The sequence below is a fragment of the Nocardia bhagyanarayanae genome (genome assembly GCF_006716565.1).
In the GTDB taxonomy this organism is placed as follows: Bacteria; Actinomycetota; Actinomycetes; order Mycobacteriales; family Mycobacteriaceae; genus Nocardia; species Nocardia bhagyanarayanae.
This window is the reverse complement of sequence record NZ_VFPG01000001.1, coordinates 5400803-5456251: the sequence shown is the minus strand read 5'-3', so window position 1 is coordinate 5456251 and position 55449 is coordinate 5400803. Positions and strand designations below refer to the sequence as shown.

Annotated in this window: 56 protein-coding genes and 1 pseudogene (1 of these 57 running past the window's edge); 27 read left to right on the top strand and 30 right to left on the bottom strand. The window is 69.2% G+C overall.

Annotation, left to right across the window (positions count from 1 at the left end):
- The 14 genes and pseudogenes from FB390_RS23880 to FB390_RS23820 all read right to left on the bottom strand — a co-directional run.
- Positions 1 to 560, bottom strand: partial view of an NADH-quinone oxidoreductase subunit M gene (locus FB390_RS23880; RefSeq protein WP_185757152.1) — the start only. It extends 1063 nt beyond the left edge of the window; 560 of the gene's 1623 nt are visible here — the first part of the coding sequence; the start codon lies at positions 558 to 560; its stop codon lies beyond the left edge, outside the window.
- Positions 557 to 2443 carry an NADH-quinone oxidoreductase subunit L gene (gene nuoL, locus FB390_RS23875; protein ID WP_141810959.1) on the bottom strand — a complete coding sequence of 629 codons (1887 nt, stop codon included), beginning with the start codon at positions 2441 to 2443 and terminating at the stop codon, positions 557 to 559. Before nuoL ends, FB390_RS23880 begins: the two co-directional genes overlap by 4 nt.
- A gap of 1 nt (position 2444) precedes the next feature.
- Positions 2445 to 2744, bottom strand: coding sequence for an NADH-quinone oxidoreductase subunit NuoK (nuoK, locus tag FB390_RS23870; protein WP_029892786.1), 300 nt, complete (start codon positions 2742 to 2744; stop codon positions 2445 to 2447).
- Positions 2741 to 3562, bottom strand: a complete 822-nt coding sequence (locus FB390_RS23865; RefSeq protein WP_141811988.1) for an NADH-quinone oxidoreductase subunit J — start codon at positions 3560 to 3562, stop codon at positions 2741 to 2743. Before FB390_RS23865 ends, nuoK begins: the two co-directional genes overlap by 4 nt.
- A gap of 8 nt (positions 3563 to 3570) precedes the next feature.
- On the bottom strand, positions 3571 to 4125 hold the full coding sequence (gene nuoI / locus FB390_RS34405; RefSeq protein ID WP_281292422.1) for an NADH-quinone oxidoreductase subunit NuoI: 555 nt from the start codon (positions 4123 to 4125) through the stop codon (positions 3571 to 3573).
- Between the two features lie 36 nt (positions 4126 to 4161).
- Positions 4162 to 5382, bottom strand: a pseudogene (gene nuoH / locus FB390_RS23860) (NADH-quinone oxidoreductase subunit NuoH); the annotation flags it as partial.
- Positions 5375 to 7858, bottom strand: a complete 2484-nt coding sequence (locus tag FB390_RS23855) for an NADH-quinone oxidoreductase subunit G (RefSeq protein ID WP_141810957.1) — start codon at positions 7856 to 7858, stop codon at positions 5375 to 5377. The gene FB390_RS23855 and the pseudogene nuoH, both read right to left, overlap by 8 nt.
- Positions 7855 to 9177 carry an NADH-quinone oxidoreductase subunit NuoF gene (gene nuoF / locus FB390_RS23850; RefSeq protein WP_141810956.1) on the bottom strand — a complete coding sequence of 441 codons (1323 nt, stop codon included), beginning with the start codon at positions 9175 to 9177 and terminating at the stop codon, positions 7855 to 7857. Before nuoF ends, FB390_RS23855 begins: the two co-directional genes overlap by 4 nt.
- Positions 9174 to 9884 carry an NADH-quinone oxidoreductase subunit NuoE gene (nuoE, locus tag FB390_RS23845; protein ID WP_141810955.1) on the bottom strand — a complete coding sequence of 237 codons (711 nt, stop codon included), beginning with the start codon at positions 9882 to 9884 and terminating at the stop codon, positions 9174 to 9176. The genes nuoF and nuoE overlap by 4 nt, the downstream gene beginning before the upstream one ends.
- Positions 9881 to 11260, bottom strand: coding sequence for an NADH-quinone oxidoreductase subunit D (locus tag FB390_RS23840; protein ID WP_141810954.1), 1380 nt, complete (start codon positions 11258 to 11260; stop codon positions 9881 to 9883). Before FB390_RS23840 ends, nuoE begins: the two co-directional genes overlap by 4 nt.
- The gene (locus tag FB390_RS23835; protein ID WP_185757151.1) at positions 11260 to 12039 is read right to left on the bottom strand and encodes an NADH-quinone oxidoreductase subunit C; all 780 of its coding nucleotides are present in this window, start codon (positions 12037 to 12039) and stop codon (positions 11260 to 11262) included. Before FB390_RS23835 ends, FB390_RS23840 begins: the two co-directional genes overlap by 1 nt.
- On the bottom strand, positions 12036 to 12590 hold the full coding sequence (locus tag FB390_RS23830; RefSeq protein ID WP_141810953.1) for a NuoB/complex I 20 kDa subunit family protein: 555 nt from the start codon (positions 12588 to 12590) through the stop codon (positions 12036 to 12038). The genes FB390_RS23835 and FB390_RS23830 overlap by 4 nt, the downstream gene beginning before the upstream one ends.
- 48 nt (positions 12591 to 12638) lie before the next feature.
- The gene (locus tag FB390_RS23825) at positions 12639 to 13013 is read right to left on the bottom strand and encodes an NADH-quinone oxidoreductase subunit A (RefSeq protein WP_373864890.1); all 375 of its coding nucleotides are present in this window, start codon (positions 13011 to 13013) and stop codon (positions 12639 to 12641) included.
- A gap of 527 nt (positions 13014 to 13540) precedes the next feature.
- The gene (locus FB390_RS23820) at positions 13541 to 13951 is read right to left on the bottom strand and encodes an Rv3143 family two-component system response regulator (protein ID WP_141810952.1); all 411 of its coding nucleotides are present in this window, start codon (positions 13949 to 13951) and stop codon (positions 13541 to 13543) included.
- Positions 13952 to 14087: 136 nt separating this feature from the next.
- On the opposite strand from FB390_RS23820, the gene FB390_RS23815 reads away from it, so the two are divergent.
- From FB390_RS23815 to FB390_RS23785, 7 genes are all read left to right on the top strand, one after another.
- Positions 14088 to 15629 (top strand): hypothetical protein, encoded by a 1542-nt coding sequence (locus FB390_RS23815; protein WP_141810951.1) that lies wholly within the window; start codon positions 14088 to 14090, stop codon positions 15627 to 15629.
- A gap of 3 nt (positions 15630 to 15632) precedes the next feature.
- Positions 15633 to 16076, top strand: coding sequence for a hypothetical protein (locus tag FB390_RS23810; protein WP_141810950.1), 444 nt, complete (start codon positions 15633 to 15635; stop codon positions 16074 to 16076).
- A 52-nt stretch (positions 16077 to 16128) separates the two neighbouring features.
- Entirely contained in the window at positions 16129 to 17499 is a 1371-nt protein-coding gene (locus tag FB390_RS23805; protein ID WP_141810949.1) for an FHA domain-containing protein, read from the top strand.
- 92 nt (positions 17500 to 17591) lie between these two features.
- Positions 17592 to 18782 carry an NAD(P)/FAD-dependent oxidoreductase gene (locus tag FB390_RS23800; RefSeq protein ID WP_141810948.1) on the top strand — a complete coding sequence of 397 codons (1191 nt, stop codon included), beginning with the start codon at positions 17592 to 17594 and terminating at the stop codon, positions 18780 to 18782.
- 10 nt (positions 18783 to 18792) lie between these two features.
- On the top strand, positions 18793 to 19731 hold the full coding sequence (locus FB390_RS23795; protein ID WP_141810947.1) for a sigma-70 family RNA polymerase sigma factor: 939 nt from the start codon (positions 18793 to 18795) through the stop codon (positions 19729 to 19731).
- 95 nt (positions 19732 to 19826) lie between these two features.
- Positions 19827 to 21017: an NAD(P)/FAD-dependent oxidoreductase gene (locus FB390_RS23790; RefSeq protein ID WP_141810946.1), complete on the top strand. Its 1191-nt coding sequence runs from the start codon at positions 19827 to 19829 to the stop codon at positions 21015 to 21017.
- Between the two features lie 136 nt (positions 21018 to 21153).
- The gene (locus tag FB390_RS23785; RefSeq protein ID WP_141810945.1) at positions 21154 to 22092 is read left to right on the top strand and encodes an RNA polymerase sigma-70 factor; all 939 of its coding nucleotides are present in this window, start codon (positions 21154 to 21156) and stop codon (positions 22090 to 22092) included.
- A 63-nt stretch (positions 22093 to 22155) separates the two neighbouring features.
- On the opposite strand, the gene FB390_RS23780 is transcribed toward FB390_RS23785, so the two are convergent.
- On the bottom strand, positions 22156 to 23043 hold the full coding sequence (locus FB390_RS23780; RefSeq protein ID WP_246124179.1) for a LysR family transcriptional regulator: 888 nt from the start codon (positions 23041 to 23043) through the stop codon (positions 22156 to 22158).
- A gap of 119 nt (positions 23044 to 23162) precedes the next feature.
- Here FB390_RS23780 and FB390_RS23775 point away from each other — a divergent pair, with 119 nt between their 5' ends.
- The 5 genes from FB390_RS23775 to FB390_RS23755 are packed head-to-tail and all read left to right on the top strand — an operon-like array spanning position 23163 to position 28105.
- Positions 23163 to 24605: a form I ribulose bisphosphate carboxylase large subunit gene (locus FB390_RS23775; RefSeq protein ID WP_141810944.1), complete on the top strand. Its 1443-nt coding sequence runs from the start codon at positions 23163 to 23165 to the stop codon at positions 24603 to 24605.
- 11 nt (positions 24606 to 24616) lie between these two features.
- Positions 24617 to 25039 carry a ribulose bisphosphate carboxylase small subunit gene (locus FB390_RS23770; protein ID WP_141810943.1) on the top strand — a complete coding sequence of 141 codons (423 nt, stop codon included), beginning with the start codon at positions 24617 to 24619 and terminating at the stop codon, positions 25037 to 25039.
- A complete protein-coding gene (locus FB390_RS23765) occupies positions 25029 to 26090 on the top strand; it encodes an AAA family ATPase (protein WP_141810942.1) in 1062 nt (353 codons plus the stop codon). Before FB390_RS23770 ends, FB390_RS23765 begins: the two co-directional genes overlap by 11 nt.
- Positions 26091 to 26104: 14 nt before the next feature.
- Positions 26105 to 27196, top strand: coding sequence for a class 1 fructose-bisphosphatase (locus FB390_RS23760; protein ID WP_141810941.1), 1092 nt, complete (start codon positions 26105 to 26107; stop codon positions 27194 to 27196).
- Between the two features lie 30 nt (positions 27197 to 27226).
- A complete protein-coding gene (locus tag FB390_RS23755) occupies positions 27227 to 28105 on the top strand; it encodes a phosphoribulokinase (protein WP_141810940.1) in 879 nt (292 codons plus the stop codon).
- Between the two features lie 3 nt (positions 28106 to 28108).
- Here the strand turns inward: FB390_RS23755 and FB390_RS23750 are convergent, their stop codons facing one another.
- Both FB390_RS23750 and dinB read right to left on the bottom strand, forming a co-directional pair.
- On the bottom strand, positions 28109 to 28486 hold the full coding sequence (locus FB390_RS23750) for a PLD nuclease N-terminal domain-containing protein (protein ID WP_141810939.1): 378 nt from the start codon (positions 28484 to 28486) through the stop codon (positions 28109 to 28111).
- 104 nt (positions 28487 to 28590) lie between these two features.
- Complete coding sequence (dinB, locus tag FB390_RS23745; protein WP_141810938.1) at positions 28591 to 29853, bottom strand: DNA polymerase IV; 1263 nt, start codon at positions 29851 to 29853, stop codon at positions 28591 to 28593.
- A gap of 117 nt (positions 29854 to 29970) precedes the next feature.
- On the opposite strand from dinB, the gene FB390_RS23740 reads away from it, so the two are divergent.
- From FB390_RS23740 to FB390_RS23725, 4 genes are all read left to right on the top strand, one after another.
- Entirely contained in the window at positions 29971 to 30351 is a 381-nt protein-coding gene (locus FB390_RS23740; protein WP_281292405.1) for a BlaI/MecI/CopY family transcriptional regulator, read from the top strand.
- Positions 30348 to 31295, top strand: coding sequence for a M56 family metallopeptidase (locus FB390_RS23735; protein ID WP_141810936.1), 948 nt, complete (start codon positions 30348 to 30350; stop codon positions 31293 to 31295). Before FB390_RS23740 ends, FB390_RS23735 begins: the two co-directional genes overlap by 4 nt.
- 79 nt (positions 31296 to 31374) lie before the next feature.
- Positions 31375 to 32481: a winged helix DNA-binding domain-containing protein gene (locus FB390_RS23730; protein ID WP_141810935.1), complete on the top strand. Its 1107-nt coding sequence runs from the start codon at positions 31375 to 31377 to the stop codon at positions 32479 to 32481.
- Between the two features lie 134 nt (positions 32482 to 32615).
- Complete coding sequence (locus FB390_RS23725) at positions 32616 to 33176, top strand: TetR/AcrR family transcriptional regulator (protein ID WP_141810934.1); 561 nt, start codon at positions 32616 to 32618, stop codon at positions 33174 to 33176.
- Positions 33177 to 33213: 37 nt separating this feature from the next.
- Here FB390_RS23725 and FB390_RS23720 read toward each other — a convergent pair whose 3' ends face one another.
- From FB390_RS23720 to FB390_RS23710, 3 genes are all read right to left on the bottom strand, one after another.
- Entirely contained in the window at positions 33214 to 34332 is a 1119-nt protein-coding gene (locus FB390_RS23720; protein WP_141810933.1) for an alpha/beta hydrolase, read from the bottom strand.
- A gap of 386 nt (positions 34333 to 34718) precedes the next feature.
- Positions 34719 to 35459 carry a phosphotransferase gene (locus FB390_RS23715; RefSeq protein ID WP_141810932.1) on the bottom strand — a complete coding sequence of 247 codons (741 nt, stop codon included), beginning with the start codon at positions 35457 to 35459 and terminating at the stop codon, positions 34719 to 34721.
- Positions 35369 to 36112 carry a TetR/AcrR family transcriptional regulator gene (locus FB390_RS23710; RefSeq protein ID WP_141810931.1) on the bottom strand — a complete coding sequence of 248 codons (744 nt, stop codon included), beginning with the start codon at positions 36110 to 36112 and terminating at the stop codon, positions 35369 to 35371. Before FB390_RS23710 ends, FB390_RS23715 begins: the two co-directional genes overlap by 91 nt.
- A gap of 93 nt (positions 36113 to 36205) precedes the next feature.
- On the opposite strand from FB390_RS23710, the gene FB390_RS23705 reads away from it, so the two are divergent.
- Together FB390_RS23705 and FB390_RS23700 are read left to right on the top strand one after the other, a co-directional pair.
- On the top strand, positions 36206 to 37165 hold the full coding sequence (locus FB390_RS23705; protein WP_141810930.1) for an ATP-binding cassette domain-containing protein: 960 nt from the start codon (positions 36206 to 36208) through the stop codon (positions 37163 to 37165).
- Complete coding sequence (locus tag FB390_RS23700; RefSeq protein WP_141810929.1) at positions 37165 to 37983, top strand: ABC transporter permease; 819 nt, start codon at positions 37165 to 37167, stop codon at positions 37981 to 37983. Before FB390_RS23705 ends, FB390_RS23700 begins: the two co-directional genes overlap by 1 nt.
- A 52-nt stretch (positions 37984 to 38035) precedes the next feature.
- On the opposite strand, the gene FB390_RS23695 is transcribed toward FB390_RS23700, so the two are convergent.
- Positions 38036 to 39460: an MFS transporter gene (locus FB390_RS23695; RefSeq protein WP_141810928.1), complete on the bottom strand. Its 1425-nt coding sequence runs from the start codon at positions 39458 to 39460 to the stop codon at positions 38036 to 38038.
- A gap of 13 nt (positions 39461 to 39473) precedes the next feature.
- Positions 39474 to 40280, bottom strand: a complete 807-nt coding sequence (locus FB390_RS23690) for an acyl-CoA thioesterase (protein WP_141810927.1) — start codon at positions 40278 to 40280, stop codon at positions 39474 to 39476.
- A 53-nt stretch (positions 40281 to 40333) separates the two neighbouring features.
- On the opposite strand from FB390_RS23690, the gene FB390_RS23685 reads away from it, so the two are divergent.
- From FB390_RS23685 to FB390_RS23670, 4 genes are all read left to right on the top strand, one after another.
- The gene (locus FB390_RS23685) at positions 40334 to 40843 is read left to right on the top strand and encodes a winged helix-turn-helix transcriptional regulator (RefSeq protein WP_141810926.1); all 510 of its coding nucleotides are present in this window, start codon (positions 40334 to 40336) and stop codon (positions 40841 to 40843) included.
- 9 nt (positions 40844 to 40852) lie between these two features.
- Positions 40853 to 41269, top strand: a complete 417-nt coding sequence (locus FB390_RS23680; RefSeq protein WP_221639353.1) for an NUDIX hydrolase — start codon at positions 40853 to 40855, stop codon at positions 41267 to 41269.
- Between the two features lie 189 nt (positions 41270 to 41458).
- Positions 41459 to 41950 (top strand): hypothetical protein, encoded by a 492-nt coding sequence (locus tag FB390_RS23675; RefSeq protein WP_141810925.1) that lies wholly within the window; start codon positions 41459 to 41461, stop codon positions 41948 to 41950.
- Between the two features lie 81 nt (positions 41951 to 42031).
- On the top strand, positions 42032 to 42529 hold the full coding sequence (locus FB390_RS23670; protein WP_141810924.1) for a hypothetical protein: 498 nt from the start codon (positions 42032 to 42034) through the stop codon (positions 42527 to 42529).
- Between the two features lie 9 nt (positions 42530 to 42538).
- Here FB390_RS23670 and FB390_RS23665 read toward each other — a convergent pair whose 3' ends face one another.
- Entirely contained in the window at positions 42539 to 42778 is a 240-nt protein-coding gene (locus FB390_RS23665; RefSeq protein ID WP_141810923.1) for a hypothetical protein, read from the bottom strand.
- A 343-nt stretch (positions 42779 to 43121) separates the two neighbouring features.
- On the opposite strand from FB390_RS23665, the gene FB390_RS23660 reads away from it, so the two are divergent.
- The 3 genes from FB390_RS23660 to FB390_RS23650 are packed head-to-tail and all read left to right on the top strand — an operon-like array spanning position 43122 to position 46040.
- A complete protein-coding gene (locus tag FB390_RS23660; protein ID WP_141810922.1) occupies positions 43122 to 45155 on the top strand; it encodes a PEP/pyruvate-binding domain-containing protein in 2034 nt (677 codons plus the stop codon).
- On the top strand, positions 45152 to 45670 hold the full coding sequence (locus FB390_RS23655; protein WP_141810921.1) for a hypothetical protein: 519 nt from the start codon (positions 45152 to 45154) through the stop codon (positions 45668 to 45670). The genes FB390_RS23660 and FB390_RS23655 overlap by 4 nt, the downstream gene beginning before the upstream one ends.
- A 4-nt stretch (positions 45671 to 45674) precedes the next feature.
- Entirely contained in the window at positions 45675 to 46040 is a 366-nt protein-coding gene (locus FB390_RS23650; protein ID WP_141810920.1) for a hypothetical protein, read from the top strand.
- Positions 46041 to 46051: 11 nt separating this feature from the next.
- Here FB390_RS23650 and FB390_RS23645 read toward each other — a convergent pair whose 3' ends face one another.
- The 4 genes from FB390_RS23645 to FB390_RS23630 are packed head-to-tail and all read right to left on the bottom strand — an operon-like array spanning position 46052 to position 49758.
- Entirely contained in the window at positions 46052 to 46666 is a 615-nt protein-coding gene (locus FB390_RS23645; protein WP_141810919.1) for a GTP-binding protein, read from the bottom strand.
- On the bottom strand, positions 46647 to 47021 hold the full coding sequence (locus tag FB390_RS23640; RefSeq protein ID WP_141810918.1) for a DUF742 domain-containing protein: 375 nt from the start codon (positions 47019 to 47021) through the stop codon (positions 46647 to 46649). Before FB390_RS23640 ends, FB390_RS23645 begins: the two co-directional genes overlap by 20 nt.
- A complete protein-coding gene (locus FB390_RS23635; RefSeq protein WP_141810917.1) occupies positions 47018 to 47413 on the bottom strand; it encodes a roadblock/LC7 domain-containing protein in 396 nt (131 codons plus the stop codon). Before FB390_RS23635 ends, FB390_RS23640 begins: the two co-directional genes overlap by 4 nt.
- Positions 47413 to 49758: a sensor histidine kinase gene (locus tag FB390_RS23630; protein WP_141810916.1), complete on the bottom strand. Its 2346-nt coding sequence runs from the start codon at positions 49756 to 49758 to the stop codon at positions 47413 to 47415. The genes FB390_RS23635 and FB390_RS23630 overlap by 1 nt, the downstream gene beginning before the upstream one ends.
- 262 nt (positions 49759 to 50020) lie before the next feature.
- Here FB390_RS23630 and FB390_RS23625 point away from each other — a divergent pair, with 262 nt between their 5' ends.
- Entirely contained in the window at positions 50021 to 51574 is a 1554-nt protein-coding gene (locus FB390_RS23625) for a succinic semialdehyde dehydrogenase (RefSeq protein ID WP_141810915.1), read from the top strand.
- Between the two features lie 60 nt (positions 51575 to 51634).
- On the opposite strand, the gene FB390_RS23620 is transcribed toward FB390_RS23625, so the two are convergent.
- The 3 genes from FB390_RS23620 to FB390_RS23610 all read right to left on the bottom strand — a co-directional run bounded on the left by FB390_RS23620 (position 51635) and on the right by FB390_RS23610 (position 54882).
- Entirely contained in the window at positions 51635 to 52060 is a 426-nt protein-coding gene (locus FB390_RS23620; RefSeq protein ID WP_246124178.1) for a DUF779 domain-containing protein, read from the bottom strand.
- A complete protein-coding gene (exaC, locus tag FB390_RS23615; protein ID WP_141810914.1) occupies positions 52060 to 53577 on the bottom strand; it encodes an acetaldehyde dehydrogenase ExaC in 1518 nt (505 codons plus the stop codon). Before exaC ends, FB390_RS23620 begins: the two co-directional genes overlap by 1 nt.
- An 84-nt stretch (positions 53578 to 53661) precedes the next feature.
- Positions 53662 to 54882, bottom strand: coding sequence for a sigma-54-dependent transcriptional regulator family protein (locus tag FB390_RS23610; RefSeq protein ID WP_141810913.1), 1221 nt, complete (start codon positions 54880 to 54882; stop codon positions 53662 to 53664).
- A gap of 119 nt (positions 54883 to 55001) precedes the next feature.
- Between FB390_RS23610 and FB390_RS23605 the strand changes: the two genes are divergently transcribed.
- Positions 55002 to 55430 (top strand): MmcQ/YjbR family DNA-binding protein, encoded by a 429-nt coding sequence (locus tag FB390_RS23605; RefSeq protein ID WP_141810912.1) that lies wholly within the window; start codon positions 55002 to 55004, stop codon positions 55428 to 55430.
- Positions 55431 to 55449: the final 19 nt, after the last annotated feature.

Below are 55449 nucleotides of genomic sequence, written 5' to 3'. Positions count from 1 at the left end.
AACAGGTTGTACAGCAGGAACTTCACCGCCGCCCGCGAACGCTGCTGGCGCAGCTGCACATCCGCCGTCTTGGGCCCGAAGCCGCCGATGAGGAAGTACATCGGGATGAGCATGGCCTCGAAGAAGACGTAGAACAGCAGGATGTCCAGCGACAGGAAGGAGACGAGCACCATCGCCTCGACGAGCAGGATCAGCGCCACGTAGGTGTGCGCCACCCGCTTGCCGGAGCCCGCCGCGCGGTCGTCGTGCCAGCCCGCCAGGATCAGCAGCGGCACCAGCGCGGTCGTGAGCAGCACGAGCACCAGCGCGATGCCGTCCAAGCCGAGGGTGTATCCGGCGCCGAAAGCGGGGATCCACTCGTGCGATTCGATGAACTGGTACTGCTCACCGCCGGGCTCGAAGCGCGTGGCGAGTACGACGGCGAGCACCAGCGCGGCGACCGAGAAGGTCAGCGCCACACTGCGTGCCAGCACCCGCCGCGCGGCGGGCAACGCCAGCACGACGACCGCGCCGACGACCGGAATCAGCCAGAGGGTGGTCAACCAGGGATAGGTAGTCACCAGATCCTCACCGCCAGCAGGGCGGCGGCCACCAGGGCCGCGCCGGTGAACATGGACAGGGCGTAGGACCGCACGAATCCGGACTGGACCCGGCGGACGCGAGCCGAGAGCCCGCCGATCAGCGCGGCCGTGCCGTTGACGATCCCGTCGATGCCGCGGTTGTCGACGAACACCAGCGACCGGGTGAGGTGCTGGCCGGGACGCATGAACACGCCCTCGTTGACCGCGTCGCCGTAGAGATCCTTGCGGGCGGCGACGGTCAGCGCCGACACCTCCTGCGGTGCGGTCTCGGGGATGTCACGTTGCGCGTACTGGCTGTAGGCGACGGTGACGCCGACCGAGACGACGGCCAGCGCGAGGGCGGTGACCACGCCCGCGGGCACGACCTCCTCGCCGTGGTGCGCGCCGACCACCGGTTCGAGCCAGTTCACCAGCGCGTTGCCGAGCACGAACACCAGGCCCGACGCGAGCGAGCCGATGGCAAGCAGGATCATCGGCCCGGTCATCACCGCGGGAGCCTCGTGCGGATGCGTGTCGGGCTTCCAACGTGGCGAGCCGAAGAACGTCATCAGCATCACCCGCGTCATGTAGAACGCGGTGAGACCCGCACCGAGCAAAGTGACCGTGCCGAGTGCGTAACCGGCCGCGCCGCCCTGGTTGAAGGCAACCTCGATGATCTTGTCCTTGGAGAAGAACCCCGCGAACGGCGGCACCCCGATGATCGCGAGGTAGCCGAGCCCGAAGGTGACGTAGGTGATCGGCAGGAATTTGCGCAGTCCGCCGTAGCGGCGCATGTCGACCTCGTCGTCCATCGCGTGCATCACCGAGCCCGCGCCGAGGAACAGGCCCGCCTTGAAGAAGCCGTGGGTGAGCAGGTGCATGATCGCGAAGGCGTAGCCGGCGGGGCCGAGGCCCGCCGCGAGCACCATGTACCCGATCTGGCTCATGGTGGACGCGGCCAGCGCCTTCTTGATGTCGTCCTTGGCGCAGCCGACGATCGCGCCGAACAGCAGCGTCACCGCGCCGACGAGCACCACGGCCAGCTGGGCGTTCGGCGCGAGGTCGAAGATCACGTTGGACCGCGCGATCAGGTAGACGCCGGCGGTGACCATGGTGGCGGCGTGGATGAGCGCCGACACCGGCGTCGGGCCCTCCATCGCGTCACCGAGCCAGGATTGCAGCGGCACCTGCGCGGACTTGCCGCATGCGGCGAGCAACAGCAGCAGGCCGATCGCGGTGAGCGTGCCCTCGCTCGCGCCCGGCGCGGCGGCGAACACCTCGCCGAACCCGATCGAGCCGAAGGTCGCGAACATCGCCATCATGGCCAGGGCCAAGCCCATGTCGCCGACCCGGTTCACCACGAACGCCTTCTTGGCGGCCGTCGCGGCGGAAGGCTTTCCGTACCAGAAGCCGATCAGCAGGTAGGAGGCGAGACCGACGCCCTCCCAGCCGAGGTAGAGCACCAGGTAGTTGTTCGCCAGCACCAGTAGCAGCATGGCCGCGAGGAACAGGTTGAGGTAGGCGAAGAACCGCCGCCGGTCCGGATCGTGGCTCATGTACCCGATCGAGTACAGGTGGATCAGCGAGCCGACACCGGTGATCAGCAGCGCGAAACACATGGACAGCTGGTCGATTTGGAGGCCGAAGTCCACTTGCAGGCCGCTCACCGGCACCCAGCTGAACAAATCCGCGTTCACCGCCCGCTCGGCGCCGTCGCGCCCGAGCATGACGACGAACGCCCACACGGCCACGCCGAAGGAGGCCAGCGCGGCGAGGCAACCGAGCAGATGGCCCCACTTGTCGGCGGCGCGCCCGAGGAGCAGCAGTACGACGGCCCCGGCCAGCGGCAGCGCGGGCAGCAGCGTCAGGATCGCGGTATCCACGTCAGAACTTCAGCAGGTTGGCGTCGTCGACCGAGGTCGAGCGGCGGGCGCGGAAGATGGTCATGATGATGGCGAGGCCGACGACCACCTCGGCGGCGGCGACCACCATCGTGAAGAACGCGAACACCTGGCCGTCCAGGTTCGCGTGCAGCCGCGCGAAGGTGACGAAGGCCAGGTTCACCGCGTTGAGCATCAGCTCGATGCACATGAACACCACGATCGCGTTGCGCCGCAACAGCACTCCGGCCGCGCCGATCGTGAACAGCAGGGCGGACAGGAACAGATAGTTCTCGGGGTTCACCGGGTGCCTTCCTCGTCGGCGGGTTCGTGGCCGTTGGTCTTCGCGTCACCGTCGCCGGAGCCGACCGAGATGACGGCCGCCTCGGTCAGCGCCCTGGTGCGGCGGTGCCGCAGGATGGTGCTGACCGACAGCTCCTCGAACGAGCCGTCGGGCAGCCTGGCGGGAATGTCCACCGCGTTGTGCCTGGCGTAGACGCCGGGCGTCGGCAGCGGAGTCGCGCGGCTCTTGCCGTCGCGGAACCGCCTGCGGGACAGTTCACGCTGGTCCATCCGCGGCCCGAAGTGTTCGCGGTGCGCGAGCACCATCGCGCCGATGGTGGCGGTGATGAGCAGCGCGCCGGTGAGTTCGAAGGCCCACACGTACCGGACGAAGATCAGCTCGGCGAGTTCGCCGATCACGTCGCGACCGGCGAAACCGCTGGCGGGGAAGCGGATTCCGGAGTTCCGGACGCCGGCGGCGATGCCGCTGACGAACAGGAAGCCGAAACCGAGCCCCACCGCGGCGGCGGCGAAGCGCTGGCCGCGCAGGGTCTCCTTCAACGATTCCACGGAGTCGACGCCCACCAGCATGAGCACGAACAGGAACAGCATCATCACCGCGCCGGTGTAGACCACGATCTGCACCACGCCGAGGAACAGCGCGTCCTGGGCGATGTAGAACACCGCCAGCGTGATCATGGTGGCGGCCAGGCAGATCGCGGAGTGCACGGCCTTGGCCGCGAACACCATGCCGAGCGCGCCGAGGACGGCGAGCGGGGCCAGGATCCAGAACTGCACGGCCTCGCCGGTGGATGTGCGGGTCAGTGGCTCGGCGGCCATCAGTATTGTCACCGCGTCCCTCCTTCCGCGCCTGCTGTCGCGGGCTGCTGCTCGTCGGTTTCGGCGTCCGCGCCGGGGAGGGTGCCGCGGTAGTAGTCGCCCTCGGTCGTCCCGGGGTACATCTCGTGCGGCGGTGCGGTCATGCCCGGTTCCAGCGGCGCGAGCAGCCGGTCCTTCTCGTAGATGAGGTCGGCGCGGTTGTCGTCGGCGAGCTCGTACTCGTTGGTCATGGTGAGCGCTCGCGTAGGGCAGGCCTCGATGCACAGGCCGCAGCCGATGCAGCGCAGGTAGTTGATCTGGTAGACGCGGCCGTAACGTTCGCCGGGGGAGAAGCGTTCGGTCTCGGTGTTGTCCGCGCCTTCCACGTAGATCGCGTCGGCTGGGCAGGCCCAGGCGCACAGCTCGCAGCCGATGCACTTCTCCAGACCGTCGGGATGACGGTTGAGCTGGTGGCGGCCGTGATAGCGGGGCGCGGTCGGCACCTTGTGCTCGGGGTAGAACTCGGTGTTCGGCTTCTTGAACATGGTGAGCGCGGTGACCGCGAAACCAGAAAGCGGTTCCAGCGGGTGACCTTTCGTCGCGTCGACGTGGCGGACGTCGGCGGGCAGCGGCGGTGTCGGGAAGCCGAGGAAGACGCCGCTCGGCGCGTGCTCGTCGGCCTCGGGCTCGTCGACGAGCGGCGGGGCGCCCGGTCGGCGTCCGGCCCGCAGGAACATCCCGATCATCAGCGCCGTGATCAGCACGCCCGCGACGATCATGGCGGCGGTCGCCCAGGCGAAGCCCTCGTTGTCCAGCACACGGGCCGCGGCGACGAGCATGACCCACAGCAGCGACACCGGGATGAGCAGCTTCCAGCCCAGGTTCATGAACTGGTCGTAGCGCAGACGCGGCAGCGTGCCGCGCAACCAGATGAACACGAACAGGAACGTCCACACCTTGGCGGTGAACCACAGCAGGCCCCACCAGCCGGTGTTCGCGCCCGACCACATGTTGATCGGCCACGGCGCGTGCCAGCCGCCGAGGAACAGCGTGGTCGCCAGCGCCGAAACCGTTGCCATGTTCACGTATTCGGCGAGCATGAACATGGCGAACTTCAGCGAGGAGTACTCGGTGTGGAAGCCGCCGACCAGTTCGCCCTCGGCCTCCGGCAAGTCGAACGGCGCCCGGTTGGTCTCACCGACCATCGATACGCAGTAGATCAGGAACGAGGGCAGCAGCAGGAAGACGTACCAGGTGCCGTATTGAGCGGCGACGATGCCGGAGGTCGCCATCGTCCCCGCGTGCAGGAACACCGCGGCGAAGCACAGCGCCATCGCGATCTCGTAGGAGATGACCTGCGCCGTCGAACGCAGTCCGCCGAGCAGCGGGTAGGTCGAGCCGGACGCCCAGCCCGCCAGCACGATGCCGTACACGCCGATCGAGGTGATGGCGAGGATGTAGAGCACGCCCACCGGCATATCGGTCAGCTGCAGTGCGGTGGTGTGGCCCGCGATGGAGACCTCACCGCCGAACGGGATCACCGCGAAGGCCATGAACGCGGGAATGGCCGCGATGATCGGCGCCAGGATGTAGATCGGCTTGTCCACGATGGCGGGGACGATGTCCTCTTTGAGTGCCATCTTCACGCCGTCGGCGATGCTCTGCAGAGAGCCCTTGGGGCCGACGCGGTTGGGGCCGACGCGCATCTGCATGCGCGCCACGATCTTTCGTTCCGCGAGCACCGCGATCATCGGGGTGAGCAGCAGGAAGACGAAGATCGCCAGGGATTTGGCGATGACGAGCCACAGGGGATCGTGGCCGAAGAGGGAGAGATCACTCATGGCGGTGTTCCTTCATCCTCTCGTCGGCGTGGCGTACTTGCACGACGCCGCCCGGCTGGGTGGCAAGCTGTTCGGGCACGGAGCTGCCGGGGGAATTCAGCGGCAGCCACACCACCCGATCGGGCATGTCGGTGATCAGCAACGGCAGCGTGAGCATGCCGCGCTCGGAGGTGATGGTGACCGGATCGTCGTCGGCCGCGCCGATCTCGGCGGCGGTCGCCGGGGAGAGCCGGACCACCGGCGGACGGGCGATGCCCGCCAGATTCGGTTCGCCGTCCTGCATGCGGCCCAGGTCGAGCAGCATCCGCCAGCCCGCCAACACCGCGCTGCCCGCACGGGGCTGGGTGATCGGATGCGGCCGGTGCGCGGGCGCGGCGACGGGCTGCCCGTCCCAGGCGCCGAGCGCGGCGAGTTCGGCGCGCGCCGCCGCGGTGTCGGGAAGGTCGAGGCGCACCCGCATCTCGCCGGCTATGGCTTGCAGCACCCGCTGATCGGACAGCGGTGCGGCGGTGCGGCGCACGGTGGATTCGCCGAGCGCGGCGTCGAACCGGCGCGGCCTGCCCTCCCAGTTGCGGAAGGTGCCGGACTTCTCCATGGTCGCGGCCACCGGGAAGACCACGTCGGCGCGCTCGGTGACGGCGCTGTGCCGCAGTTCCAGGCTGACGACGAAGCGTGCCGCGTCGATGGCGGTGAGCGCGGCGTTCGGGTCGGGCAGGTCGGCGACATCGACGCCGCCGACGACCAGCGCGCCCAGGGTCGGCGCGGCGTCCAAGATGGCCGCGGTGTCGCGTCCCGCCGTGACCGGCAGTTCGTCGACGTTCCAGATCTCGCGAACCTGTTGCCTCGCAAGCGGATCGGCCACCGGCCGTCCGCCGGGCAGCAGGCCGGGAAGCGCCCCCGCTTCGACCGCGCCGCGCTCGCCCGCCCGCCGCGGCACCCACGCCAGCGCGGCGCCGGTCTCCTCGGCCAGCCGGACGGCGGCCGACAGCGCGCCGGGGATGCCCGCCATGCGCTCACCGACCATGATGACCGCGCCGGGACTGCGCAACAGTCGCGCGGCCGCGGCCATCGCCTCGGATTGGCTGCCGTCGAACGAAACCTCGCCCGTGCGAAGCGCCTCCATCAGGTGCGGCTCGGCGCCGGGCATCGCCGGAATCAGGGTGCCCGACATGCGCTCCAGGCCACGCGAGGCGTACGGCGCCAGCGAGTAGACGGGCAGGCCGCGCTTGCGGGCGGCCTTGCGCAACCGCAGGTAGACGATCGGGGACTCTTCCTCGGGCTCGAAGCCGACGAGCAGCACGATCGGGGCCCGCTCCAGACCGTCGTAGTCGACGGTGCGGCCTTGTCCCGCGACACGGGCGGCGAGGAAATCGGCTTCCTCCGCCGAATGCGGACGGATACGGAAGTCGATGTCGTTGGTGCCGAGGGCGATTCGCGCGAACTTCGAGTAGGCGTAGGCGTCTTCCTCGGTCACCCGTCCGCCGACGAGCACACCGGCGTTGCCGTGCGCGGCGGCCAACCCTTCGGCCGCGGCGGCGAGCGCCTCGGACCAGGACGCCGGATGCAGGGTGCCGTCCCAGCCGCGCACCAAGGGGGTGGTGAGGCGGTCGCGTTCGGTGGCGTAGGCGAACGCCCAGCGTCCCTTGTCGCAGTTCCATTCCTCGTTGACCTGCGGGTCGTCGCCCGCGAGCCGGCGCAGCACCTTGCCGCGGCGGTGATCGGTGCGCTGCGCGCAACCGGAGGCGCAGTGCTCACACACGCTGGGGCTGGAGACCAGATCGAAGGGGCGGGCGCGGAATCGGTAGCTGGTACCGGTGAGCGCGCCGACCGGGCAGATCTGCACCGTGTTGCCGGAGAAATAGGAGTCGAACGGTTCGGCCTGCGCGGTGCCGACCTGTTCGAGTGCGCCGCGGTCCATCAGCTCGATGAACGGGTCGCCCGCGACCTGCTGTGAGAACCGGGTGCAGCGAGCGCACAGCACGCAGCGTTCCCGGTCCAGCAGGACGGCCGAGGACAGCGGAATCGGTTTGGGGTAGGTGCGTTTCACGCCGTCGAACCGGGTCTCCGGGCGGCCGGAGGACATGGCCTGGTTCTGCAGCGGGCACTCGCCGCCCTTGTCGCAGACGGGGCAGTCCAGGGGGTGGTTGATGAGCAGGAGCTCCATCACCCCTTCCTGCGCGCGTTCGGCGGCCTGCGAGGTCAGCTGCGTGTGCACGATCATGCCGTCGGCCACGGTCTGGGTGCAGGACGCGACCGGCTTGCGCTGGCCCTCCACCTCGACCAGGCATTGGCGGCAGGCGCCGACGGGATCGAGCAGCGGATGGTCGCAGAAGCGCGGGATCTGGATGCCGATCAGTTCCGCGGCGCGGATCACCAGGGTTCCGGCGGGCACGCTGACGGACGTGCCGTCGATGACGACGGTGACGAGATCCGCGGGCGCGAGCCCGCTCGTATTGGTACTCACAGTCGCGGTCATCGAGCCCCTTCTTCCTCGGCCCAGGCCGTCGAGCGCGCGGGATCGAACGGGCAGCCGCCCGAGCGCAGATGGTCGATGTACTCCTCGCGGAAGTGCTTCAGCGAGGAGAGAATCGGGCTGGCCGCGCCGTCGCCCAGCGCGCAGAACGATTTGCCGTTGATGCTGTCGCTGATGTCGAGCAGCTTGTCCAGATCCGATTCGGTGCCGCGGCCCTCCTCGACCCGCCTCAGCAGCTGGACCAGCCAGTAGGTGCCCTCCCGGCACGGGGTGCACTTGCCGCAGGACTCGTGCGCGTAGAACTCGGTCCAGCGCAGCACCGCGCGCACCACGCAGGTGGTTTCGTCGAAGATCTGTAAAGCCTTGGTGCCCAGCATGGATCCCGCGCCCATGACGCCCTCGTAGTCGAGCGGCACGTCCAGGTGCTCCTCGGTGAACAGCGGCGTGGAGGACCCGCCGGGCGTCCAGAACTTCACCCGGTGGCCCGCGCGCACGCCGCCCGCGTAGCCGAGCAGCTCCCGCAGCGTGATCCCGAGCGGCGCCTCGTACTGTCCCGGCCTGGCCACGTGGCCGGACAGCGAGTACAGGGTGAAGCCGGGGGACTTCTCGCTGCCCATGGAACGGAACCAGCCGGTGCCGTTGAGGATGATGGGCGGCACGCTGGCGATGGACTCCACGTTGTTGACCACCGTCGGGCAGGCGTAGAGGCCCGCGACGGCCGGGAACGGCGGGCGCAGCCTGGGCTGGCCGCGGCGGCCCTCGAGGGAATCCAGCAGCGCGGTCTCCTCGCCGCAGATGTAGGCGCCCGCGCCCGCGTGCACGATCAGCTCCAAATCGAAGCCGGAGCCGAGGATGTCGCGACCGAGATAGCCCGCCTCGTAGGCCTGCGCGACCGCCGCCTGCAACCTGCGCAGCACGGGCACCACTTCACCGCGCACGTAGATGAACGCGGTGGCGGCGCGGATGGCGTAGGCGGCGATGATCACGCCCTCGATCAGCGCGTGCGGCGTGGCCAGCATGAGCGGAATGTCCTTGCAGGTACCCGGTTCCGACTCGTCGGCGTTGACCACCAGGTAGTGCGGTTTCACCGTGCCGTCGGGTCCCGGGCCCTGCGGGATGAAGCTCCATTTCATGCCGGTCGGGAAGCCCGCGCCGCCGCGCCCGCGCAGTCCGGCGTCCTTGACCGTCTGGATCACCTGGTCGGGTTCCATCCGCAGGGCCTTGCGCAGCGCCTGGTAACCGTCGTGCCGACGGTAGGTGTCGATGGTCCAGGACTGCGGATCGTCCCAGTACCTGGTGAGCACCGGCGTCAACGTCGTCATCGGATGCCCTCTCCGTTCGCCCGCGGCGCCCGCATGTCGTGCTCCTCGGCCACCCGCAGACCCGCCACGGTCGGTTCGCCCGCCGCGCCGTCGAGCGCGCCGGGCCGTTCGTCGGGGAAGCCGGCGAGGATGCGCGCGGTCTCCCGGAACGTGCACAGCGGCGCGCCGCGGGTCGGCGTCACCTGCTGCCCGGCGCGCAACGCGTCGACCAGGGCTCGGGCCGATTCCGGCGTCTGGTTGTCGAAGAACTCCCAGTTCACCATCACGACCGGCGCGAAATCGCAGGCGGCGTTGCATTCGATGTGCTCGAGGGTGATCGACCCGTCGGCCGTGGTCTCACCGTGGCGCAGGCCGAGATGGGTTTCCAGCGCGGCCAGGATCGCGTCGCCGCCCATGACCGCGCAGAGCGTGTTGGTGCACACGCCGACGTGATAGTCGCCGGTCGGTGTGCGCCGGAACATGGAGTAGAAGGTGGCCACGGCGGTCACCTCGGCGCCGGTCAGGCCCAGCTGCTCGGCGCAGAACTCGATGCCGGTGCCGGAGACGAATCCTTCCTCGGCCTGCACCAGGTGCAGCAGCGGCAGCAGCGCCGAACGCGGGTGCGGGTAGCGCGCGATGATCGCCGCCGCGTCGACTTCCAGCCGCTCGCGCACGAAGGGCGGGAACGGCTCGGGCCGGGTGGAGAGCTTGAGCAGGATCTCGGTCATCGGTCGACACCACCCATCACCGGGTCGATGCTGGCGACGGAGGCGATGACGTCGGCGACCATGCCGCCCTCGCACATCGCCGCCACCGCTTGCAGATTCGTGAACGAAGGGTCGCGATAGTGCACGCGGTAGGGCCGGGTGCCGCCGTCGCTGACCATGTGCACGCCCAGCTCGCCGCGCGGCGATTCGACCGCGACGTACACCTGCCCGGCGGGGACCCGGATGCCCTCGGTAACGAGCTTGAAGTGGTGGATGAGGCCCTCCATCGACGTGCCCATGATGCGGCCGATGTGCTTGGGGGAGTTGCCGAGTCCGTCGGGGCCGAGCTGGAGGTCGGCGGGCCAGGCCAGCTTCTTGTCCTCGATCATCACCGGTCCGGGCCGCAGCCGGTCCAGGCACTGTTCGACGATCTTGAGCGATTCCTTCATCTCCTCCACCCGGATCAGGTAGCGGCCGTAGCAGTCGCAGCCGGTGGTGGTGGGGACGTCGAATTCGTAGTTCTCGTAACCGCAATAGGGTTGGGCCTTGCGCAGATCCAGCGGCAGGCCGGTGGCGCGCAGCACCGGGCCGGTGATGCCGAGGGCCATGCATCCGGTCAGGTCCAGGTAGCCGATGTCCTGGGTGCGCGCCTTCCAGATCGGATTCTGGGTGAGCAGATGCTCCATGTCGCGCAGTCGTTTCGGCAGCAGGGCGAGCAGTTCGCGGACCTTGGTGACGCCGTCGTCGGGCAGGTCCTGGGCCAGGCCGCCCGGACGGATGTAGGCGTGGTTCATCCGCAGGCCGGTGATCATCTCGAAGACGTCGAGGATGAGTTCGCGTTCGCGGAACCCGAACAGCATCGGGGTGAGCGCGCCGAGTTCCATGCCGCCGGTGGCGAGCGCGACCAGGTGCGAGGAGATGCGGTTGAGCTCCATCAGCAGCACCCGGATGACGGTGGCGCGCTCGGGAATCTGCTCGGTGACGTCGAGCAGCCGCTCCACGCCGAGGCAGTACGCCGTCTCGTTGAAGAACGGCGACAGGTAGTCCATCCGGGTCACGAAGGTGACGCCCTGCGTCCAGTTGCGGAACTCGAGGTTCTTCTCGATGCCGGTGTGCAGGTAGCCGATGCCGCAGCGGGCCTCGGTGACGGTCTCGCCCTCGATCTCCAGGATGATCCGCAGCACGCCGTGCGTGGACGGGTGCTGCGGGCCCATATTGACGACGATGCGCTCCTCGCCCGCGCCGTCGAGGGTTTCGGTGACGGTGTCCCAGTCCTGACCGGCGACGGTGACGACGGTCGGCTCCGAGGGGTTCGCGGTGTGCTCCCGCCGGTGCGCGGCGGGTTCGCGCCCGGAGTCGGTGGTGTCGACGCCGGGCTGGGTTTCGATGTCGTTCACTAGCTGTACGCCCTCCGCTCGTCGGGCGGCGGGATGCGCGCGCCCTTGTATTCGACCGGGATCCCGCCGAGCGGGTAGTCCTTCCGCTGCGGGTGGCCACGCCAGTCGTCGGGCATGGCGATGCGGGTCAGCGACGGATGACCGTCGAAGAGGATGCCGAAGAAGTCGTAGGTCTCCCGCTCGTGCCAGTCGGTGGTCGGGTACACCGAGTACAGCGAGGGGATGTGCGGGTCGGCATCGGGCGCGGACACCTCGACGCGCAGCCTGCGGCTGTGGGTGACCGACATCAGGTGGTACACCGCGTGCAGTTCGCGACCGGTGTCGTCCGGGTAGTGCACGCCGTTCACGCCGAGGCACAGTTCGAATCGCAGTGCGGCGTCGTCGCGCAAGGCCTGCGCGACCAGCGGCAGGTGTTCCCTGCGCACGTGCAGGGTCAGCTCGCCGCGGAAGACGACGATCTTCTCGATCGCGCTCTCGAACGGTGTGCCGGTGGGCGCCAACGCCGTTCGCAGCGCGTCGACGATCGCGTCGAAGTAGCCGCCGTAGGGCGCCGGTGTGCTGCCGGGCAGTGTGACGGGCCGGACCAGGCGACCGTATCCGGAGGTGTCGCCGGTGCCGGAGATGCCGAACATGCCGCGGCGCACGCCGATGACATCCTCGTCCGCGGGCTCGGGTTCGGCCTGCGGCGGCAGCGTGCCCTCGGGGCCCGCGGTCGCCGCGGCGTCGATCTCCGACTGGGGCGAACTGGTTTCGGTGTTCTCGGGGGAGTCGAAGGTCATCGCAGCAGACCCTCCATCCGAATGGTCGGGGTCGCCGCCAGCGCCGCCTGCTCGGCGGCGCGGACCGCCTCCTCGCGGTTGACGCCGAGCGGCATCTCCTGAATCTTGGCGTGCAGTGCCAGAATCGCGTTGAGCAGCATCTCCGGGCGCGGCGGGCAGCCGGGCAAGTAAATGTCGACCGGTACCACGTGGTCGACGCCCTGCACGATGGCGTAGTTGTTGAACATGCCGCCGGAGGAGGCGCAGACGCCCATGGCGAGCACCCATTTCGGCTCGGTCATCTGGTCGTAGACCTGTCGCAGCACCGGCGCCATCTTCTGGCTGACCCGGCCGGCGACGATCATGAGATCGGCCTGGCGTGGCGAGGCGCGGAACGCCTCCATGCCGAAGCGGGCGATGTCGAATCGTCCTGCGCCGGTGGCCATCATCTCGATGGCGCAGCAGGCGAGACCGAAGGTGGCGGGCCACAACGAGCCCTTGCGCAGATATCCGGCGAAGTCCTCCACCGTGCTCAGCAGAAAGCCGCTGGGCAGTTTTTCCTCGAGACCCATTTCCGACTAACTCTCACTTCCACTGTGCGGGCGAAACCTTGGTGGCGATCAGTCCCAACTGAGTCCGCCGCGGCGCCACTCGTAGGCGTAGGCGACCGAGACGTTGAAGATGAACAGCGCCATCGCGGCGAGACCGAAGACACCCAGCGCGTCGAAGTGAACGGCCCACGGGTAGAGGAACACGATCTCGATGTCGAAGATGATGAACAGCATGGCGGTGAGGTAGTACTTCACCGGAAAGCGCTGTCCGGTAACGTTTCCCGGCCCGCCCGCGACGGCGTGCGGAGTGGGCTCGATGCCGCACTCGTAGGCCTCCAGCTTGGCCCGGTTGTAGCGCTTCGGTCCGATCAGGGCCGCCAAGAGTATGGAAAAGACCGCGAAGGCCGCGGCGACCGCGCCGAGCACCAGGGTCGGCAACTCCATGTTCACGACTGCACTTCCCCTCCTGCGAGCCCCGGGGGCTCCTCTACGGCGGCTGGTGGCAGCTTCCGAGGCGGGCTGACGTCGTTGTCCGCCTTGGCCAGACTCGCCCCATGGCCTCGCTCGGTGGGGCGTGCGCCAGGGAGATCAGACACAGCGGGTCTCATACCCGTGCTCGCGCCCATGTGAGCTACGGCACAGCCTACAACCGATAGGACTGGCCGCCACTCCTTTGCTGCCGGATCTTTGATCGAATTCGGAACTGCGATTTATGACTGATGTGGGGTAATCGCCCGGGCCGTCACGTGACGTACGGCCATGTCGTCCGGGCTGCGCGAACGGCGGCAAGCTACTGCCGAGTATCTTTGCTACAGATGAGTAGTGCTCGATGATCACGAAGCCGTAGGCGCCGGTATTGCGCAGTGATGCCGGCGGACGGCTATTGGTGACGATTGCTCATCGGTCGCTGGCGCGGAGAGATTGAATCAGCGAAGCGGCCAGGCGGTCGAATAATGACGATTCGCTATTAATCAGGCAGCGGTGCGGTCGTGCAGCAGCGCGACGACGGCCTCGGTGAGGCGGATCGGATCGATCGGGTGCGCGACGGCGGCTTCGGCCCGCGACCAGGTCGCCAGCCAGGCGTCGTCCGGCCTGCCGGTGAGCACGAGCACCGGTGGGCACTGGTCGATCTCGTCCTTGAGCTGCTTGGCGATGCCGAGTCCGCCGGCGGGCGTCGATTCGCCGTCCAGGATGGCGAGATCGATGCCGCCCTCGTCCATCCGCTCGATGACGACCGGTGCGGTCGCCACCTCGAGATAGTCGAGTTCGGGTAGTTCCGGGTGCGGGTTCTTGCCCAGCGCCAGCATCACCTGGCGCCGGGTATCGGCGTCGTTGCTGTAGACCAGCACCCGCAGCGGGGTGGAACGAGTCGAGTCGGCCACGCAGGGATGGTACGTCCGCGATGGTCGGTGGCGTGGCAGGTTGGCGGAGATCGATGCGCGCGTCGTCGCGCGCGGGTCACGTGGGTACAAGGTGATCGCAAGCGCCCCATAAGAATTAGGCGGTAGCATCCGGCGAATGCGGGGAGATCTCACCCCGGTCCTCGTCGACACCGACGTATGGACCGACGATATGCTTGGCCACGCCGGGATACCGGTCATCGATGTACCGTTCGTGACGATCGGCAGCGGAATCGGGTCGTTCGCCGCCTTCGACACGCTCCGGATCTACGGAGTGCCCGCGCGTTCGATCGCGGTGCTCGGTCCGCAGGACTTGCCGTGGTCCGGCTACGAATACCTGACCAGGGTGTCGCAGATTCCGCGCGGCGAGCGGTTGCGCAGCGATTCCGGCAGCACCCCCGAGAACATCTGGGGCTTCCCGTCGTACGCGGTGCGCGAAGCGATTGCCGACAAGTCGCTGGCGCCGCTGTGGAACGTGCTCACCGAGCCGATTCTCACCAATTACTACACGCCGCGCGCTGGTCAGGCGTTCGCCGCGATGGAGCGCGAGTACCACCGCGTCGACTACGCGCGCTCCCTTTACAAGGGGCAGGTCCGGATGGTGCGCAGGCGCCACGGCGGCGGCTATTACACGATCCTGACACCGCCCGACGGCGCGACGCCGACCAAGCGCGTGGCATTCCGCAGCACGTATGTGCACGTGGCCGTCGGCTATCCGGGGCTTCGGTTGCTGCCCGACCTGCAGGCCTATCGCGAGCGCTTCCGCGACCCCACCCGCGTCGTGAACGCGTACGAACCGCACGAACACGTCTATCAGGCGTTGCAGCGAAGACCCGGGACGGTCATGATCCGCGGCGCGGGGATCGTGGCGAGCCGGGTGTTGCAGCGTTTGATCGACGATCGCGACAACCATCGGCTCAACACCCAGATCCTGCATCTGTTCCGCACGTATGTCGCCGGTCCGCACGGACCGAGCGTGTTCATGCGCCGCAAGGGCTCCGACGGCTGGGCCTACCAGGGCTTCAACTGGCCCAAGGGCGCCTGGGGCGGCCAGTTGAAGGCGAAGCTGCGCGGATTGGAGGGGGAGCAGCGCGCCGCGCTGTACAAGACCCTCGGCGGCACCAACACTCCGGTGCGCAAGAGCTGGCAGGAGCAGCTGAAGCGCGGCCGGGCGCAGGGCTGGTACCAGGTGATGGCGGGCACCGCCCGTGACCTGCGTCCCGCCGAGGGCAGGCCCGGTGTGGTGACTACCATCGATCCGGATCCGCAGGCGCCGTTGCCTTTTCCGCCGCCCAGCCAACCGTTCGACACCCACGCCGACTACATCATCGACTGCACCGGGCTGGAAGCCGACATCCGCGAACATCGTTTGCTGGCCGATCTGCTCGACCACACCGGCGCCGGACGCAATCCGGTCGGCCGACTCGACGTGGACCGCACCTTCGAGTTGATCGGCACCCGCAGCGGCATGGGACGCATGTACGCCGCGGGCAGCGCGACGCTCGGTGGCTACTACGCGGGCGTCGACTCGTTCCTCGGGCTGCAGTACGCCGCATTGGAAATGGCCGACGACCTCGCCGCGCTCGGCTTCTGCCGACGCCTCGGCCCGCTGCGCTCGGCGCGGCAGTGGTGGCTGTGGGTCAACGACAAGAAGATCTGAGCGATGACTCCCACTCTGAACGGGCGAATCCAGACCCGTGTTTTCGTGCTCGGCGTGCTCGGTCTGCTGGTCGCGTTGCTCATCACGCCGCTGCTGCCGACCGGTTCGCTCTCGCTGGGCCAGTCCTATCGGGTGACGCTGTCGGTGCTGCTCGCGGTGATCCTGGTCGGCGTGCTCTGGGAGCTGCTGTACCACTTTCTCCAGCAATTCCGATGGGAGAAGGACTGGCCGACGCTGTTCGGATTGCTGACGATGGTGAACGAGGGGCTGCTGATATGGCTGCTGCTGCGTACCACCACGATCGTGCTGCCCGAACAGTTGCGGCCCTCGGCGGCGGCGTTCCTGATCCACTTCGTGGTCACCTGGATGGTGTTCTGGCTCTTCGTGAACGGGCCGATCCGGCTGTTCTTCCACCGCTGGCGGTACAACGGAGGCAGGTTCCTGTGAGCGGGGCGGTGCGCCGTCCGCGCCGGGGCGGGCGCCGCGAAGGAGGACGGCGGTGACGGATCCGCGGGTCGAGGTGCTGCCCGGCACGCACCTGGTGGCGTGCCACGGCGGGGTGGTCCTCGTAGTGGCGAACCGAGCCGTCGAGACGGCGACCGAGGACACCGCCGCGGGCGCTGCCCTGATCGCGCTGCGCGGACTGGTGGACGAGGCGGCGGCCAAGGAGCAGAAGCGCAGCGGGCGCATGTTCGCGCGCCTTGCCACCACCTGGCTGATGGGTCTCGACGACGAGGACGCCGTCGAGTTCGGCGTCCTCACACCGTCCGCCACCGGCCTCGCGGTGTTCCTGCACGGCCGGGTGAGCGCGGTGCTCGCGGGCGCGGACCGCTCGGAGGTGCTGCGCGGCAGCGACGCCGGTTTCACCGTCGACCGGGTGGTGATCCCGGCGCCCGCGATCGGTGCCGGGCTGTTCGTCGACGAGGCGGATCAGCAGCTCGAACTGCCGGGGATTCGCGGAGTGTGCACGTTGGCAGACGGTGCCGTTCCGGGATCGGGCGCGGTGCTCTGGTACGGGCAGCCCGTACCGAAAGTGGCGGTGGTGAAAGGACATCGGGCCGCCGCGCGCTCAGTCGGACACGACCGACGGCAGACCGGTGATCGATCGGGTGCCGCGCGGCCCACCGCGGAGATCGATCTTCAGGAGACGCTGGCGCCGAGCGCGCCGGTCGACGACGAGACCGCGGTTCCGCGGCCCCGCACGCCGGAACGGGATCGACGCGCGCCCGAACCGGTGGACGGTGGACACGGCCGCGCGAGTTCGCCGATACGGCGTGACAGCGGGCCGGAGCACTCGCCCGGCCGTCCTCCGTCGCGCACGATCGACAGCGAACGTGCGGCGCCCGGGCCGGGCCGCGAATCCGAACCGGCGGTGTCGCACGGTGCGGGCGAGCGGCGGGTGATCGTCAAGGGCTACAAGTGCGCGCGTCAGCACCACAACGATCCGCGGGTGTCGTTCTGCGCCGTCTGCGGCATCCGCATGGATCAGCTCACCTGCGTCCTCACCGACGGCGAGCGCCCACCGCTGGGGCTGCTGCTGCTCGACGACGGCACCTCCTACGTCCTCGACTCCGACTGCGTACTCGGCCGCGAACCCGATCACTCCGAGGCGGCGCGGCGCGGCGCCCGCCCGATCCGGGTGGACGACGCTTCCGGCGGCATGTCTCGCACCCACGCCGAGATCCGTTTGAAGGACTGGGATGTGACCGTGGTCGACAGCGGCTCGGCCAACGGCACCCACATCCGTCAACCCGGCCAGCAGGACTGGACCCGCGCCATCCCCGGCCACCCGGTGATCCTGCAACCCGGCGCGCAAATCCTCCTCGGCGGCCGCACCGCCACCTTCGATTCGCAGCACGCTCAGATGTGAGCCGCGGGGGTGACCCACTTCACTGATCGACGCTGTCAGGAATTCGCGGGCTGTCTCGTTCAGGGAGCACGCGAACCAGACAGGAGCGAATCATGAAGCACCGCATCGTCGTCCTCGGGGCCGGATACGCCGGAGCCTTCTCCGCCGGATATCTGGCCCGCCAACTCCACGCCGACGACTTCGAGATCACCGTCGTCAACGCCGAACCCGATTTCGTCGAGCGGCTGCGCCTGCATCAGCTCGCCGCCGGGCACGAGCTGCGCCACCGGCCGCTGACGGAGGTGTTCGCGGGCACCGGCATCCGGCTACGAGTGGCGCGGGTGACCGGCGTCGACGTCGAGCACCGGACGGTCACGATCGCCGACGACGAGGGCATCGACCGGCTCGAATACGACACCCTGCTCTACGCTCTCGGCAGCACCGCTGCCGACCACGGCGTCCCCGGCGTCGACGAGCACGCCTTCCACGTGGCCGCGCGGCCCGCCGCGCTGCGCCTGCGCGCACGCTTGGACGAGTTGGGCGAGGACGGGACGGTACTGGTGGTCGGCGGCAATCTGACCGCGATCGAGGCCGCCACCGAGATCGCCGAAGCTCGTCCAGGACTGCGGGTCGGCCTCGCGACCAGCGGCGAACTGGGCGGCTGGCTGGGCCCGAAAGCCCGGCGCCACCTGCTGCGCGCCTTCGACCGGTTCGGTATCACCGTCCACGAGAACACCAGGATCGAGCGCGTCGAGGAGGCGGCGGCCATCGCCGCCGACGGCACCGCCTTCGTCTCCGACGCGACCGTGTGGGCCGCGGGTTTCGCCGTCCACCCGATCGCCGCCGCCAGCGGCCTGGCGGTGGAACCCAACGGCCAGATCACGGTCGACCGCCAGATGCGGTCGGTCTCGCATCCGGATGTCTACGTTGCCGGTGACAGCGTCTTCGTCATCGGCGAGAACGGTCATCCCTTGCCGATGTCCTGCGCTTCCGCGGGATACACCGGCACGCAGGCGGCGGCCGCGATCATCGGGGACCTGACGGGGCGCGAGATCAAGGCGACCGCGCTGACCTACGTCGGCAACCACATCAGCCTCGGACGCAAGGACGGGATCTTCCAACTGGTCGACGGTGACGCGCGCTCGAAGCCCGGGGCTCTGTGCGGCCGGTCGGCGGCTCGGGTCAAGTCGGCGATCGTGGCGGTCAGCGGCTGGGCGGTCAGCCGCCCGACCTTCGGAAAGCCGAGTCACAAGTACCGTTTGGCCGCCACCCGGAAGCACTCGGCGGACGTGGTCGCCGCATAGAGTCGTGCTCATGGACACTGCCACCGTGGCGCGTTTCGAGGCCAGCCGGAATCGGCTGGCCTCGCTCGCCTACCGTCTGCTCGGCTCGGCCGCCGACGCCGAGGACACGGTGCAGGATGCTTTCCTGCGGTGGCAGGCCGCCGACCGGGAGTACGTCGATGTGCCAGAGGCCTGGCTGACCAAGATCGTCACCAATCTGGCGCTCGACCGGCTCCGTTCGGCGAAGGTGCGGCGCGAACGCGCGGTGGGCGCCTGGATGCCGGAACCGCTCCTCGACGGCGACCCGATGCTGGGCCCGGCCGACACCGTCGAGCAGCGCGAGTCGGTGACGCTGGCGGTGCTGACCCTCATGGAGCGTCTCTCGCCGGTCGAACGGGCCGTTTACGTGCTGCGTGAGGCCTTCGCGTACAACCACGCCGAGATAGCCGAGATTCTCGGCATCACCGAGTCCGGGAGTCAGCAACACGCCCACCGGGCCCGGCGTCGAATCGCCGCTGCCCGCAACGGCGCCGACATCGACCATGCCTCCGCGCGGCGCATCGTCGAGGCCTTCGTCGATGCGGCCGCCTCGGGCCGGACCGAACGGCTGGTGGCGCTGCTGACCGATGACGCGACCGGCATCTCCGACGGCGCAGGCGGGCTGGCCGAGAGGCTGATCCGGTACTCGACTCCACAGCGGCTCGCCGACGCGGTGCGCGGGGGCTTCAAACCGTCCGCGGCAAAGCGGCGATTCGCCGGTGGCTCGCCTTCGATCCATGCTGCCGTGGTGAACGGTTGCCCGGCCATGCTGTTCACGCTCGACGACCGCGTCCTCGGCGTCGCGATCCTGGAGATCCGTGGCGACAAGATCGCAGCCATGCACAGCATCGCCGCCCCGGCCCGACTCCGTCGCCTCACAGCGGAGTGGCAGCGGCGGGAGCACGATCTCCCGCTGATCGAATCGTGGTAACCGACTGCCCGGACAAGTGATCCGCATCACATACTGTCAGGATTGCCGGTGCCGCGGTGTCTTGTGCTCGAGCCCCTCGGAGCGAAGGAGACACCATGAGCAAGAAGATCGACGTGGTCGTGATCGGCGGCGGATACGCCGGTGTGATGGCGGCGAATCGTTCGACACAGCGCGACGACGTGACGGTGACCGTGATCAACCCGCGCCCGCTGTTCGTTCCCCGGCTGCGCCTGCATCAGCTGGTGGGCGGGACGCACGACGCGGTCGTCGACTACACCGAAGTCCTCGCCGAGGGCGTCCGGTTGGTCGTCGACAGCGTGACGCGGATCGATGCGAGCGGGCGCACGGTGACCCTCGCCGAGGGCGGCACGATCGCCTACGACTACCTGATCTACGCGGTGGGCAGCGGCAGCGCGGGCCCGCGGGTGCCGGGCGCCGCCGAATTCGCCTATCCCGTAGCGACTTTCGAGGCCGCGCAGCGGCTGCGGTCGGTGCTCTACGACACGCCGGTGTCGGCGGCGGTGACGGTCGTCGGGGGTGGTCCCACCGGCATCGAGACCGCCGCGGAACTCGCCGAGCAGGGTCGCACAGTCACGTTGGTCTGCGGGCGTGTCCTCGGTCCGTACCTGCACCCGAGGGCTCGACGCACCGCTCGCAAGTACCTCGCCAAGCTCGGGGCCAACGTGTTGGAAGGCCCGGATGCGTCGGTGACGGCGGTGACGAAGGAGGCGGTGCGGCTGGGGGACGGCCGCACGTTGGCGAGTCAGGTCACCATTTGGACCGCGGGCTTCGGTGTGCCCGACCTCGCGGCCGCCAGCGGGTTGCGCACCGACGCCGCCGGGCGCCTGCTCACCGACGAAACGCTGACCAGCCTCGACGACGAGCGCATCGTCGCGGCAGGTGACTCGTCGGCGCCCTCCGACCTGCCGTTCCGGATGAGCGCCTACGCCGCGGGCTGCCTGGGCGCCCATGCCGCCGACACCGTCCTGAACCGGATCGCGGGTGAGCAGCCGACACCGATCGACCTGTCGTTCCCCGCCATGTGCCTGAGCTTCGGCCGCCACACCGGCATCTTCCAGCTCGGCCACAAGGACGACACCGCGATGCGGATCTACTTCAGCGGGCTCGCGGGCAAGAAGCTCAAGGAATTCGCCTGCGAAGCCAGCGTCAGGCACCTGGTGACCGAAGCGCGCAAGCCCGGCTCGCATCACTGGCCCAAGGACGGCAAGCACCGGCCACAGCTGTTGCGGGCCCAGCACGGCGACGCGCCCGCACCGATCGCCTGAAGCAGCGACCGCCGTCGGCCGCCGGTGATCTCGTCTGCACGATGTGCGGCGGTGCCCGAATCGCGGACGCCGCCGCAATCGTGCGTCATCGGAAACCGGCGCAGCCCCAACAGCCACTCATAGGAGAAGGACTCGCATGGACACGACAGCGGAATCCGACCCGCGAGAGCGGGCGGACAGCGACGACCACGCCACCGTCGACGCGACGGAAACGTTCGTCGCACACCGCAATCTGCTGTTCACCGTCGCCTACGAAATGCTCGGATCGGCGGCCGACGCCGAAGACGTCCTGCAGGAGACCTGGCTGCGATGGGTGAAGGTCGACGTGGCGAAGGCGAGCGACCCGCGTGCCTACCTGGTGCGCATCACCACCCGCCAGGCGCTCAACCGGCTGCGCTCGATGAAACGCCGCAGAGAGTCCTACGTGGGCTCGTGGCTGCCCGAGCCACTGCTCACCGCTCCGGACGCAGCCGCCGACATCGAACTCGCCGAAAGCGTGTCGATGGCGCTGATGCTCGTCCTCGAGACACTGACCCCGACCGAACGGGCGGTGTACGTGCTGCGTGAAGCGTTCGGTTTCGGCTACGACGAGATCGCGGCCGCGGTCGGCAAGTCGCCCGCAGCCGTCCACCAGATCGCCCACCGCGCTCGCCGCCACGTCGAAGCCCGCCGGCCGCGCCGCACGGTGACCGCGCACCAGGCAGAGGCGGCACTCGAGGCCTTCCGGCGCGCGCTCGAGACCCGGGACCTGCAGGGCCTGCTCGACGTGCTCGCCCCCGACGTCGTCGCGATCAGCGACGGCGGTGGTATCAAGCAGGCCAGCCCCCGTCCGGTCGTCGGCGCCGACAAGGTGGCCCGGTTCATCGTCGGCGGACTCAGCAAGCACGACGTGCTGCTCACCGTCGAGCCGACCCTGGTCAACGCGGGCCCGGCACTGGCTCTGCACGTCGACGGCGAACTCGACGGCGTCATCGTGATGCACGTCCAGGACACCCGCATCACCGGCCTCTACTACGTCCGCAACCCGCAGAAACTGACCCACATCGAATCCGCGACCCCGCTCACCCTGCGATGAATCCCGGCCCGGCTGTTCGCGGTGCCCGGCGTGGTCGGCGGCGCACCCGATGCCGGTCGGGCTCTACGAGAACGTCGTTGGATTGTGGAACGCGTCTTCGCCCACTTCGGCGCGGTCCATGATGTGGGCGAGGAACAGGCGCGTGGTGGGTGTGGGGGTGCGGGTGGTGATGGCGTGCCAGGCGCGGTCCAGTGGTGTGCCGTCCACCGGTAGGACGCGCAGCGCTCCGGTTTCGACGTGGTGCTCGACCGCGTCGTTGTGAATCAGAGTGACGCCCAACCCTTCTCGGGCTGCGGCGATCACCGCGCCGTGCGAACCGAGGGTGAGGGTGGGTGGCGAGATCTGGAGCTGGTCGAGCAGGGCGAGGGTGGCGTCGCGGGTGCCCGAGCCGCGCCCGCGCAGCAGCCAGGTCGAGCGCAGCGGGTCGCGGCAGCGGTCGGGCGCTCCGACGACGACGAGCTGGCTGGCGCGCCGGGCGCGGGTGACCAGGCCCGCATCGCGCGGCGGGCGGCCCGCGATGACGAGATCCGTTTCGTGGTGCAGCAATTCGACGAACAGCACGTCGCGCGGGTGGATGGACAGACTCAGCTCGATGTCCGGGTAGCGGTTGCGGAACTTGGCCAGCGGGCGTAGCAGCACGGACTCGCCCGCGGTGGCCACCACGCCGATGCGCAGGCGCCCGATCTCGGCCTGTCGCACGGCGGCCTGAGCCTCCTTCATGAGACCGAGGATGCTGCGGCAGTATTCGGCGTAGACGCGCCCCGCCTCGGTGAGCGCGATGCCGCGACCAGCCTTCGCGACGAGCTTGGCGCCCAGCTGTTTCTCGATGTGGGCCACCGCGGCCGAGACCGCCGCCTCGGTGACGTGCAGCTGGGTCGCCGCGCGCCGGATGCTGCCCTGGCGGGCGACGATCAGGAATGTTTCCATCCGCGCCGCACTCACCATACCCATCCACCGACGGTAGCAAACCCAAAGAAATGATTGAGGATTACCAGAAACATTCAAATTGTTTGTGGTCGATGGCCCCGTCATCCTGGAATCCCAACGCGCACAACGCTCCAGGAGGAACGATGGCCGAAGAGATCGAACGGGATCGGTGGGATCCGGGCGTTCAGTCGTACGCGTCGATGGGGTATTACGCCCCGGACTATCAGCCGTCGGACACCGATGTGCTCGCCGTCTTCCGGGTGACACCGCAGCGCGGCGTGGATCCGATCGAGGCCGCGGCCGCGGTGGCGGGCGAATCCTCCACGGCCACTTGGACTGTGGTGTGGACCGACCGCCTCACGGCGCACTCGCGGTATCAGGCCAAGTGCTACCGGATCGACGAGGTGCCGGGCAGGCCGGGGGAGTACTTCGCCTATATCGCCTACGACATCGATTTGTTCGAGGAGGGGTCGATCACGAATCTGACGTCCTCGGTCATCGGCAACGTGTTCGGTTTCAAGCCGCTGCTCGCGCTGCGCCTGGAGGACATGCGCATTCCGGTCGCGTATGTCAAGACCTTCCAGGGTCCGCCGCACGGCACGGTGATGGAGCGCGAATATCTGAACAAATACGGCAGGCCGTTGCTCGGTGCGACGGTGAAGCCGAAATTGGGGCTCTCCGCGCGCAATTACGGCCGGGTGGTCTACGAGGCGTGCAAGGGCGGCCTGGATTTCACCAAGGACGACGAGAACATCAACTCTCAGCCGTTCATGCGCTGGCGCGACCGGTACCTGTTCGCCATGGAGGGCGTGAACCGCGCCATGTGCGAGACCGGCGAGATCAAGGGCCACTACCTCAACGTCACCGCGGCCACCATGGAGCAGATGTACGAACGCGCGGAGTTCGCCAAGGAACTCGGCAGCGTGGTCATCATGATGGACTTGACCGTCGGCTACACCGCGATGCAGTCCATGTCGCACTGGGCGCGGCGCAACGGGGTGCTGCTGCACCTGCACCGGGCGGGTCACTCGACCTTCACCCGCCAGAAGACGCACGGCGTCAGCTTCCGCGTGCTGGCCAAGTGGTGCAGGCTCATCGGCGTCGACCACCTGCACGCGGGCACCGTGGTCGGCAAGCTGGAGGGCGATCCGGCGACCACCAAGGGGTTCTACGACACGTTGCGGGAGAACCACATTCGCACCGAGCCGCGCAACGGCATCTTCTTCGATCAGGAGTGGGCCAGCCTGCCCGGCGTGATGCCGGTGGCCTCCGGCGGCATTCACGCCGGCCAGATGCACCAGCTGCTCGACCTGTTCGGCGACGACGTGATCTTGCAGTTCGGCGGCGGCACCATCGGCCATCCGCTGGGCATCGCGGCGGGCGCCGAGGCCAACCGGGTGGCGCTGGAAGCGGTGGTGAAGGCGCGCAACGAGGGCCGCGATCTGCTGAAGGAAGGCCCGGACGTGCTGCGCAAGGCCGCCGAGATCTGCCGACCGCTCGACGTCGCGCTGGCGACCTGGGGCGATGTCACCTTCGACTACACCTCCACCGACGCACCCGACGCGGTGCCGACGGCCAGCGTTTGAAAGGCGTTCGCATGTACCTGCGTCACGGAACCTTCTCGTATCTGCCGGATCTCACCGACGCCGAGATCGCCGCGCAAGTGCGCTACGCGCTGCTCAACGGGTGGCCGGTGTCGATCGAGTACACCGACGACCCGCACCCGCGCAACGCGTATTGGGAGATGTGGGGTCTGCCGCTGTTCGATCTGGACGAGCCCGACGGCGTGCTCGCCGAGATCGACGCGTGCCGGGCGACCTTCCCGCGCCACTACATTCGAGTGCTCGCCTACGACGCGAGCTACACCAGGCAGACCACGGCGCTCAGCTTCCTGGTGCAGCGTCCGCCCGACGAGCCGGGCTTCACCCTGACCCGCACCGAGGGCCCCGACCGCGTGCAGACCTACGGGCTGCACGCCTATGCCGCCGATCACCGCCAGGGACAGCGGTATGGCGGCTGATCGGAACGGCTCCGGTTTCCGCCTGCACCGGCCGGGTGTCGACGACCCCCGGCCGGTGCGCGCCGCGTCCGATCCCGAGCCGGAGGTGCCCGTCCTCGGGCCGGACGCGACGCTGGATCTGTCGACCGATATCGCGGGCAACGACGTCGAGGACACGCTGAGCAGGCTGGACGCCGAGCTGGTCGGCCTCGCCAATGTGAAACTGCGGGTGCGCGAGATCGCCGCGCTGCTGCTGATCGACCGGGCGCGGCAGCGGTTCGGTCTGGACGCCTCGCGACCCACCATGCACATGAGCTTCACCGGCGGCCCCGGCACCGGCAAGACGACGGTGGCGCTGCGCATGGCCGAGATGCTGCACGCGCTCGGCTACATCCGGAAGCCCAAGGTACACACCGTGACCCGCGACGATCTGGTGGGTCAGTTCATCGGGCACACCGCGCCGAAGACCAAGGAGGCGCTGGCCAAGGCGGCGGGCGGGGTGCTGTTCATCGACGAGGCCTACTACCTGTTCCGGCCGGAGAACGAGCGCGACTACGGGCAGGAGGTCATCGAGATCCTGCTCCAGGAGATGGAGAACGAACGCGGCAGCCTGGTGGTGATCTTCGCGGGCTATCCGGATCGGATGGAGCGGTTCTTCTCCGCCAATCCGGGTCTGTCGTCGCGGGTCGCGCATCACCTCGAGTTCGTCGACTACACCCACGCCGAGCTGATGGCCATCGCCGAGCTGATGGTGGCGCGGGAGAACTTCCGTTTCGATCCGGCCGCGGCCGCGGCGTTCGCGGAGTATCTGGAGCTGCGGATGACCCGCCCGCGCTTCTCCAATGCCCGCAGCGTCCGCAACGCGCTGGACCGGTGCCGGTTGCGCCAGGCCAAGCGCCTGGTAGAGCTGCGGCGACCGCTGACGAGAACCGATCTGATCACGCTGACCGACCGAGACGTCTACGGCAGCAGCGTGTTCACCGACAGCGGTGCGCGCGACGGGGCAGCGGAGCGCCGCGCGTCGAGCACCACCGAGCAGCCGGACGGGCCGACCGCGAGGGCCCCCGCATGACCGATTGAGACGCCATGCCAGAAGGACTGAAGACCCTCACCCGCTACACGATCGAGGAGGAACACCGGCATCCCGGTTCGTCCGGTGAGTTCTCCGCCCTGGTGAACGTCGTCGCGACCGCGACGAAGATCATCGCCAACCAGGTGACCCGTGGTGCGATCGTGGGGTCCCTCGGCGCCTCCGAACCGGACAACCTTCCGCCCACCGTGCACCGCAAGCTCGATGCCATCACCAACGACATCATGGTCGCGGAAACTCAATGGACCGGCCATCTCTCGGCGCTGCTGTCCGAACAGATGCCGGAGATCCATCCGGTGCCGGACACGCACCGGCGCGGGAAATACCTGTTGGCGTTCGATCCGCTGGACGGTTCCAGCAATATCGACGTGAACCTGCCTGTCGGGACGATCTTCAGCGTGCTGCGCGCGCCGGAGCGGGTGTGGGGGCGGCAAGGCGGCGAGCCGACGGCGGCGGACTTCCTGCAAGCGGGCGCCGAGCAGGTGTGCGCGGGCTTCACCCTCTACGGTCCGGCCACCATGCTGGTGCTGACCACCGGCCGCGGCGTGGACGGGTTCACCCTGGACCGTGAGATCGGCGCGTTCGTGCTCACCCACCCGCGGATGCGGATACCCGAGGACACCGCGGGTTTCGCCATCAATGCCGCGAACGAGCGGTTCTGGGAACGCCCCGTCCGGCGGTACGTGCACGAATGCCTGGACGGGGTCGACGGGCCGCGCGGGCGCGATTTCAACATGCGCTGGGTGGCCTCGCTGGTTGCCGACACCTTCCACATCCTCACTCGCGGCGGGGTCTATCTGTACCCGCACGACACCCGCCCGCCCGCACGGCCCGGGCGGGTCGCCTTGCTGTACGGGGCGAGTCCGATCGCGTTCATCGTCGAACAGGCGGGCGGGGCGGCGACCACCGGCGTGGAGCGAGTGCTCCAGGTGACCCCCGACGAGGTGCATCAGCGGGTGCCGTTGATCTTCGGCTCCCGCAACGAGGTCGAGCGCATCGAGCGCTACCACCGCGAGCCGGACGAAGGGCCCAGCTTCGACAGTTCGCTGTTCGGCAACCGGTCGCTGTTCCGTTCCGCCGGTCGCTGAAACCCGTTGTCCGGCAATTCAGGAGGTGCCATGTCGGTCAAACATCCCGTGGTCGCGATCACCGGTTCGTCCGGTGCGGGCACGACCAGCGTCACCCGAACCTTTCAGGAGATCTTCCGCCGCGAGGGGATCAACGCGGCGATCGTCGAGGGTGATTCCTTCCATCGCTTCGACCGCAACGAGATGAAGCTGGCGATGGCCGAGGCCGAGCAGAACCGCAATGTGCGGTTCTCGCATTTCGGCGAGGAAGCGAACCTGTTGAAGGAGCTCGAGACGCTGTTCCGCGACTACGGCGAGACCGGCGTCGGCACGGTGCGCCGCTACTTGCACGACGACGCCGAGGCCAAGCCGTACGGTCAGCCGCCGGGCACCTTCACCCCGTGGGAGGAGCTCACGCCCGGCAGCGATCTGCTGTTCTACGAGGGGCTGCACGGCGCGGCCGTCACCTCGACGGTGGACGTCGCGCAGTACACCGACCTGCTCGTCGGGGTGGTGCCGATCATCAATCTGGAGTGGATTCAAAAGGTCATCCGCGACAAGACCCAACGCGGCTACTCCAGCGAGGCCGTGATCGACACCATCCTGCGCCGCATGCCGGACTACGTGACCTACATCTGCCCGCAGTTCTCCCGCACCTACGTCAACTTCCAGCGGGTGCCCACGGTAGACACCTCGAATCCGTTCACCGCCCGCACCATTCCGACCGCCGACGAGAGCTTCGTGGTGATCCGCTTCGCCGATCCGAAGGTCATCGACTTTCCGTATCTACTGTCGATGCTGCACGACTCGTTCATGTCGCGGCCGAACTGCATCGTGGTGCCCGGCGGGAAGATGGAGTTGGCGATGCAGCTGATCTTCACGCCGCTGATCTTGCGCTTGATGGACAAGCGGCCCAAGCGAAGTCGCTGAGCCTCAGAGCTCGCCCGCTTCGCGGCGGCGATCCTCCTCACGCTGCCGCTCCGCCTCCTGACGGCGAGCCTCGGCGCGCTGCTGCTCGGCGCGTTCACGCAAGCCACGCAGAAATGCCTCGTCCGCATCGGGGTTCTGGGCGATATGGCGACCGGGGCGGTCGTACTCGGAGTAGCGAGTGTTCGAGCGGCTGCGCGGTTCGTGCAGCGGGCGCCCCGCGAAGAGCCAGAGCAGTGCGCCGATGGTCGGGACCAGGACGACGACGAGCAGCCAACCCATCTTCGGCAGATGCCGGATGCCGGTCTCTGGGCAGGTGATGATGTCGACCAGGCAGTACACCCACAGCGCGAGTGTGATGAAGCCGAGCACGGCGTAAGGCATGCGATCTCCTTGCGACGACGGAAATGCCGGGCCGTTCACGGTTCGCGAAGATCGAAGTGAGTCCCCCCGCTGAATCGGCCACGCATGAGCGTACGCGTGGTGGGTCAGTCGGGGAGCAAGGGCACCGACAGGCCCTCGCCGCGGTTGATCAGGGCCGCGCGGGTGACGGCGGCCGAGCCGAAGCGGCGGCGCAGGTCGTCCAAGGTGGTGTCGAGGGTGTTGGTGGCGCGCGGCTCGAGCGGCAGGGTGAGCTGGACGGCGTACGCGTCGTCGAGGTTGGTCAGCGCCAGGCCGATCAGGGTGAGCCCGCGCTCCTCGATCATCGGCATCGCGTCGGCGAGCAGCTGGCGCGCGGTGCGCAGCAGGGTGTCGGTGTGGTCGGTGGCCTCGGCCAGGGTGCGGGATCGGGTGGCGCGGCTGAAATCGTCGAAACGCATGCGCAGCACGACCGTTCGGCAGACCCGATCGGCGGTGCGCAACCTGCGGCCGAGGCGGTCGGTCAGCCCGTGTACGTAGGCCTCGATTTCGTCGGCGGGGCGGGCGCGGCGGCCGAGGGCGCGTTGCGCGCCGATGGAGCGACGGCGGCGACCGGTCTCGACGCGGCGGGGATCCCGGGCCATCGAGAGCGCGTACAAGTGGCGGGCCGCCGCGGGGCCGAGGAAACCGCGCAGCGCGTTCTCGCCGAGATCGGCCAGCTGCCCGATCCGGGTGATGCCGTGCTCGTGCAGCGTGCGGGCGGTGACATCGCCGACGCCCCACATCCTTTCGACCGGCAGCGGATGCAGGAAGTCGAGCTCTGCGGAGGGCGGCACCAGGCGCAGTCCGTCGGGTTTCGCCACCGCGCTGGCGACCTTGGCGAGGAACTTGGTGCGCGCGATGCCGACCGAGATGGGCAAGCCCACTTCGTCGCGCACCCGCGCCCGCAGCCGCTGGGCGATGTCGAGCGGCTCGCCCGCGATCCGGCGCAACCCGCCGACATCGAGAAACGCCTCGTCGATCGAGATGCCCTCGACCACCGGCGTGGTGTCGCGGAAGACCTCGAACACCGCCTTGCTCGCCTCGGAATAGGCGCTCATGCGCGGGGGCACCACGATCGCGTGCGGGCACAGCCGCCGCGCCTGCGCGCCGTTCATCGGCGTGCGCACACCGAACGCCTTGGCCTCGTAGGACGCCGCGAGGACGACCCCGCCGCCCACGATCACCGGTTTGCCGCGCAGCCGGGGATCGTCGCGCTGTTCGACCGAGGCGTAGAAGGAGTCCAGGTCCGCGTGCAGAATCGAGGCGTCGGCGCGCGCCTCGATGCGCGGGCGTTCCCGGCCGCGCGGCGGCGCGACGGCGGGGGAGGCGCGGCGATCGGACACGAACATATGTTCGCATACGTGCCGACGATCCGCACCGATCTACGGTTTGGCTCCGTAGTCAGCGCCGATTCTCGGTACCCTTTGGGCGACAGTAGATCGGACGACGATGAGGGAGTCGGTACGGTGCGCGGATTCGGAGACCTGGAGGCGGTGATCATGGACCGCATCTGGGACAGAGACGCGGAGTCCACGACGGTACGGGAGATTTTCGAGGAACTCTCCGCCGAGCGTGGCATCGCGTACACCACGGTGATGTCCACCATGGACAATCTGCACCGCAAAGGGTGGCTGGCTCGGGAGCGGGCGGGCAAGGCCTACCGGTACTGGCCGACGCTGACCCGCGAGGAACACAGCGCCCGGCTGATGCTCGAGGCGCTCGGCTCCGGCGGTCGCTCCGATCTGGTGCTCAGCCATTTCGTGGACCGGATCAGCGCCGAGGAGTCGGCGGGACTGCGGGCGGCGCTGCGCAGACTGACCGCGCGACGCACCCCCGAGGCCCCGTGAACGTCGCCCTGTGCCTGATGGCCTACGGCAGCACCGTCGCGGTCTTCGGACCGCCGGTGCTGCACCGGCTCACCCGCCGCGGCGTCGCGCCGCGGCTGGGGGTGCTGGCCTGGTTGGTCGCCATCGCCGGGGCGCTCGGCGCCTGGGTGCTCGCGGCCGGCCTGCTGGTCGTCGAGTTCGCCACCTATTGGCGACATCCGAGCGAGGCGCTGCGCGCCTGCTATTCGGTGCTGTCCTTCCCGATGCACATGCACGGCTGGGCCGCCCAGCTCGCCACCTTCTCCCTGGCGGCAGTGCTCGCCTCCGGTGTCGCGGCCGTGTCGTTGCAGGCCGCGCGGGTCGCGCTGCGTCTGCGCCGCCGCACCTTCGCGCACGGGCGCGCCGTGTGGATGGTCGGCCGTGAGCTGCCCGAGGTCGGCGCGGTCGTCCTGGATTCGCCGGAACCGCAAGCCTATTGCGTCGCGGGACGGCCCGAGACCATCGTCGTCACCAGCGCGGCGCTGGACGCGCTGACCCGCGAACAGCTGGCCGCGGTGCTGGCCCACGAACACGCCCATCTGCGCGGCCGCCACGCCGCGCTCACCGCCACACTGCGCGCGATGGCGACCACCCTGCCCGGCCTGCGGCTGCTCACCGAGGGCAGCGCGGAGATCGGCAGGCTGCTCGAGATGTGCGCCGACGATCGCGCGGCCCGCGTCCACGGCCGCGAAACCCTGCTCGGCGGGCTGCTCGCCCTGGTCGGCGCGAGCGCCCCGATGCCGGTGGGCGCGCTCGGCGCGGCGGGGACCGCGGTGCTGGCCCGCGCCGAACGGCTCGTCGACCCGGTGCGCGGCGTGCACCGCGCCACCAACCGCACCGCACTGCTCGGCGTCATCGCGGCCACCGTCGTCGGGCTGTTCGAGATCGCACTCGGGATTCTGTTCTGCAGCACGATGATCAACTGACCGAGTCCGCACGTGGCGGGGCTTGTCGGAGCCCCGGTGTAGCGTGCGGCACGATCATCGGCCGACACAGGAGGATCGGGTGCGCGTCACCTGGGATCAGGTTTTCGCCTGGCGGCTCGCCCGCCAACATGTCGCGCGGCCCAGCGCGGCGTCCGTGCCCGAGCTCGTCGGCCGCCTGTGCGGCGTGCAAGCGCAGGTCACCTCCGCCGCGGAAACGGCGGTCGCGCTGCGCAGCGCCGCACCCGAGGACGGCGCGGTGGTGGCCGCGCTGGCCAACGGCACGCTGATCAAGACCTGGACCATGCGCGGCACCCTGCACGCCATGACGCCCGCCGGGGCCGCCGCCGTGCTTCCCCTCATCGCGTCCGCCCGGACCTGGGAAAAGCCGTCGTGGCAGCGCACTTTCGGGGCGACACCGGCGGAGGTCGCCGCGCTGACCGAGGCGGTGGGCGGGATTCTGGCCGACGCCGAACTCACCCGCGAGGAGCTGGTCGAGGCGCTGCTCGCCGACCGGGCCTTCCACAAGCTGGGGGAGGAGCTGCGCTCGGGCTGGGGCGCGCTGCTCAAACCGCTGGCCTGGCAAGGCGCGATCTGCCACGGACCGGCGCGCGGCAACAAAGTCACCTTCACCAGTCCGGCGCGACTCGTTCCGGATTGGCCGGGGCTCGCCGAGCCCGAGATCGCCGCGCCCGCCGCCATCACCGCCTACCTCGGCGCCTACGGCCCCGCCACCCCGGAGGCCTTCGACGCCTGGCTCAGCCGCAACAGCCTGCGCAAGACCACCGTGCGCGGCTGGTTCGCCGAACTCGGCGACGCGCTGACGACGGTGGAAGTCGAGGGCCGTACGGGCTACATCCGCACCGAACACGCCGACGAACTCGCCGCCACCGAGCCGACCCCCTCGGTCCACCTGCTCGGTCCCTTCGACCAGTACGTCCTCGGCCCGGGCACCGGCGACACCGAACTGCTCCCCAAGGCCCACCGCGCACTCGTCAGCAAGACCGCGGGCTGGATCGCACCGCTCGTCGTCGTGGACGGCCGTATCGCGGGCACTTGGGAACTCGACGGATCCGAACTGCTCGTCAGCATGTTCGACAGCGCACCGCTCCCGAAGAACCTCGACGAGGCCGCCGCCCGCGTTTCCCGCGCGGCCGGTCTGGACGCGGTAACCGTGCGGGCGGCCTGAGGATCGCTCCTGCCGCGCTGCAGTCGGCGTTTCGATGGGCCTCCTCGCCAGGGCGAGGCATCGGGTGGTGGCGTTGTCTTGGGGGCTGTTCAAGATAAGGTTGGTCAACGCCAGATGACGAGTCAGGACGGGAAATGCCTCGGAACAGACGGCCACGTGATCGTGAAGAGAAGCGTGCGGAGATTGTGGCCGCTGCTCGGCGGTTGTTCGTCGAGGAAGGCTACGACGCGGCATCGATGGCGCGGATCGCCCGCGACGCCGGAGTGGTGTCGAACACGCTGTACTGGTACTTCCAGGACAAGGACGCGGTATTGATCGCGGTCCTGGACGCGGTCCTGGCCGACTCGATGGCCTCCTACAGTGAAGTGCTGGACTCGGGGCTGGCTGATCGGCTGTTGTGGCTGGTCGAGGAATTGGAGCAACTGGGCCGGTTGGTGAGCACGGTCCACGCACGAGCGAAAGAGTCCGCGGCCGTCGATGAATGGCACGAGCAGTTTCACGCGCTGGCCGAGGGATTGTTCCGGGCAGAGCTGATCGAGCTCGGCGTGCCCGCGCACGAAGTGGATCCGCTGGTCACGATCGGCGTTTTCGTTGTCGAGGGCTTGCTGACGCATCCGACGGAGCAGGCCCAGCGGCGCGCGGTGATCGAGACGTTGCTGAACAGCGCTCGTGGTCTTGCCGCAGCCGCCGGCTGAGTGCTTGGTCTGCGCACATCCGCGAGCCCGGGGCGACCTACTGCGTGTTGTGTGCGGTGTTGTCGAATTGTTTTGCCAGGAAATCGAGTTGGTCCCGCACGGCGCGTTCGAAGTGCTCGCCCACGTAGATGTCGAAGTGGTCGCAGGGATAGTTCTGGATCTGCACGTGTACCAGGCCCCGCGCATGACGCTTCGTGGTCTTCGCGGGCGCGGCCGCGTCGTTGTCGCAGACACACAGCAGCGTCGGAGTGCCGAAGCGAGCTAGCGCGCGACCAGGCCGATCGAGCGGAAGGCGCAGCGCCAGCCGTGCGGCCAGGGCGTTGGCGGCATCGAATTCACCGTCCGGGCCGCGCAATACACCCCATATGCTGTCGCGACCGACACCGGTCACGGGTTCTTTCTCACCGTCGATCTCGGTCAGCTCGATGTTCTTCGACACCTGAGCCCGCACCGAGGGCAGCCGTTTCACCAACGTGCTGGTGCGCTGCGAGAGCCGGGTCCCCGCAGGTAGGAGTGCCGAAGCACCGGCGAGGGCGTCGGGTGAGGCCACGAACGCGGGCATCCAAGACGTACCCGCCATCGGCAACAGGATCGGCTTGGCGCCGAACCAGGAACCGACCGTGTCGAGGATGCCTGCCACTGTCAGCGCTACCACGCTCAGCGGGCCGGTCCGGATACGCGAGCGCAACGACGCCGGTCCGTCGGTGAAGGGGCACTGGGCCACGACCGCCGCGACTCGGGTGTCTTCGGAGGCGACCTGAAGGACATGTCCGCCGCCGAAAGAGCTGCCCCACAGCGCGATCCGGTCGACATCGACCTCCGGCAGTGTGCGTACGAAGGCCAGGGCGGCATGCCAGTCGGCGCGTTGCTTGCCGATATCGAGGAGCTGGCGCGGCGCTCCGCCGCTGGCCCCGAGGTGGCGGTAGTCGAACACCAGCACCGACCAGCCCGCTGCGGTGAACCGTTCCGCGTAGGCATCCAGGCGCATCTCCCGCACCGCCCCGAGCCCGTGCCCCATGATCACCATGGGCCGCGGTCCCCGCGAGTTGGGCGGGGTGTACAGCCACGCTGCGCACATGTCCGTCCCGGACGCGAAGGCGACCTCACGCCGCTGTACCGCTGTCCCCTCGTGCTTATCCGGCCCGCTGCTCGCCATACCGGGTGCCCCTTTTCGCCTCGTCGCACTTCTTCTTGAACGTCATCCAAGAAGATCGTGCGGCAACGGTAGAGCTTTCTTGAACGCTAGTCAAGAAGCCGTTATCCTTCTTGATGGTCATTCAAGAAAACAAGAGATGAGGCGGGATCCCTTGGGTGCCGACAACGACGACGTGGCCGCCGAGCTGCGCCGATTGGCGACCAGCGGCCTGCTTGCCCTGTACATGAACCTGGAGCCCCCGCCGATCAACGAGCTCGACGGCGAGTACACCGCCACCCTGCTGGCCCAGCCGAACCTGTTCGCCGTGGTGCCCGGAAAGGTGGCCGTGGCCAACCCGCTCGGGCCGTGGCTGTGTAAGGGGTGCCTCGCAGAGCTGATTGATGCGGTCAGTTCGCCGCAAGTAGCCGCTCGAGCGTGGCGTAGCCTGCGGGCTCCCAGGTCGGTTTGCCCCCGGGCAAACCAAGCCTCCCCGCCTGTCCGATTCGGATCAGACCCAGGGCGCGCAGGACTGCCCAGCCACGAGCCCGGGTGATGGTCGCTTCGTCGGCCCGCCCATAGGCGTCGAAGAACCGGCTCGCAGCGCCGGCGGGCAACAGGATCCACGCGGCTGAAAGGTCGGTCGCGGGATCGCCCGCGCACATCTCGCCGAAATCGATTACGCCGGCGAGCATCCCGTCCCTGACGATCACGTTCGCCGGATGCAAGTCACCGTGCAGCCACAGCGGCGCGCCGTGCCATCCTTGCGCTGCTACGGCCTTCTCCCAGATCTCCCGCGCGCTGTCGGCGGTCGCATGGTCGGCGACGACCTCGAATCCGCTGTCGATCCCTTCCTGGAATCCCGCCAGAGGGATGCCGCGCATCGGGTTGGCGGGCGCGTCGGCGGGCGCCTGAACATGCAGCGCCGCAAGGAATTCCGCGAGCGTCTCGGCGGAATCGTCGCGGGTGACCGACGCGCGATCGGCCGGCTCACCCTCGACCCAGCGCGCGATCGTCCAGGTGTGCTCGAACAGTTCCGAAGGTTCGCCGAGACCACCGGCTACTTGCGCTTGGCCACGAACACTTCCAACCCATCGAGGATGCGTTGGAGGCCGAAGTCGAAGTGGTCGAAGGAGGAGTCGAAGGCCGATTCGGAGAGCGAGGCCATGACGGGGTAGTTGCCGGTGGCCATGGCCTTCTCGAGGGCGGGGGACTGGGCTTCCCAGAACTCGGCGTCGGTCATGCCCGTGGTGCGTTCGGCCTCCTCGGCGAACAGTTGGGTGCGGGCGACGCCCCAGACGTAGCCCGAGATCATCACCAGGACCGAGATCAGTTCGGGGTCGGCGAGGCCCATCGGTTTGATCCCGCCGACGAGGTGTTCCATGCCCGCGAGGGCGCCGGGGCCGAGGACCGGTCGAGTCTGGTTGACCTGGAGCAGCCAGGGATGGCGGCGGTACATCTCGAGCATCTCGTACGCGTACTGCCGCAACATCGCGCGCCAGCCGTCGGGCGGGACGGCCGTCTCCGGCGGTTGCTGCACCCGGTCGAGCATCAGGTCGAGCAGCTCGGCCTTGCCCGGCAAGTACCGATACAGCGACATCGTGCCGGTGCCCAATTCGGTGGCGACCCGCCGCATGGTGACCGCGGCCAGGCCTTCCGCATCGGCCACGCGTATCGCGGCCTCGACGATCCGATCCAGTGTCAGCGTGGGTTTGGGCCCGCGACTCGGCCGGTGGCCGGTGTCCCAGAGCAGGTCGAGTGTGCGCGCGAGGTCGCCGCTGCCGCTGGTCTCGGTGGTCGTCATGGCTTCAGATTAAACGCTTGGCGCAGAACTGGGTACGTTGTACCCTAATACGGGTACAACGTACCCAGTTAAGGGTTCGACAGGGAGGATGCGGTGAACGACTACGCGGTGCGGGCCGAGGGCTTGCGCAAGAGATACGGGGACAAGAACGCGCTCGACGGCTTCGAGCTGACCGTGCGACGCGGCACGGTGCACGGCCTGCTCGGCCCGAACGGCGCGGGCAAGACGACCGCCGTGCGGATCCTGTCCACCCTGATCCGGCTCGACGACGGCCACGCGACCGTGGCCGGACTCGACGTCGTGCGGCAAGCCAGGGAAGTCAGGGCGCGTATCGGGCTGACGGGCCAGTACGCAGCGGTCGACGAGGTGCTCACCGGACGGCAGAACCTCGAGATGTTCGGCAGGCTGTTCCATCTCGGCGGGCGCAGGGCCAAGCAGCGGGCCGACGAACTGCTGGAGCGTTTCGACCTCGTCGACGCCGCCGACCGCGGCGTCGGCAAGTACAGCGGCGGCATGCGCCGCAGGCTCGATCTGGCCGCCTCGATGATCCTGGCCCCGGACGTGCTGTTCCTGGACGAGCCGACCACCGGACTGGATCCGCGCAGCCGCGGCGAGGTGTGGGAGTCGGTGCGCGCGTTGGTCGCCGACGGCACCACCGTGCTGCTCACCACGCAATACCTCGAGGAGGCCGACCGGCTCGCCTCCCGGATCACGGTCATCGACCAGGGCCGCGCGATCGCCGACGACACCCCGGACGGTCTGAAGAACACCGTGGGCGGCGACCTGATCGAGGTGGTCGCCACGGAGGCGGCCGATCTGCCGCTGGTGGCCAAGGTGGTCGCCAGGGTCTGCACCGGCGAGCCCGACACCGACGACGCCGAGCGCCGGGTGTACGCGCCGGTGACCGACCGCGTCGCCGCGCTCACCGACGTGGCGCGCACGCTGCAGGACGAGGGCATCGCGGTCGAGGACATCGGCCTGCGCCGACCGAGCCTGGACGACGTGTTCCTGCAGCTGACCGGACACCGCACGACCGCCGAGGAGGCCGCCTGATGACCACCATCGATCTCGTGCGGACCCGCTCCCGCGCGTACTGGGCGCTCGCCGACTGCTGGAATGTGGTGCGCCGCGGACTGACTCACTACCAGCGCCAGCCGGTGAACATCGCATGGCAGCTCGGCTTCCCGATCCTGTCGGTGCTGCTCTACGGCTACGTCTTCGGCAGCGCCATGACGGTGCCCGGCGGCGGCGACTACCGGGACTTCCTGATGCCCGGCATGTTCGCGATGACGATGGCGTTCGGCTTCATCAACACCGCGACACTCGTCGTCTACGACGCCACCAAGGGGGTCATCGACCGATTCCGCTCCATGCCGATGGCGCCTTCGGCGGTGGTCTCCGGGCGCGGCGTCACCGATCTGATCGTCGCCTGCGCCGAGCTGACCATCCTGATGATCACCGCCTACGCGATCGGCTGGCGGCCCGACGGTGGAATCCTCGGCGCGGCGGCCTCGTTCGCGCTGTTGCTGTGGCTGCGATTCGCGCTGATCTGGGTCGGCGTCTGGCTCGGTCTGTTGGTGCCGAACCCGGAGGCGGCGGGCGGGCTGTTCGCCGTCGCGTTCCCGTTGACGATGATCTCCAGCATCTTCGTCGCCCCGCAGCTGATGCCGAGCTGGCTCGGGCACATCGCGGCGTGGAATCCGATCTCCTCGACCGTGGCCGCCACCCGCGAACTGTTCGGAACACCGGTGGGCAGCGGTGATTCGTGGATCGAACAGCACGCGGTGCTGATGGCGGTGGTGTGGCCGCTGGTGCTGACGGCGATCTTCCTGCCGCTCGCGGTGCACCGCTTCCAGCGGTTGAGCCGCTGAAAAATCGTTCGCTGCCCGGCATTGCGAGATCGTGCCGGGCAGCGAACGTTCGCTATGGCCGCGCTGTTTCGAGCACGGCTGCTTCCGGCACGGCGGGACGCGGCATCCTCGCACCGAGCCCGACGAGGCCCGCGGCGAGCGCCACCGCGGCCACGACGTACCACCCGCGGCGGAAGGCATCGAGAGTGGCGAGCGGGTCACCGGGGGAGCCGAGGACCGCGACCAGTACCGCGACGCCGACGGCCAGACCGATCTGGCGCGCCATGCTCAACACCGCCGACCCGGTGGCGAACCGTTGCGGCGGTATGCCGCTGGTGCCCGCCGCGAACGCGGTCGGCAGCGTCAGGCCGACTCCGAGACCGCTGACGATCATGCCGGGAAGCAGACCCGCGGGATAGTCCGGCGCGAGTTCGATCGCGCGCGCCCACCACACCATGCCCGCGGCGAAAGCCACACCGCCCGCGGCGATCACGGGGCCAGCGCCGACGCGCCCGATCAGCCTGCCCGCCAGGACGGCGACGATCGGCACCACCAGCGGCCCCGGCGCGATGGCGAGCCCGGTGCGCAGCGCCGACCACCCCCATACGTTCTGCGCCCACAGCACCACCGACAGCAGCATGCCCGCGAACGCCACCTGGAACAGCACCGAATTGGCCGCCATCAGTGCGAAATTCGGCGCCCGCAGCAAATCGGGGTCGACGATCGGACTGTGGTGGCGTGCCGAGGAGACGGCGAATCCGACACCGAACACCACCGCGGCGGCGAACGCGCCGAGCACCTGCGGCGACGCCCATCCCCAGTCCTCGCCCTTCACCAGCCCGAGCACAAGCGCGGCGATCGCACCGACCAGAGCGACCGCGCCGAACAGATCCGGCAGCGCGCCACCGTCACCGCGCGGATCGGGCAGCCTGCGCAGACCCGCGACGAGGGCGCCGAGACCGATCGGCACGTTCACCAGAAATACCCAGCGCCAATCTATTTCGACGAGCAACCCGCCGACGACCGGACCGAGCGCCGCGCCGAGCCCGCCGAACGCGACCCACAGGCGCACCGCCGTGGCCCGCCGCTCGGGCGGTGTCGCCGCGAGCACCAGGCCCAGCGACGCGGGCGTGAGCATGGCCGCGCCCACCGCCTGCAACACCCGAAAAGTCACCAGCGAGGCCACATTCCACGCGGCCGCGCACGCCGCGGAACCGAGCACGAACACGGCCAAGCCGAGCAGGAAGGTGGTCCGATTGCTGCCGCGGTCGCCCAGGCGTCCCGCGGGCACCAGCAGGGCCGCGAACACGATGGCGTAGGCGTTGAGCACCCAGGACAGTCCCGCGAGTTCGGCGCCGAACTCGCGCGCCATGTCCGGCAGCGCCACATTGACGATGAACAGGTCCAGGCTCGACAGCAAGACACCGACCGACACGATGCCGAGCACGAGCCGCGAATCGACCGCAGGCCGATCCGTCTCGGGCACAACGGTATTCACAAGTTCCTCCGTTTCAGCCGAGAACTCGGCGGGTTTGCCTGGCCGAGACCAGCAACCGCCCGGCCGCGTCCCAGATGTCGACGTCGTCCACCGACCAGCCGCCGCCGGTGCCGGTGTTCGCGGCGCGCACCAGCACCGGCTGCCCCGCGGGCGCGGTGAAGTCGGTGTGCAGGTGCATCGAGAAGGCGACCGTCGGGACGGCGATCGGAGCGGACAGCGTCGGGAAGATGCCGGGCGGCAGCGCGTCGGCCAGGATCGCCAGCGTGGCCGCGTCTGTGATCATCGGTGGGTTCAGCGCGATCCACGCGCACATCCACGCCTGCACGGCGCCGGTCAACGGCAGCGGGCCCGCGGCGGGCCGAATGTCGAAATGCGCTCCGACCGGGACGATTTCGGGCGGCAGCCGGAACGCGGCGCAGGCGTCGGCCGCGGCGACCTCGGGGGCGGGACGTTCGGTGCGGTCCGGTACCGAGCTCGGCGCGGTGCGGCCGAGCGTGATCGAGGCGGCGGCGACCTCGCCCGATTCCTGACGCGCGACCACGTCGACGATCGCGGTGCCGCGCCCGAGCGGCCGCGCGGTGGCCGAGAAGGCGAACGCGCCGTCGACGGGCCTGCCGAGGAAACGGAGATCGACGGCGCGCACCGGGAGCTCCTCGTCCGCTGCGCGCCGGGCCACATCCACCAGCAGCGCGGCGATCACGCCGCCGTGCGGGCCGGTCCAGCCACGCCATGTTCGATCCACCCGAGCCTGCCAGGCGCCGGGGCCGGTCGCGCCGAGTGCGAACTCCTCGGCCAGCGGGCGGTAAGTGAGTTGCTTCATGAAACGCACCATAGGGTAGTGAGTTCTTTGAAGCAACCGACTAGGCTGTCGGCATGCGCAGGACGAGCTTCGAGGACATGAACTGCTCGCTGGCCCAGTGCCTGGAGGTGGTGGGCGAATGGTGGACGCTGCTGATCGTGCGCGACGCCCTGTTCGGCGTGACCCGCTTCGACGACTTCCGCGCCAGGCTCGGCATCGCGCGCAATGTGCTGACCCAGCGCCTGGAACACCTGGTGGCGAACGGGATCCTGGAAAAGGTTCCGTACCAGGAGAATCCCCCTCGGTACGACTACCGGCTCACGCCGAAGGGGCGTTCGCTGTGGCTGGTCGTCACCGCGATGCGGCAATGGGGCGACGAATGGGCCGCTCCGGACGGCCCGCCGGTGGAATCGGTGCACACCACGTGCGGCCATCGGATGACGATCGAACCGGTGTGCTCGGAATGCGGCGAGCGCGTCCAGGGGCGTGAACTGCGGCCGGTGTACGGTCCCGGCGCCCGCGACAAGGATCTGATCCCGGCCGCGCTGGCACAGGACGCGGCCCGCAGTGCGCCGCCGCGATAGGCTGCGCGCGTGACGGACGCGCGGGTGGAGACGGTCATCGATACGGTCGCGTGGGTGCGGATCGAGGACGGTCGCATCCTCTGCGCGCGACCGCGCGGCAAGGACATCTTCTACATTCCCGGCGGCAAAAGGGAAGGCGCGGAGACGGATCTGCAGACGCTGGTGCGCGAGATCGAGGAGGAGCTCACCGTCGCGCTGGTGCCCGAAACCGTCCGGCACGTCGGCACTTACGAGGCGGCGGTGCACGGACCGGTCGACGGCGTGACCGTACGCATGAGCTGCTACACCGCCGACTATCGCGGCACGCTCACCGCCAGCAGCGAGATCGACGAGATGGCGTGGTTCGGTTACGCCGATCGCGATTCCGTGCCGCCGGTCGACCAGCTGCTCTTCGACGATCTCGCCGCGGCCGGCCTGCTGCGCTGAAGCCGGTCCGCTGTCTCGGGTCGACCTCTGTGCCGGGTCCAACCGCCGAGCCGAGACCGTGCCCGCTCTCACATCGCGGCGATCTATACGCCACCGTATTCGACGTCTAACCTCGTCATATACGGCACCGTATAAGACGGGCTGTGGGCGAAGGAGCCACGCATGCAGAAGCTGTCACGATCCGACGAGATGACCGGCCGCGACGCCGAGTTGCCCGTCTTTCAGCAGCATCGGATTCCCGAAGCGATCCTGGCGCTCGGCACGGTCGCCGATCCGGACTACATCGACCTGTTCACGCTCGTCACCGGCGATGCCGGGGACTGGTCGCCGGAACAGTGGGCGCGCGCGGCCTTCGGGGATGTCGCGAGCTTGCGAGCCCAGTTCATCTGGCGCGTCCTATTAGGCATGCGCCTCGCCCGGCGGCGATCGCCGGACCACGTGGCCGGTTGGCGGATCGCGGCACGGGGCGACAACTGGATCACGCTTGCCGCACCCTCCTGGATGCTCACCGGCAATCTGGTGATCCACATCGATGGCGAGCATATGTCGCTGGCCACGATCATCAATTACGACCGGCCGATCGCCGGGCGTATTTGGACCCGGTTGTCGGCCGTTCATCGGAGCCTGGCGCCCGGCCTCCTCCGGGACGCGCACGCGACGGTGCGCGCGAAGCGGCACTGACGCTCGACGGCTCGGCACGTCGGACATCCGGTCCCGGCGTGCGAATGGGCGGCGTCGTCTGCCCCGCGATACGGTCCCAGCATGAGGCCGGTTCGTTCGCTCGCCCGCTGGGCCGCCTACGCGGTGCTCGCGTTGCCGCTCGCCGTCGCGCCCGTCGCGGTTCGGATGCGCGTGCCGCGCAGGCGGCTGCGTGAGCCGATCCGTCGGCGCGGGATCACGCGCGTTCGGATCGTGGCGCACTCGGTGCTGAGCGCGGGCGTCGGCCTGCTGGCCTGGTTTCTGGTCTTTCTCGCGGTTGTCGCCTTGGTTCGAGGCCTCGGATATCCGCTGGTCGCGGCCGACGACTACGAAAATTCCTGGGGCGGGCCGACATTGGCGGGTGCGTGGGCGGTACACGCGGCGCTCGGCGTCGGGCTGCTTCCGGTCTGGCTCGCGGCGCTCGCCGGGCTCGGGGCGCTGCAACTGCGGCTGATTCGCCAGCTGTTCGAACGCGCCGGGCCGGCCTGGCCGGTCCCGGCAGCGCTCGTCCTCGCCATTGCGGGGGTGTTCTTCTTTCTGTCCTGGCTCAGCCAGGCGTGAACGACCCCGTCAGCAGAGCGGGTACTTCGAGCCCACGAACTGCCCCTTCAGCAGGCAGACGATGAGCTCGACGAACTCGCGGCCGTAAGTGGCCGAGCCGCTGGCCGATCCGGAATCCGCGACCGCCGCAGGAGCCGCGGGCGCGGGCGCGGCCTGAGCGGGCGCGGTGGCGAGTCCCGTCGAGGTGACCAGTGCGCCGGAGACGGCAACGGTGACCAGGGCTTTTCTGATGTTGGGAGACAGTGACATCGGGGTTTTTCCTTTCGGTTCGCGGCAAGTATCGAAGCAGCGAGCGGCACCCCGACAGCCCCGAACTGCCGGGGCGCTCGTTCCGGGGTCGCGACCGCGTTGCCGGTGAATAACGTTGTGCGCGCGGGACACTCGGCGCGGGCGCGGGATCGTACCGTGAACAGTAGGGGGCCGCCAGGCCGCAGGACAGTGAACTGTGCGACTCGCAAGACGAACGTCCATTCCTTGACAGGCGCGGGACTCCGGGGAAACACTGGGAATACGCCTAAGTGGAGTAACCATCTCCTCTTAGGTCCGACCGGTCGGCCCCGAAACAGCGTTGTTTTCCGTCGAAGGCGGTTCGATGACCATCACGACAACCACCACGAACCAGCCAGGCATCGTCGCCCTGCGCGATCCGCGAGCGCGCGACGCCGAGCTCACCGGCGCCAAGGCTGCGGCGCTCGCCACGGCGGCCGCGCACGGCCTGCCCGTGCTCGAGGGCTTCGTCCTGACCACGGCGTGGTCGCACCGCGGCGACCCGCCCGAGGCCGAATGGCGCGGCCTGTCCGGCGCGGGCGCGAAAGCCCTTGTGGTGCGGTCCTCTTCGGTCGCCGAGGACGGTGCGCACCAGTCCATGGCAGGGCTGTTCACCTCGGTGCTCGACGTGCGCGACTGGCAGGGATTCCAGGACGCCGTCGACGAGGTGCTCGCTTCGGGCCCGCCCGCCGACCTCGGCGCGGGCGCGGACGCCGCGATGGCGGTGCTCGTGCAGCCGTTCCTCGCGGCGGGCTGGGGCGGCGTCGTCTTCACCGCCGACCCGGTCACCGGACGCACCGACCGCATGATGATCACCGCCTCGCGCCGCGGACCCAGCGCGGTCGTCGGCGGCGCCGAGGGCGGATGGACCGCGACCGCGACCCGGCGCGGACGGGTCACCTCGGTCGCGACGCCCGAGGCGGATCCGCTGCCGATCAGCCTGCGGCGCAAGGTCTTTCGGCTGGCGCTGCGCGCCGAGCGGGTGTTCGGCGGTGCGCTGGACATCGAGTGGGCCATCGACGCGCGCGGCCGGGTGATCCTGCTCCAGGCCCGCCCGGTCACCGCCTTGCACGGCCCGGTGCGAGGCCCGGTCCTCGGACCAGGTCCGCTGGCCGAGACCTTTCCCGACCCGCTGCGCCCGCTCGAACAGGATCTGTGGCTGTCGCCCCTCGCGGACGGGCTGCGGGTCGCGATCGATCTGACCGGGGCGGCTCCGCCGCGCGCGCTGCACGAGTCACCGGTCGCCACCGCGGTGCGCGGAGTCGCGGTCGCCGATCTCGAACTGCTCGGTGTGACGCGCCCGCGCCGCACTCTCGCGCGGCTGCTCGATCCGCGGCCGGGGGCGCGGCGGCTCGGCGCGGCCATGCGGGTCGGCAGACTCGCCGCGGCGCTGCCCGAGCTGGCTCAGCAAACCTGCGAGCGTGTCGACACAGATCTGGCCGAGGTCCCGCCGCTCGCCGAACTCACCGACCTCGCGCTGCTCGCGGTGCTCGACAACGCTCGTACCGCGCTGACCGCGCTACACGGATACGAGGCGTTGGCCGGAATGCTCGGCGGGAAGGACGAATCCGCGCCCACCGCGGCCGAGATGGCGCTGTCGGCACTCGCCACCGCCCGCGCCACCGGTCTGCCCGTGGACCGGGTGATCGAGGAACTGCCCGTCGTACTGGCGCTGATCCCGCCGCGGATCGGTCCGCCGCCGCGAGTGCCCGAAGTCGGCGGTGACCCCCTACCCATCGGCGAAGGCGTGGGCGAGCTCGCGCTGGCCAGGGAGGCGTTGCGGCTGCGCGCCCGCTGGGTGCAGGAACTCGGGGCAAGGGCGGCGTGGGAACTCGGCGGCAGGCTCGTCGCGGCCGGATTGCTGGACGACCCCGGCACTTCGACACTCCTGTCGCTGGACGAACTGGGGGCTGCCGTGCGATACCGGCGGCTGCCGGACGACCTGGCCGACCGCACGGAACCGGACGATCTTCCGCTGCCCGCCGAATTCCGGCTCGCCACCGACGGTTTCCCGATCGCGGTGTCGAAGGGACGCGGCCGCACCGACCGCGGCATCGGGGCGGGCGGGGGCGTCGGCCGCGGCATGGTGCACATCGGCGAACATCCGCCCGCTGGCTCGGTCCTGGTCGTCCGCCATCTCGATCCGCGGCTCGCCGTGGTGGTGCCGCGGCTGTCCGGCCTGATCGCCGAAACCGGCAGCCCGCTCAGTCATCTGGCGATCCTGGCCCGCGAGCACGGCGTCCCGGTGGTGGTCGGCTACCCCGACGCCACCAGGCGACTGCCCGACGGCGCGGTGGTCCAGTTGGACGGGCGCAGTGGCGAAGTGCGGCCATCGATCAAAACGGAGGAACACCGATGACTCGGGATCGCGGTGCGCGCGGGCTCGGCGTGCTGCTCGCCGTCGGCACGCTGATCGCCACGGGCGCTTACGTCTTCGTCTACCTGTACCGGTGGGAGTGGAACCGCGCCATTCTGACCGCGGCGCTGTTCATCGCCGCCGAGATCGCGCTGGTCGCCATGCTGTTGACCAAACGCCTGCGTGATGTGCAGCGCGAACTCGGAGCGGCGGGGGACCGGGCGCGCACGGCGCGGATCGTACACGCGGCGACGCCCGCGCCGCGGGTCACTTTCGCCTGGCTCAGCAGACCCGATCGGCTCGGAGTGTTCGTTCCGGTGCTGCTGGCGGGCGGGGTGCTGCTGACCGGGGTGGCCTGGCTGGTGGAGCGGCTCGCCAAAGCCACCGCAGGCCCCGCCACCGAACGCCACATCGTGGACCGGCTGGACCGGCTGCACCTGCCGCCCAACGGTTTCCTCACCCCGCGCACGGACCGCCTGCGTCTGCTGCACGGCCCGCTGGTGCGATCGCGGCGGTGATCCGATGCGCCGGATCCTGCTGCTCGCCGCGGGCGCGGCGCTCGCCGTGACGGTACTGCTCGGCATGGCGCAGAAGATGAAGTTCGAAACCGATCGGGGAGCGGCGGCGAGCACACAGGTGGTGCGCTTCGACGCGCGGGCCAAGGACCACGGCGCGTCGGCCGACCCCGCACTTCGGTTGTGGGACAAGTGCGCCAGCCACGTCGACCACGTGCGCGTGGTCGCCGGGCCGGTGGCCGACGGCGACGCCTGGGCGGTGACGCTCGCCCCGGCGCTCGGCGAGCACACCGAACGCCGCCTCGTCGGCTGCCTGGAAGACCTCACCGTCGACGGTGTGCTCGGCCGCTACCTCGGCTCGCGGTCCGGCTAACCGACCACGGCTCAGGTGGTTACGTGCTCGCGGCCGGCCAGCTCGATGAGATGCTGCACCAGCGTCAGCAGCACGTTCTTGGCCGATTCGCGGTTGCGGGCGTCGCAGAGCATCACCGGGGTGTCCTGGTCGAGATCGAGTGCGTCGCGCACCTCGTCCTCGGTGTAGCGCGGCGCTCCGTCGAAGCAGTTCACTCCGACCATGAACGGCAGCCCGCGGCGTTCGAAGAAGTCCACGGCGGCAAAGGAATTGCCGAGGCGGCGGGTGTCGGCCAGCACCACCGCGCCGAGCGCGCCGCGGGACAGCTCGTCCCACAGGAACCAGAACCGGTCCTGTCCCGGCGTGCCGAACAGGTACAGCACCAGATCGCGGTCGATGGTGATGCGCCCGAAGTCCAGCGCCACGGTGGTGGTCGATTTGGACTCCACGCCGGAGAGATCGTCGACGCCGCTGCTGACTTCGGTGATGAGTTCCTCGGTGCGCAGCGGCGCGATCTCGCTGATCGACGACACCATCGTGGTCTTGCCGACGCCGAAGCCGCCGGCGATGAGGATCTTGACCGACGCGGCCAAGTGCTGGGCCCCGTCGGGATCGAGCCGGGCGGGGTCAAAGTTTTCTGATGCCATCCAGTACCGCTCGCAATATGTTGAGATCGCCGGGGCCAGCCTCCGGTTGCACTGGAGCCCGGAAGATCAGTTGTCCCTCGCCGATCAGGTCGCCGACGAGAATCTTGGTCACCGCAAGGGGAAGTTTCAAGTTGGCCGCCACCTCGGCCACCGATTGCGGATCACGGCACAGGCGCACGATTTCCGCGTATTCGGGCTCCGGCCTGCGCAATGTCGGCGCGGGCGAGGCGGTGACGACCACCGTCACGATGTCCAAATCGTGACCTGCGCCCATGGTGCGTCCACGGGTCAGCGCGTACGGCCGGATCAGTGGTCCGGCCGCGTCGTCGAACCACGGCTCACCCCGGCGCGTCATGGCAATCGGGCGGGGGTGGACAGATAGGAGCCGACACGCTGGACGGTCACGTTCATCTCGTAGGCCACCATGCCGAGATTCGCGCTCTCGGAGGCTTGCAGCGCGAGGCAGGCGTTATCGCCCGCGGAAGTCACGAAAAGCACGGCGCGGTCGAGTTCGATGACCGCTTGGCGCACGCCGCCGCCGTCGAACCGGCTGCCCGCGCTGCGCGCGAGTCCGTACAGGGTCGAGGACATGGCGGCGAAATGTTCGGCGTCGTCACGGGTCATCGCGGCGGAGCGGCCGAGCAGCAGTCCGTCGGTGGACAACACCACCGCGTGCCGCACACCGGCCAGCCGATCCACCAGATCGTCGAGCAGCCAGTTGAGATCACCGGGTTTGGGAGCGGTCACTACACGCCTTCCTGTTCGTCGGCGGGCTGCGCACGGCGACCCTGCCGGGTTCCATTCTCGATGGCGGACATCAGATCCCGGGCCTGTTCGGCGGAACGCTCACGTTCGGCGACGGGCTGCGGGGTCGACGGCTGCGCCAGTTGGGGCGCGAGATTGGTCTGTCGGTTGCGCTTGGGCAGCACCGGCCTGCCGTCGGCGGTGGTCGCGGGCGGGGCGGCCGGTGCGTTCGGACTCGGGTCCGTCGGTTGTGGTTCCGGTTCGGCGGGCGGGTCCATCGTGAGGACCGCGGCCGTCGGTTCGGGTGTACCGCTGGGTGTTTCGGCTCCGGGCGCCTCGATGAACGGCACCGGATGCCGGGGGCGTCGCGCCTGATCGGTGGCCGGGGTCTCCGGCGCGCTCGGCGCGGTCTCGGTGACCAGCAGCGTGGTCGGGATGAGCACGATGGCGCGGATGCCGCCGTAGTCGGATTCCGCGAGCCGCACCGTGACGCCGTGCCGCACACCCAGCTGCGCCACCACGAACAGCCCGAGGCGCGAATCCGCCGAGAGCGTGGCGACACCGAAGTCCGGTGGGTTGCGCAGCATCTCGTTCAACCGCTCCAGCTCCGCCTCGGGCATGCCCATGCCCTGGTCGCTGACCTCGACGACCACACCGCGGCCGACGACGTTGCCGAAGATCTCCACCCGCGACTGCGGCGGGGAGAACGCGGTGGCGTTGTCCAGCAGCTCGGCGACCAGGTGCACGAGGTCGGCGACCACTGTTCCCGGCACGCGCACGTCGGGCAGCCGCGACACCCGCACCCGCGCGTAGTCGAGCGTCTCGCCGACCGCCGAACGCACCAGATCCATCAGCGGGATCGGGTAGCGCCACTGCCTGCCCGGCTGACCGCCGCCGAGAATGATCAAGTTCTCGGCGTTGCGGCGCTCGCGGGTCGCCAGGTGGTCGAGCCGGAACAGCGTCTCCAGCATGGCCGGATCCTCCTGGCGCGCCTCGGCCTCGTCCAAGATCTCCAGCTGCCGGTGCACCACGATCTGACTGCGGTGGGCGATATTGAGGAAGACCGCCTTGACGCCTTCGCGGGTGCGGGCCTCGTCCACCGCCGCCGACACCGCGGCCGCGTGCGCGTGTTCGAAAGCCTGTGCCACTTCGCCGATCTCGTCGCGGCCGTAGTCCAGACGCGGCGTCTCCTCGGCGGGTTCGACCTGTTCGCCCGCGCGCAGCCTGCGCATCATGTCGGGCAGCCGGTCGTCGGCCAGCGCCAGCGTCTCGCCGCGCAACCGCTCGAGCCGCCGGATGATCCGATTGGCCATCAGCACCGCGACGACGATGGCCGCGATACTGACCAGCAGCACGCCACCGCCGCCGAAGAGCGAGGTGAGCGCGGAATCGGACGACTTCTCCTCGGCCAGCCGCTGGGTGTGCTTGTTCTGGGTGATCCACAGATCGAGCAGGCCGCGGTTGACCTGTGCGGCGGCGGCCTGCCAGTCCTGCGGGGCGAGCGGCAGCGGCGCGGCCTCGTCGCGGCTCGCGCCACCGGCGGCAGATTCGTCCTGGACGGGCGCGACGTAACGCCGCGCGACGGCGTTCTCCATCGCGGACAACCGCTGCCAGGCCTCGGAGCCGGTCAGCGCGGCGGCCGCCTCGCGCTGATCGGTGTCGATCTCGCTGGCGAGCAGCGCGATCTCGGTGTGGTAGAAGCCGATCTGGCGCAGGTACTCCTCGACCGGCAGCGGCAGGTCGCCGTTCGCGATGACCATCGCGACGGCCAGCGCGTGACCGCGCGACATGGCCTCGGCGGCGTAGAGCAACCGCATGCCCTCGGTGATCTCCACGCCGATCTCGGCGTCCGGCGCGGACTGCTGGGCGACCTGCGAGCCGACCGAGACGACATCGAGCAACCGGTTGTAGAAGCCGTACGCCTCGGCCATCGGCAGTTGGCGCGAATCCGTCTGCGCGCGAACGCCCGCCAGGTGCTGGGCGAGGGTGTTGAACCCGGCCAGGTCGTCACCGATCTTCGAGTCGTCCACGGCGCGGATGCCCGCGGAGGCCTCCAGCAACTTGCGCAGCGCGCCGTCGAGCCGCACCCGCGCCGCGGTGAGCGCAGGGCCGTTCGAATCGTCGCCCGCCAAGTGGGCCAGGGTGAGGTGGCGTTCTTGCTGCGTCGCCTCCATCAGTTCCCTGGTCGAGGGAATCGCGGCCTGCATCTGCGCCGCCCAGTCTTTCGCGGTGTTGCCCTGGTCGACCAGGTATCCCGCCGCGCCGCCGCCGATCACGAGCAGAGTCAGGCTCGGCAGGAGCGCGATCGCCAGTATCCGGCTCCGGACACCGAGCCTCGCTCTGAACATCCGCACAACGTAATTCAGCGAACTACACGGCTGTCATTCAGGTCCCGGTGAGCGGGACTCGATTTGACAATCCGAAGCGAAGCTGATCCACGACCCGACTCCGGCCGCGTGGCTGTCCGGCGTCTCGACTTGCTCGGCTCACCTGGAACTTCTCGCTGACGACGAGGCCGCGGTTCAGCAGGTCTTCCGACCGCGTGTATTAGAGGGGCGCGGCAGCGTAGATTGTGTGTATCCCGAAGTTACTCACAAGTAGGAGGCAAGGATGCCAGCGCCGGAAGCCGGAGTCTTCGACCGTCTGAGCGCGCTCGCCGCGATCGACGGCCCCGAGGCTCGCTCGCGCAAGACGATCGCCGAGACGTTCACCGGTAAACCGCTCGGCTCCGTGCCGGTCGGCACCGCCGAGGACGTGGCGTCGGCATTCGCCAAAGCGAGGTCCGCGCAGGCGCGCTGGGCCGCCCGCCCCGCCGCGGAGCGCTCCGCGGTATTCGATCGCTTCCGCGCGCTGCTCATCGAGAACCGCGAAGCCCTGATGGACGTCATCCAAGCCGAGACAGGCAAGGCGCGCTGGGCGGCCCAGGAAGAGATCATGGGCATGATGTTCGCGGCGCGCTACTTCGCCAAGGTCGCGCCCGGCCTGCTGGACTCGCGCAAGGTGCCCGGCGCCTTCCCGGTGCTGAACCGCGCCACGGTGCACGTCCACCCCAAGGGCGTCGTCGGCGTGATCGCGCCGTGGAACTACCCGATGGTGCTGTCCATCGGCGACTCGATCCCCGCGTTGCTCGCGGGCAACGCCGTGGTGGTCAAGCCCGACAGCCAGACGCCGTACTCCGCGCTGGCCGCCGCCGAACTGCTCTACCGCGCCGGGCTCCCGCGCGACCTGCTCGCCGTGGTGCCGGGCCCCGGCACCGAGGTCGGCACCGCCATCGTGGACAACTGCGACTACCTGATGTTCACCGGCTCATCGGCCACCGGCCGGGCCCTCGCCGAACAGTGCGGGCGCAGGCTCATCGGTTTCTCCGCCGAACTGGGCGGCAAGAACCCGATGATCGTCACCCGCGGCGCGAATCTGGACAAGGCCGCCAAGGCCGCCGTGCGCGCGTGCTTCTCCAACGCCGGGCAGCTGTGTATCTCGATCGAGCGGCTCTACGTCGAGAAGGCGGTCGCGGACGAGTTCACCGAGAAGTTCCTCGCCGCGGTGCGCGCCGCGAAACTGGGCGCCGCCTATGACAATTCGGCCGACATCGGCTCCCTCATCTCGGAGTCGCAGCTGGAGACCGTCTCCAAGCACGTCGCCGACGCCACCTCCAAGGGCGCCAAGGTGCTCGCGGGCGGCAAGGCGCGCCCCGACCTCGGGCCGCTGTTCTTCGAGCCAACCGTGCTGGCCGACGTCACCGACGAGATGGAGTGCGGCCGCAACGAGACCTTCGGCCCGCTGGTGTCGATCTACCCGGTCGACTCGGTCGAGGACGCCATCCGGTTGGCCAACGACACCGAGTACGGCCTCAACGCCAGCGTGTGGGCGGAGAGCAAGTCGGCGGGCGAGAAGATCGCGCAGCGACTGCACGCGGGCACCGTGTGCGTCGACGAAGGCTATGCACCGGCGTGGGGCACCACCGCGGCGCCGATGGGCGGTATGGGCATCTCCGGCGTCGGGCGCAGGCACGGCGCGGACGGCCTGCTGAAGTTCACCGAACCGCAGACCGTCGTGGTCACCCGGTTCATGAATCTGGATCCGCCGCCGTTCTTTTCGCAGGACATGTGGCAGCGCTTCTTGATGCTCGTCGCGCGCAGCCTGCGGTTCCTTCCCGGTCGCTGAGTTCGGGGCCTGGCCGGCTCGGTCTGCGGGCGAGCCGGCCAGGCGTCCCGTCGCCGGGCCTCAGGTGAGCCGTTCGGCTCCGGTGCGCGGCGGCGGACCGGCCGCCAGTGCTGCCGCTTCCTCGTCGGTCAGCAGGCGGGATCGGATCAGGAAACGCACGCCCTCCGGCGTCTCCAGGGAGAAGCCGGAGCCGCGTCCGGGCACCACGTCCACCGTGAGGTGCGTGTGTTTCCACAGCTGGAACTGATCGCCGCTCATCCAGAACTCGGTGTGCCATGGCAGCTGGCCGAGCAGCACGTCGGCGGCGCCGACCCGGAACTCGCGGGCCGGAAAGCACATGGGCGAGCTGCCGTCGCAGCATCCGCCGGACTGGTGGAACAGCACCGGCCCGTGGTGTTCGATCAACCGGCGCAACACCACTCGCGCCGCGTCGGTCATGTCGACGCGATGGATCCGGTTCGCCATCAGGGTTGTCCGATTCCGCATCAGAAGAATCCGAGCTTGGTAGGGGAGTAGCTCACCAGCAGGTTCTTGGTCTGCTGGTAGTGATCCAGCATCATCTTGTGGTTCTCCCTGCCGATGCCGGACTTCTTGTATCCGCCGAAGGCGGCGTGCGCGGGATAGGCGTGGTAGCAATTCGTCCACACCCGGCCCGCTTTGATGGCCCGGCCCATCCGGTAGGCGGTGGCGCCGTCCCTGGTCCACACGCCCGCGCCGAGGCCGTAGAGGGTGTCGTTGGCGATGCGGACCGCTTCGTCGACGGTGTCGAAACGGGTCACCGCCACCACGGGTCCGAAGATCTCCTCCTGGAAGACGCGCATGGTGTTGTCGCCCTCGAGGACGGTGGGCTGGATGTAGTATCCGCCGGGTAGTCCGTCCACCTTGCGCGCTTCGCCTCCGGTGAGCACGCGGGCGCCTTCCTGCCTGCCGATATCGATGTAGGACAGGATCTTCTCGTACTGGTCGTTGCTGGCCTGGGCGCCGATCATGGTCGTGTCGTCGAGCGGGTTGCCGCCCTTGATGGCCGCGGTTCGCTCCAGGCAGCGGGCCAGGAACTCGTCGTAGATGGACGAGTGGATCAGCGCGCGTGACGGGCAGGTGCACACCTCGCCCTGGTTCAGCGCGAACATCACGAAGCCCTCGACGGCCTTGTCCAGGAATTCGTCGTCGGCGGCCATGACGTCGGGCAGGAAGATGTTGGGGCTCTTGCCGCCCAGCTCGAGGGTCACCGGAATGATGTTCTCGCTCGCGTACTGCATGATGAGGCGCCCCGTGGTGGTCTCGCCGGTGAACGCGACCTTGGCCACCCGGGGGCTGGCGGCCAGCGGCTTGCCCGCCTCCACACCGAAACCGTTGACCACGTTGAGGACTCCGGGCGGCAGCAGGTCCGCGATCAGCTCCACCACGAGCAGGATCGAGGCGGGTGTCTGCTCGGCGGGCTTGAGCACCACGCAGTTGCCCGCGGCCAGCGCGGGGGCCAGCTTCCACGCCGCCATCAGGATCGGGAAGTTCCACGGAATGATCTGCCCGACCACGCCGAGCGGCTCGTAGAAGTGGTAGGCGACGGTGTCGGCGTCGATCTGGGCGATGCTGCCCTCCTGGGCCCGGATCGCGCCCGCGAAGTAGCGGAAGTGGTCCACCGCCAAAGGCAGGTCGGCGGCCAGAGTTTCGCGGACCGGTTTGCCGTTGTCCCACGTCTCGGCGACCGCGAGCGGCTCGAGGCTGTTCTCCAGGCGCTCGGCGATCTTGATGAGGATGTTCGCGCGCTCCGTCGGCGAGGTCGCCGCCCACGCCCCGGCGGCGTGGTGCGCGGCCTCCAGCGCCAGATCGATGTCGGCCGCGGTGGAACGGGCGACCGAGCAGAAGGTTTCGCCGTCGACGGGGGACGGATTGTCGAAGTACCGGCCCTCGATCGGGGCGGCCCAGTCGCCCCCGATGAAGTTGTCGTAGCGGGTGGCGTAACCGACTATCGCGGCGTCGGAACCCGGTTTGGCGTAGATCATCGCAGTCACTCCTCGCGCGAAATCCCTCGACGACGCTCCACTTTGGACGGTGAAGGTTGGCGCGAGGTTGGTGACCGCGTCGGATCAGTCGTGCAGTGCGTTGTGCAACCGGGCAGTGACCACCGCGCGGCGCACGTCGTCGGCGGGCAGCAACCGCAACGCGTGCTCGTGCACGGCGATGTCGCCCGCCGCGCGCTCGCCGAAGGCGATGGCATGCTCGGGACGGTCACTGGCCAGGACCGCCGTGCGAATGCCGACATCGAGATAGTCGCGCCATTCGACGACGCCCGGGGTGTCGGAACCGGGGAGCAACGGACCGCGGTACTGCCACACCGCACCCGACGTATCGCCCGCGGTGATCGCGGCGAGCAAGTCGACCGCGTCGCAGGACAGCGGGCCGGTCAGCGTGTAGTGGCGATTCGCGATCTCACCGCCGGTGGCCCGGCGCAGATGCGAGACATCGGCTTTCAAGGTGCTCGTCGAGACCGGACGGTCGCCGTAGACCGCCGCGTGCAACTGCTCGGGCGTGTAGCCCTCCGGCTCCAGCGCGAGCAGCGCGAGGATCTCCAGCTGACGCGGCGGCAGCGGCACCGGCCTGCCGTCGCGCGACAAGCGTGCGGTGCCTAGACATTCGAGCCGCACCCCCGCGGCAGGCGGCGGCGCGCTCGTGCGCAGCACCGTCTCCACCGCTGTCACCACAGACCGCACCGACGCCATGGCCATCGGATGCGACCGGCTCCAGACGCTGGACAGGTCCAGCACCCCGAGCTGCCTGCCGTCCGGCGCGTGGATCGGCGCGGAGTAACAGACCCAGCCGTGCAGCGCGGCGACGAGATGCTCGGCGGAGAACACGGTGACGGGGCGGTCGTCGTGCAGCGCGAGGGACAACCCGTTGGTACCCATATGGCTTTCGTCCCAGCAGCCGCCCGGCGCGAAGTTCACGTCCTCGGCCTGGCGGCGCAGCCTGCGATCACCGCCGGACCACAGGACGGTGCCCGCCGCGTCGCTGACCACCGCGAGGTATTTCGCGTCCTCGGCGATGCTGCGCATCTGGCCCGCCAGCTCGGTGACCGGCCCGCGCAGCGGGGATGCCGCCCATCGGTCCTCGATCCGGTCGAGCCCGGGCGCCACGGTGCGGGCGGGATCGACGGTGTGCAGCGAACGCTGCCAGGACCGTGCCACATCGTCGCGTAGGACGCTGGACTCGGTAGGGACGCGCCCGCGGGAACCGGCGGTAGATGCCCACCGGGTCCACTCCTTCTCCAGTTCTGCCCGCTGCCGGGTGAGAGTGCGCGACAGTGTCACCTCGGAAACCCTTGTCGTCGAGTGAAGTCGCCTCTTCGTGCTCTCATCATGGCGGACGCGGAACCGCGACGCGCCGGTTTCGCGGCGGGTATACGAGCGTGGCGATTAGGTTTTGGATCATGCGCAAACGAGAGCGACCCGCCCGGCTCGCCGACGTACACGCCGTCGCGCGCGGAATGCCGCACGTGACCAATGCGGCTGGCCCGCTCGGCAATGCGATCTACCAGGTCGGCGGGAAGTCGTTCGTGTTCTTCCGCAATCCGCGGCCGGACGCCGTGGACCCGAAGACCGGCGAACGCTACCCGGACGTGATCGTCATCTGGGTGCCGTCGGAGTCGGACAAGCAAGCGCTGGTGCAGGATCCGGATTCACCGTTCTTCACGACACCGCACTTCGACGGGCACCCCTCGGTCCTGGTGCGCGCGTGCCACCTGCACGAGATCACCGTCGGCGAGCTGACCGAGATCATCCAGGACGCCTGGCTTTCCCGCGCCTCCCGCAAGCGCGCCGCGGATTGGTTGGCCGCCCATCCGGCCGCCGGGCACTGAGCGCCGCACGACGATCAGC

What these genes read in the sequence shown, in the direction of transcription:
- FB390_RS23655 (WP_141810921.1), top strand. Translation starts at nt 45,152, where the DNA reads ATGACTCGGGATCGCGGTGCGCGCGGGCTCGGCGTGCTGCTCGCCGTC.
- FB390_RS23865 (WP_141811988.1), bottom strand. Translation starts at nt 3,562, where the DNA reads ATGGCCGCCGAGCCACTGACCCGCACATCCACCGGCGAGGCCGTGCAG.
- FB390_RS23630 (WP_141810916.1), bottom strand. Translation starts at nt 49,758, where the DNA reads ATGTTCAGAGCGAGGCTCGGTGTCCGGAGCCGGATACTGGCGATCGCG.
- FB390_RS23650 (WP_141810920.1), top strand. Translation starts at nt 45,675, where the DNA reads ATGCGCCGGATCCTGCTGCTCGCCGCGGGCGCGGCGCTCGCCGTGACG.
- FB390_RS23720 (WP_141810933.1), bottom strand. Translation starts at nt 34,332, where the DNA reads ATGGCGAGCAGCGGGCCGGATAAGCACGAGGGGACAGCGGTACAGCGG.
- FB390_RS23760 (WP_141810941.1), top strand. Translation starts at nt 26,105, where the DNA reads ATGCCAGAAGGACTGAAGACCCTCACCCGCTACACGATCGAGGAGGAA.
- dinB (WP_141810938.1), bottom strand. Translation starts at nt 29,853, where the DNA reads ATGTTCGTGTCCGATCGCCGCGCCTCCCCCGCCGTCGCGCCGCCGCGC.
- exaC (WP_141810914.1), bottom strand. Translation starts at nt 53,577, where the DNA reads ATGATCTACGCCAAACCGGGTTCCGACGCCGCGATAGTCGGTTACGCC.
- FB390_RS23675 (WP_141810925.1), top strand. Translation starts at nt 41,459, where the DNA reads ATGACCGGCCGCGACGCCGAGTTGCCCGTCTTTCAGCAGCATCGGATT.
- FB390_RS23710 (WP_141810931.1), bottom strand. Translation starts at nt 36,112, where the DNA reads ATGACGACCACCGAGACCAGCGGCAGCGGCGACCTCGCGCGCACACTC.
- FB390_RS23830 (WP_141810953.1), bottom strand. Translation starts at nt 12,590, where the DNA reads ATGGGTCTCGAGGAAAAACTGCCCAGCGGCTTTCTGCTGAGCACGGTG.
- FB390_RS23640 (WP_141810918.1), bottom strand. Translation starts at nt 47,021, where the DNA reads ATGACGCGCCGGGGTGAGCCGTGGTTCGACGACGCGGCCGGACCACTG.
- nuoE (WP_141810955.1), bottom strand. Translation starts at nt 9,884, where the DNA reads ATGACCGAGATCCTGCTCAAGCTCTCCACCCGGCCCGAGCCGTTCCCG.
- FB390_RS23665 (WP_141810923.1), bottom strand. Translation starts at nt 42,778, where the DNA reads ATGTCACTGTCTCCCAACATCAGAAAAGCCCTGGTCACCGTTGCCGTC.
- nuoF (WP_141810956.1), bottom strand. Translation starts at nt 9,177, where the DNA reads ATGACGACGTTGACGCCGGTGCTCACCAGGTACTGGGACGATCCGCAG.
- FB390_RS23700 (WP_141810929.1), top strand. Translation starts at nt 37,165, where the DNA reads ATGACCACCATCGATCTCGTGCGGACCCGCTCCCGCGCGTACTGGGCG.
- FB390_RS23855 (WP_141810957.1), bottom strand. Translation starts at nt 7,858, where the DNA reads ATGACCGCGACTGTGAGTACCAATACGAGCGGGCTCGCGCCCGCGGAT.
- FB390_RS23690 (WP_141810927.1), bottom strand. Translation starts at nt 40,280, where the DNA reads ATGAAGCAACTCACTTACCGCCCGCTGGCCGAGGAGTTCGCACTCGGC.
- FB390_RS23790 (WP_141810946.1), top strand. Translation starts at nt 19,827, where the DNA reads ATGAGCAAGAAGATCGACGTGGTCGTGATCGGCGGCGGATACGCCGGT.
- FB390_RS23685 (WP_141810926.1), top strand. Translation starts at nt 40,334, where the DNA reads ATGCGCAGGACGAGCTTCGAGGACATGAACTGCTCGCTGGCCCAGTGC.
- FB390_RS23785 (WP_141810945.1), top strand. Translation starts at nt 21,154, where the DNA reads ATGGACACGACAGCGGAATCCGACCCGCGAGAGCGGGCGGACAGCGAC.
- FB390_RS23780 (WP_246124179.1), bottom strand. Translation starts at nt 23,043, where the DNA reads ATGGGTATGGTGAGTGCGGCGCGGATGGAAACATTCCTGATCGTCGCC.
- FB390_RS23670 (WP_141810924.1), top strand. Translation starts at nt 42,032, where the DNA reads ATGAGGCCGGTTCGTTCGCTCGCCCGCTGGGCCGCCTACGCGGTGCTC.
- FB390_RS23605 (WP_141810912.1), top strand. Translation starts at nt 55,002, where the DNA reads ATGCGCAAACGAGAGCGACCCGCCCGGCTCGCCGACGTACACGCCGTC.
- FB390_RS23800 (WP_141810948.1), top strand. Translation starts at nt 17,592, where the DNA reads ATGAAGCACCGCATCGTCGTCCTCGGGGCCGGATACGCCGGAGCCTTC.
- FB390_RS23795 (WP_141810947.1), top strand. Translation starts at nt 18,793, where the DNA reads ATGGACACTGCCACCGTGGCGCGTTTCGAGGCCAGCCGGAATCGGCTG.
- FB390_RS23620 (WP_246124178.1), bottom strand. Translation starts at nt 52,060, where the DNA reads ATGCGGAATCGGACAACCCTGATGGCGAACCGGATCCATCGCGTCGAC.
- FB390_RS23750 (WP_141810939.1), bottom strand. Translation starts at nt 28,486, where the DNA reads ATGCCTTACGCCGTGCTCGGCTTCATCACACTCGCGCTGTGGGTGTAC.
- FB390_RS23810 (WP_141810950.1), top strand. Translation starts at nt 15,633, where the DNA reads ATGACTCCCACTCTGAACGGGCGAATCCAGACCCGTGTTTTCGTGCTC.
- FB390_RS23660 (WP_141810922.1), top strand. Translation starts at nt 43,122, where the DNA reads ATGACCATCACGACAACCACCACGAACCAGCCAGGCATCGTCGCCCTG.
- FB390_RS23825 (WP_373864890.1), bottom strand. Translation starts at nt 13,013, where the DNA reads ATGGAGTTGCCGACCCTGGTGCTCGGCGCGGTCGCCGCGGCCTTCGCG.
- FB390_RS23775 (WP_141810944.1), top strand. Translation starts at nt 23,163, where the DNA reads ATGGCCGAAGAGATCGAACGGGATCGGTGGGATCCGGGCGTTCAGTCG.
- FB390_RS23765 (WP_141810942.1), top strand. Translation starts at nt 25,029, where the DNA reads ATGGCGGCTGATCGGAACGGCTCCGGTTTCCGCCTGCACCGGCCGGGT.
- FB390_RS23755 (WP_141810940.1), top strand. Translation starts at nt 27,227, where the DNA reads ATGTCGGTCAAACATCCCGTGGTCGCGATCACCGGTTCGTCCGGTGCG.
- FB390_RS23725 (WP_141810934.1), top strand. Translation starts at nt 32,616, where the DNA reads ATGCCTCGGAACAGACGGCCACGTGATCGTGAAGAGAAGCGTGCGGAG.
- FB390_RS23770 (WP_141810943.1), top strand. Translation starts at nt 24,617, where the DNA reads ATGTACCTGCGTCACGGAACCTTCTCGTATCTGCCGGATCTCACCGAC.
- FB390_RS23645 (WP_141810919.1), bottom strand. Translation starts at nt 46,666, where the DNA reads ATGGCATCAGAAAACTTTGACCCCGCCCGGCTCGATCCCGACGGGGCC.
- FB390_RS23835 (WP_185757151.1), bottom strand. Translation starts at nt 12,039, where the DNA reads ATGACCTTCGACTCCCCCGAGAACACCGAAACCAGTTCGCCCCAGTCG.
- FB390_RS23815 (WP_141810951.1), top strand. Translation starts at nt 14,088, where the DNA reads ATGCGGGGAGATCTCACCCCGGTCCTCGTCGACACCGACGTATGGACC.
- FB390_RS23625 (WP_141810915.1), top strand. Translation starts at nt 50,021, where the DNA reads ATGCCAGCGCCGGAAGCCGGAGTCTTCGACCGTCTGAGCGCGCTCGCC.